A 57,671-nucleotide genomic window follows, 5' to 3' on the forward strand; every position below is an offset into this window, starting at 1 on the left:
TCGTTTAAGTTGATTGTTCATTGCGATTAAATCTTGCTCCTCATCCTAAATATATTTAATTCCCAACATTTTACCCGATACTGACTTCATCACTCTTGCGTCACCGAACGCGTAGAGCGTCTCCAACAGTTGGGCATCGCTATGCATCCTCGCTTGATTGAGTAGTGCGATCGCTGCCCCAGCTACCAACGAAGCGATCGCTTATTCTACTCAGAAGGTGATGATATTCTCATCAGATTCATCACAAATTAAAACACGTCTGTTTAAAAACTAGATTCGGTTATACAACATAACAGCCATGAGAACCATCATTGACATGAACCACCAAGTGGTAAAAGTGACTTCGACCTTTGACGATTTTACCCGGAACCTTGAAGTGGCGCTGGGTCGCCTAGACCCAACGATTATTCAAAAAGTAGGAGCAGAACCGGCATTCGTCGAAGCGCACCTAAAGCTTAGGGGGGGCGAAGAGGACTTAATTCTGTTTGATATTCAAAACCATGGCCAGCTGTTGACTATAGTGGGTACGCCTAAAAAGGCCAAGCAGTATGTGGTAGGCAATCCGTTGATTGCCATTCAAATGACACAGCACGACATCCGAGCGGCACTGTACGCGCCCTTACGCCTGCTGGTGTATGAAGCAGCGGATCAGTCAGTTTATGTTGAATATGATTTACCATCGTCGCTGTTCGGGCAGTTTGGCAATGCGGAAGTAACCAAGGTAGCCGAGTCCCTGGATCTGAAATTGGTGAAAATGATAGCCAAGGTTGATCAATAAAACATTCACTACGCCTGCTCCCGCACCCTGTTTTCCTCTCTACGAGACGCTCTGCGCGTTTGCTTGATTGGGGCGATGCCAACGCCTGCAAGCTACGCAGTATTCACTTTTTTTCCTCTAAGAAACCAGTGCGATCGCTAATTAAACTACTTTGCCTAATGCTGTCTCTAAACGACTGGTAAATTCAACAGGAGCGATGCCTGCGGCGGTAAACTACGTCATGCATCCTCTCTTGATTGAGGAGAGCGATCGCAATCAAATTACTTTACCTAATACTGTCTCTAAACGAGTGGTAAATTCAACAGGAGCGTCGCCAGTGTTAATCAAACAACGCTATGGCTAAGCTAAACCACATCTAGTTCGCATATCCAAAATTCATATCACTCTTGTGGGGTGGGCATCTTGCCCGCCCTAATTATGCAAGTTGAATGTGGAACAGCTTACCAAGAATTTCACTCCCAACCCGAACATTGGAAACTGATGGGTTTCCTAACCTTCCCGTGTGCCACTATTACAAAGGTCATAGTATAAATCATGACTTTTAGCTCATTCAGTTTTGATCATAGATTCCTATGATGATGACATACACAAAAAGCAAATTTACCTCTAAAGTATGATGAAACTTAATAAGTTAATGTCTGTTCTTGCAAGTGTTGTAGCAGTAAGTGTTGTTGCAGTTCCCTTTATTGTTAAAGCAGATGCGATTCATAATGGACAGCCATTGCTAGCACAAGCTCAACAAAATTCTCACAAAAAAGAAGGCGGTCGCTGGGCAAAATTAAATCTGACTGACGCGCAAAAACAACAGCTGCGTCAAATTGAAAAAGATAGCAGGCAGCAAATCGAAGGTGTTTATACACCACAACAACTTGCACAACTGAAAGCAGCAAGAACACAGCATCAACAAGGGCAACATGCTAATCGTCGTGATGGGATGAAATCTCTAAATCTAACTGATAGTCAAAAGGCTCAAATCAAGCGAATTATAACAGCGCAAAAAGCGAAGATGGACTCTGTTTTCACTCCCGAACAGAGGCAGCAACTCGAACAGCAACGCGCACAATGGCAGCAACAGCATTAGTAAAAAGTAAGAAGTAAAAAGATAATCCCCGTATTGAATACAGGGATTATGTACAGCCCCCAGTCACTTTCATATTTACTAATCAGCTTAAGTACAAATGTCTGCACCTAATGCTGTCTGCAAACGAGTGGTAAATTCAACAGGAGCGATGTCTGCGTCAGGTTACTCCTGAGTTTTCCTCACTTGATTGGGGCGATCGCTATGCATTCAGTTTCTTAGAGGAAACCCTTAAGTCCCCAGGTTCAATAACCGGTAAGTTTTGGGTCGGGGTCTGTCTTGCAAAGTTGCTCCTCTTGGGGAGACCCCAAGACCGCAATGCAGCGCTAAATCCCCGGACGCGACTCGAAAATACTCGCTTGCCGCCGGCGCTATCGCAGACTCGCTTTGCGCGTCGCTTTCACAAAACTTACTTGCGACTTGCGACTTGTTTTAACTTACTTACTGCTCTTAAACTTACATATTTTCTAATGGAAATAGGCAGAGTTCACAAATTGCGTGACATCGAAACCACCAAACATAATGCTATAAAATACTGGACAGAATTATTGAAAATCAAACCGCCACAATATCCTTATCTTGGTTAAATTGCTTATTTTTAGGCTTGAGCGCGATTGGTAAATTACGCATTCTTAACTTTTCCTCGCTTGATTGGGGAGAGCGATCGCTGTTATACCAAATTAGGTGGTGGTTTGAGGAAGTCCAGAATCTTCATACAAAAACTTTTATTAATTTTAGTCCTCAAAAGTCTAGCTTAATTTGTATAAAACATCTGCACAAGTTTGATCAAGTCACTTTTTGCAGGTTCACCTTTATTCAACCATTCTATTAAATCAGAAGGGTATAGCCAAAAACTTTCAATAAAATCATTCTTATTGTAATCTGGTTCACAATCTGATGTAATCTCATAAACTTTCATAAAAGCGGATACTTGATATTGATATGGTGTTAAATAACCCAATAACTGCGTATTAACCATGTTTAAATCTAGGTTTAATTCTTCTTTGAGTTCACGTTGCAGAGCATCTTCGTAAGTTTCTCCACTTTCCACATGACCACCCATACTGACATCAAGACAAAGGGGAAAAATTCGTTTTTGTGCAGAACGGCGAGGTATCCAAAGTTGTCCTAGTGAGTTAACGACAAAAGCATTGACAACTCTAAAATTGCACAACCCTTGACTATATATTTCCGAGCGTTTCTTTTGTCCGATAACGCAATCACTTTCATCTACAATGTCAAGTATTTCTAAATCTTGCATCATACAGATAAAATTAACACTTATTAAATATTATACAGGTCGTAGAGGATTGGGGGCGGTGTCTGCAACGGGCTATGACGCTCCTGCGTGGCTCATAGCGTTGCCATGCCGCAGGCTTTACGCTACGCTATCGGCGTCGCTTGGGGTTTCCTCGCTTGAATAATAAGCGATCGCTCTGCTACCAATTAAATTGCTTTTGCTGCCACTTTACAAGCGTGCTGTCTCCAAATGACTGGTAAACTCGGAGGAGCGATCGCACATGACTGTAGTGCAACCTTACAGAGGTGTGCTTGCCAGAAACTTATTCTTCCTGCTCTAAGAATTGTCGTTCAACGGATAGAAAAGCCCAAAAAGCTTGCTAGATATGAATTTGCTTAATTGGGTAGGCGAAGTGCGATGCCTGCGGCGGGCTACGCCTACGCTACGATTGACATTTACCCAAAAGATTTGCCTGCACTACCTCCTGCCATTTTTTAGTTCCGTCGAACTCACGTTAAATAAGTCCCTTTCCACAGGAAAAAAATATATGCCTTACGATATGACGATGTGTCCAGGACAAAATTGCCCGCTCAAACAAAATTGTTCCCGTTTTACAGATGAAATTCTGGGTCGTCAGGATTTTTTTGGAGAAGCTGTCTTTAATTTTGAATTTTGAATTGATTCATTGCTTTATGCCAGAAATCCCAAATTTTAGTCGAGCTAGATAATCTTTTTCTGACTGAGCTTCCTGATTTCTGTAATCACACCATCAACTCCATGATTGCTATAAATAATTAGCAACCGTTCGGCAGACAAGTAACTTAGCACAGGATTGCGAAATTGTAATATGTATTTTGTATCCGTAGGATTGTAGCCGAACTGGGGAGCGATCGCTCTCAATTGCTCTTGAACAGTAGTAACAGCCGGAATTGATAAAACAAAATCGGCATCTGACAGATTATGGAAGGCATACTCAGCCAGTAAGTTAGTTTGTGAAGAATTTGCTTGTGGTGAGAAGTTGCCAATTTTACGGACTATCGGCAAACGCATTTTGTGTTGCTTATCCATGAATAAGTAACCTTGGGCTACGGGGTCAATTCCAGCCACAATCGCAGCAGTATGTAACCAGTTAACTACCTTGTACTCGTTACCGAGAGTGGGAGATGAGTGAGCGCAAGCTTGAGTAATCACAAACTCTGGGGATAACTTTCGCTTCATCGTCTCTGCCAAACTGATGATGTGATGACCACCAGTTCTAGAATCGCCCGACGCACCATAATTGTCTGTTTTACCATTCCCACCGAAGTTCAACTCCTGAAACTCAGTGCCTGAAGCATTCCACTGAAAAACTATTGATTTAGCCCAGTCATGCCAGATTGGTGCTGCAATTAATAGGTCGTTACTGATATAAATGTCTGAATCTACTTTACTTTCACTATCTGGATTGACAATTGGTAAACCATTACTATTTGTTTGACCATATATTAGCCGATAGTTACTCGCAAAGCTCAAATTACTAATATTATTAAATGCTTCATGTATTGGTAGTCCTCCGGGATAAGTATGGTGACTGTTATTTCCACTTCCAGGTGCAGAGAAAAAAGACTGGGGAAGTTGAGGGCAGACACTACCATCATTGCTAACTGGTGGGAAAATTCCAGCTATTAGTCCACCTGGAAAGGTCATATCGTCCGCCGCATCTACCAAGCCGACTTTGAGCAATTGCTCTACAATCTCCTGCTTTTTCCCATCAGTTAATCCGGATCTATGCATGATACAGGTTGTGGGATTATCAATTGCATCAAGTGTGGCTTTTCTCAGTTTGATATCTTTTATTTTCTCTGTCTGGTTTACCAAAAAAATTTTCGCTGACTGCACTAAGGGGGATTTTTCAGCAAGCCTAATCGCTTCAGTATTACCCGCTCCCAATACCTGTTGGTTGGTGTTATTGCTCATGACATCAGAGCCTTTGAGTTTGCCTTGTCCCTCCTCTGCTCGTAAAGGTGTGACCAACAATAATAAGCTCAAGCATAAACTTACTAATAATAAAAGATGAGATGATTTCATGCAGATTATCAGCCTTTAGTTACAAAAGATTAACAAAGTTTAGGAGTTTAATGAACTTTGGGGGTTTAAGTCCCCAGCAATACAGGCAGCCCGTTTTGGGTCGGGGTCTAAATCCCCGTCCCAAAACGTAATTGCGAATGGGCGAAAAAGCGAATTGCGAATTGTTTTAATTCCCCTGCCTCTACAGGCAGAACGTTTTGGGTCGGGGTCTAAATCCCCGTCACAAAACTTAATTACGAATTACGAATTACGAATTACGAATTACGAATTACGAATTACGAATTACGAATTATTTAATCCTCTATTGCAGTTGCCTCTAGAAAATTTACTTCCTAGACGCAACTGCGACTTATTTAGGTGTAAATTGGCCCGTGTGAATCTTGACTACGAATGGGAAATTCTACAAAACCCACTGGATGATGAGTAAAATGCAGTACAGACAAACCGGGATTATCTTCTGTCGCATAGGCAATAGATACGTCTATGTATTCACCCTGTAACCGTGCTAGTTCTCCTGCAATGAATGGTACTGGATCTACTAACCCTTCATTATCGCCGAAGCGAATAGCCACAAAAATTTCATTGCTCACTTCCAGTCCTTCTGGAAATCCCTCAGTATGCTCTACCTGAATATTGCTTAAAATTAAGTGTTGGTGATTCGCACCATGATGATTTTCTGGAGCCGGAAACAATTTTTCAATGTTGCCGACCACTCGAATTAGTGGTGCGCCCAGAGAGTGTTTGAAACGATGATGATTGAGAAATCCTGTTGCTTTGGTAAATTGGCTCATAAAAAACTCCTTTTCCGAGTTGAAAAATTTTACTAGACACTTTTCAGTCAATCACGAAGCAAGGCTTTCAAAAGTATACATCAGATACAATTTTACAAATCCACTCATCCTCAACTTAAACCTAACTTAAACTCCAGATAAACAAATATTAATCTATCTGGTTGTTAGATAAACTTCAGATTTATTTAATATCTTTATTTCACTTCTTTTTCAACTACTTCATCAATCTGGAGTACAGTAAAAGCAAATAATTCAAACAGGACTGACTTATGTCAAAAAAAGTGAGATCAGCAATTAATCCGACTTTCTTAACAGATGTAAATCATGGTGGAAACAAAGGGCAACCACAGAAGATTGCAGAACAATTAGCCGAGTTTATTGATGAAGCAAAGTCAAATCTACACATTGCAATCTATGATTTTCGTTTAACAGAATCAACCCTTGCAGAACCCGTAATTACAGCACTTAAGAATAAAGCCCAAACGGGTGTGAAAGTGAGAATTGCCTTTGATCATGGAAAACCTGAAACTAAAACAGTTGATCCCTTCATCGCTAGTGGCAGTGATCCAGCACCGAAAGGAACCAAAGCATTCCTAGAAAGTGTATTTGAGGGAACTCAAGTTGAAATAAAGAGCATTGCTGGCTCAAAGCTGATGCATAATAAATATGTCATTCGAGATGTGAATACCAGTGAAGCAACTTTGTGGACTGGTTCAGCTAACTTTACAGATGATGCTTGGACTTACCAAGATAACAATATATTGCAAATTTCTTCACCGCAGCTTTGCTCATACTATGAAACTGACTTTCAGGAATTGTGGGTGAGTGGCAATATCAAGACCACAGGTGTTGGGGATACTGGTAAAGTTTATATTGCTTCAACTGAAGTTGATTTCGCTTTCTCGCCAGGGGAGGGTCAGACTATTGACCACATCATCTCTAGTTTGATTGGTTCAGCAAAAAACCGAATCAAGATTGCTTCCATGATGATTACTTCTCATGCAATTCTCGCTGCACTTGATGATGCCCTCAGACACAAACAGGTGAAAGATTTGAGTGGAGTATACGATGCTACACAAATGTCTCATGTGGTGAAACTTTGGCTCAAAACAGAAGCAAGTGTTGGTGTTGCTGAAACTTTTAAAGAGGTATCATCTCATCTAGTTGGTAAGCACTCCGAGCCTTATAAACCAGACAGCAAGCACAATTTCATGCACAATAAGGTTGTAGTATGTGACAACATTGTGGTCAGCGGCAGTTTTAACTTTTCTCGCAGTGCTACACAAAATGCTGAAAATATCGTTGTGTTACATGATCCGAGCTTGGCAGAGCAATATAGCGATTACATTGACCAACTGCTGGCGCACTATAGCAAAGTCTAGTCACAGCAACAGCCAGATCACTATCTCCTGAATAAACCCGTTTTTCGTAGGGTAAATGTCCGTAATTATTTATCCATCCCAAAAAAGCTTGCAGTCTAACTCCTATATCTTGTCCTGGTACTATCTCTGGCGACCAGTCTGCTGTTTGTGTTTCTCCACACTCGCTGCAAATACAGGTATATCTTTGATATTCTACTATTTCTATGGGTCTGTCTACCAACTGTGCTACTTGCTGTGTTTCTATTTTTATTGGTTCGTTGCTGAATTCCCTTTGACCACAACAACTGCATACTTGTGGTCTTAATATCTCAAACCTATTTTGATATTTAAGAGTGGCAAACATTGTATTCTGTCCACCACGATAATTTACTCTAGCATAATCACCAATGATAGCTACAGTATCTATGCCATCATAATTATTTCGCAGCATTGCACTAGGAATTTTAGCAATTTCATCTGTTGTTAATTTAGTTTGACAATGAATCATTTGTAACTGTGCTGATGCTGGTAAAATACCAGTTAGTGAAATCATTAAAAGTTTATACGTCCTTATTTCAGAGCAACTAAATTTATTTATGGGGTTTCTCCTCTGCTCCCCATCCCCTCTGCCTCTCTGCCTCTTCATTGACCTGCAATATATGCTGTAAGCATAAAAGAAATAAATATCAATATACTATAAATTGTAGATATTATTATTCTTGCTTTTCTTTCTTCAAGGGTTAAGCTAAAGTAAAGGTAAAAACATAAATTGAATAGTCCTAACCCTATTGTAAGAAGAAAATAATCACGGAATTTAGTACCATTTCCTTCTAATGAAACTACCCCTATTGGAATAAACAAAATAGCAACAGTCAAAATTAAATATTCTTGACGAGATTTTATCCAATTCCAATTAGGAATAGGAGTTTTTGCCATAATAAATAACGTATAAATGTAAGAGATAGTTAATAAAATCATATAGCTAAATCCAGGAATATTAAAAGCACCGATTGCCGTAGTTGTAGTTCTAATTGAAGTATCAGCGTAAGTTTTTAACGGATAAAAAGATAAGATTGATATTGTGCTGATTACGAACCAAGCATATAAATTTTTAATCACTTTTAACTTTTCCATAATTAATCACAATAGTCAAAGACATCTAAACTAGCTACAAGCATTCTTAGAGTCAAAGTTATACCCCTGGAGCGATCGCTACGCTATCAGGTTGGCAAAAGGCGATCGCTCAAGTTTCCTCTAAGAAAAATGGGCAAGCGATTTTTAGAGGGTTCAATTGTTTCTATTGATGTAATTGGGACTAAACCGAAGCAAGTATGAAGGTGGTATGATTTATTTTAAAAGTCTGGTAGAGTTGGCGGCAAACTACACCCCATCCCACCCTACAGCTGCTCCATCTTAACGAACTTTGGGGGTTTAAGTCCCCTACCTCTACAGGCAGCCCGTTTTGGGTCGGGGTCTAAATCCCCGTCCCAAAACGTAATTGCGAATTGCGTTAGCGAGTCTTCTCCCAAGGGGAGACGCCAAGGGCGAACGAGCGTCATTGCGAATTGCGAATTGTTTTAATCCCCGCCACTTCCAACATGACCGTAGTAATTGGCACGAGTCGCCCCACAGTGGTGTCAGCTTCTCAAAATTGTTGAAGAGTGCGCGATGGAGGTCAGTAATGATTCTCAGGTTTGCTTCGACTGCTATGATTATTTTTACTTGACAGTGAAATCAACGTGAAATTAAAGTTTACTCTGAGAATTATAGGCTGTACACTGCTTGCGGTTTTAACGCCTACTGTACTAACTGCTCAAACTCTTCCGTATAGAACGGCACGTACACCGCACACTTGCCCATCGATGCTAGAACCAAAAACAGGAGCGCCCAGCGTCGAACAGGCGAAGATGTATTTTCTCTGTGACCAAGAATGGCAGTTTGGGACTCCTGGTCAAAGTAGTAGCTATTTGTCACTTGTCAACGATCTCACTCTTGAGGTTGCCCCGATCTCTCGTCCTGCCAACAGAACTGACCTGAAATTCAACAGAAGACATGGGGGTGAGCATTTAAGCATAAATACAGATCAACCTGTATATGATATCCGAGGAAGCTACACCAGTTATAGTTGCTTTGAGATTAAGCGCTATCATCCAGTTAGAAAAAATTGTATTGTCTATCAATTCTCAAACAGCAGTGGCATCTGTTTCCGAAATACTTTTGGCGACTGGCACTGCCGTATGATAGGTTCATTAAAAGAAATTGGCCAACACTTACCACCACCTGAGAATTAGTGAACTGCACTCATCAGAGTTGGAATCGGCGCGATCGCTCCCGATGAGCAATTCTATTTGAAAATTACCTCATTTACCAGTTAATAGGACTTGTATGCAAGTTTTGTTAACCAGGTCAGTCTCAATGAATAAAATCTTGTTCCTTTGTACCGGCAATTATTACCGCAGCCGCTTTGCTGAACATCTATTTAATTGGTTAGCTACTAAGCAGGGGTTAGATTGGCTGGCTGATTCACGAGGTTTAGCACTTGAGCAGGGTGTAAACAATGTGGGGGCAATTTCTCGATATGCGGCTGAGGCTTTAGCAGTGCGCTTAGTAAACCTACCGGATGATGAACGGTTTCCACTAGCAGCCAGTGGGCAGGATTTTCAGTCAGCTACTAGAGTTATAGCCCTAGATGAATTAGAACACCGCCCACTAATGAATGAACGCTTTCCCCACTGGGCAGATGCTATTGAATACTGGCTAGTTCACGATATAGATAAAACCTCGGCTATAGTTGCTCTTGGGCAAATTGAGAAACATATACTGCAACTGATAGAACAACTGGCACAAAGTTAGTGGCGATAGGCGTTATTAGGTGTTTCGGTCAGCCCTAGTAATAGTCAGGTACTAGGGGATAACAAGATCAGCTCTAGTAATTTAGAAAATAGCCCTAGTAAAGTTGATTTATCCCCTAGTAAAACTAGAAGCCGTGATGTGACTGACTTAGGTTAAATTCTTCTACAACGTAACCCATGACCACTCCCTTTGAACAAATGGAATTAATCTCATACAGTTCCGAATTCCAGGCTAGTTTGGAAGATTTTTTGGAAATAATGTATTCGTACAGAGGATATAAATTTGAGCCAACTGGCTTACAATCGGATATAAGGAATATTGAAAATATATACCAAAGTCCAGGTGGAAATTTCTGGATTATGAGGGAAAATACCGTAGTAATTGGAAGTATTGGATTAAAGATATTAAACAAAATAGATAAAATAGGAGAGATTAAAAGGTACTTTGTTTTACCTTCATATCAGGGTAAAGGAATAGGTACATTATTAATGGAACATTTATTATTGAATGCCAATAAAAACGAATTACATATATTAAGATTGGATACGATGAGAAAATCTATTGTAGCCAGGAAGGTTTTTGAAAAATATGGATTTCAAGAAATTAATAAATATAATGACAATGAAATAGCCGAAATATTTATGGAACTCAAATTAAAAAAGTAAAAATTAAAAATATGAAAAGTTATGGGGAAGCGATTTTGAAGAGTCAGCCATTGCTCTGAGCATCCACTGATTTAGTTGCTACTATGGGCAGATATACAGAAATCCTATACTGAAACTCAATCTCTCTGCGAGTTTACATTAAAGTGGCAGTAGACATTGAAAAAGGGATTTTGGCTGGAGGAGGAGAGAAACACGCTTACTGTGAAGCAGCATTGCTTGAAGACGGTAGTAGACAGCGAGATATCTGGGGTGCGGATTGGACTCCCTTTGACCAATCGATAGCTTATGAATCGATTATTAACATTCGCTCCAGCCAAAATAATCGCTCAATGTTAATTCAAGATCCAGCCATTCAAGAACGTGTAAAAAAAATAACTCAGGAGCTAATTGGGGGATATGAACCAGAGTTTAGATAAAAAACAAGTACATTTTCAAAGTGAAAATACATCAACTCGCTTAGGACATATAGCTTCCAATTTAGCAAGGATTAGAACATTTTGTAACAGCGCTTATAAAGAAGCTGTTGAAAGTGTGACAGATGAAACTATATGTTTTATTGAATGGACGGCAGCAGAAATTGAACCTGAATATGCTGAATAACTGGTTAACATTCAAGTTCAACTGGCACGAAAGAGATTAACTTTTGATACTATTTGATCTGATGATAGTAAACAGAGGCAAATGTCAGAACAATGTAATATTTGGTCAGGACGAGTATTAGATATGTCAGGGTTGCTGTCCGAATCCATCTAAAATTTTATTTAAAGACTGTTGCCTTCACGTACATGAATACTGAAACATCCACCAATTCTCCAGATATTTACTCAATTTTGAGTCAAACTCAACGCTTGCGAGTTAGTGATGGAGAGATTAAACCCGTTTTAGATGGTTGCTCTAATACTTCAAAATTGCTCGTACTTATTTGGTCGCAGTTGGGAGATTTTGATAACTTAGAATATGCTTGGTGGCTGCGAAAAGAATTTGAAGAGATTGAAGCCAGAGGAATCATAATTCGCGCTATTGGAATTGGAAACCGCAATTCGGGGATCAAGTTTTGCGAATATACTGGCTTTCCTCAAGAATGGTTATTTGTGGATGCAAAGGCTGAAATTCACGAGCTTTTACGGCTTTATTGCGGCTTATCTATACAATTTCCTTTGCTATCAAGTTCACAAAAAGCTTGGCTTAATTTAATCTTAATGTGTGCAGGAATTCGTAGCCCTGGAACTCTCAAGGAAGTTTTTCGGGGTTACAAAGGTGATAAAAAAGCACCTCAATTAATTGCTGATGAGGAAGTTATCAAGGGTACACCTTTACCACCAATAAAAGGTTCGTTTTTCAAAGCGGCTGGAGGAAAAGGTTTTCAGCGCCCATTTGAATTAGCAACCCTGCGCCTGCGAAACATGACTGAAGTTTTGAGAAACTGGAATATTTATGTACCAGATTCATCTTATTTGACACAACGGGGAGGCACTTTTCTATTTGATTCCCAAGGTCAGTTAATTTACGAACATCGCGATCGCGGGATTCTTAGTTTTGCTGAAAATATGAGCAATCCCTTATCTTTTTTGTTTAAGTAATTGATGGTATGATTGCTGACATGAAACTAATGATGGCGGATTATCTAGAGGATCATTTAAGTTGATTGCGTTTTCATAAGTTCAATTAGCCCAAAGAGAAATCGGACAATGTTGAGACGTTAAACACGCGGACATAAAAATGTGGCAACAGATGGAAGCTCGTTATCTGCCTTGGCGAAAATATGGAGATTTGAAATACCTTAACAAAGGCGGACTCTGGCAAGACAAACAACACATCTACTGTTCGCCGTTCTACTACATTGATTACACTTTGGCTCTGTGTTGCGCGTTGCAGTTTTGGGTCAAAGCAGAAGAAGATTATGAAAAGACGCTAGCAGAGTATATTGCGTTATGCGATCGCGGCGGTTCTGCGTCCTTTCGAGAATTAGTGCGCTCGGCAAATCTCATTTGTCCATTTGAACCTGGCGCACTTACTCAAGTCGTTGAAAAAGTACGTTCCTCTTTGAAAGTAGGCTAATTGAAAAATAAGAATGTTGAGTTTTAGTACTTATGATATCTTCTCAAGAATCTGATTACTCATCTGAATTTGGTTTTTTCCTATATTAACGTGAGTTCGACGGAACTAAAAAATAGCAGGAGGTAGTGCAGGCAAATCTTTTGGGTAAATATCAATCGAAGGTTTTTTAGGCAAATAGGTATAAGCCAATACGGTTCAGTTAGCGCCAAAAACCCCTCAGATGCGTAGGTTGGGTGGAGGAACGAAACCCAACATTTTCGCGGGTAGGTTGGGTTTCACTTCGTTCCACCCAACCTACGATTATCCTTAACTTGACAAAAGGTGCATCAGGTTGACTAACATAACTAGCTGCTTGCAAGATATTGACAGTTGCAGGGCGATCGCTGGGATTGTAAACAATCACTCCCAAATAAAGAGTCCGCACATCATTTGGCGTCTCAATCGCTCTAGCAATATGGTGAGAAAATAAATCAAAGCTCACCACCTGATCTGTCTCAGATAAAAATGCAGAAAGCCACTCGATCAAAAGAGAGCGATCGCTTTCAGTTGCCAATCTGAGATATCCTCTGGCCGTTGAGACTCTTTGCACTGCCGTTAATTGGTAAATTTTCATTACCACCGACCGTTGATAGAATTGTTCTGTCAGCCTTTGCCAAGTCTGCGAGAATATTTCTACCTCATTAGCCAGTCCCATGCTTCCTGGCAGTTGCTCTTGACGTAAATCTTGAGCAATCAACCGCAAGGCATCCATATTCTGGGCTTTGGATAGTATCAATTTTTGAGGTGGGGTGCGGATAGCAACAGCCAGAATCTCACTACTTGTTTGGACAATTGCTAAATAAGGTTTACCCAGATAACGTTCTGGGTTATGCAACAAGGTATGCAAAATACTGAGTAAAACATTATTTTCTACCTGATGCTGGAGTAAGTAAGCCTGAGTGCAGTGCCAGAATTCCTGAATGTTGTCGAATCGATTTAGTTGCATGATTAGCCTTCCTCACTAACCATTACTATCAAATGATAAAAATATATTGTGGGGTGGGCATCTTGCCCGCCCTGATTAATCAGCGTGCAAGATATCCACCCCACAAAATTAAGTAATTTATTTGTTGCAAGTCCCAGTCCTTTGCCCTCAATTAAGGTGCAAGGGCATTACCCCGAATTAGACTACCAATAGTTTTGGCAGTAATCTTCAATTGGGTGATGGGATTAGCTGGGACAACCGTTTTATACAGATAGCTATCGAATGTTAGCCGTTGTACATCGAGGTCATCACACATTTCCACAAACGCCTCGCGGGTGGCGTTAGAACGATAGAATACGGTTTGCAGAATGTCCAACACCTTGTAAGTGAGTCCATATCTTTTATCCCAACGCTTCAGGTAAACCTTCAGGTCGCCTTCTGTAGGAATCCGGCTACCACCATTAGATGTTTCCACAATGGTTTCGGCACACATCCGCCCAGATTTAGCGGCAAAATAAATACCTTCACCAGAAGACTTAGTAACATAACCAGCAGCATCTCCCACCAAAGCGATGCGACCGACAACACGACGGGGACGGGGATGTTCAGGAATGGGGTGGGCTTCGACTTTGATGATTTTACCGCCTGCTAGCTTCTCGGATGCACGGGCGCGGATACCAGCTTGTAACTGTTTGATGCTTGCTTTATTAATATGCATCGTGCCAGTACCGACAGCTACGTGGTCATATTTGGGGAAAACCCAAGCGTAGAAATCGGTAGAAACGTCATCACCGACATACATTTCGGCGAGGTCGTTATAGTAGGCCATTTTGTCTTCGGGTAAGCGAATTCGCTCTTGGAAAGCGATCGCATAATTGTAATCCCCAGCGTCCATTTCTTTAGCAACGCGAGAATTAGCCCCGTCTGCCCCAATAATTAAATCCACTTTCAGAGTTTTGGCAATACCCTGTGATATCCCTTCTGTATGGTCAATGTAATGGATGGTATAGGGATCAGTATTGTTTCCTGGTATATCGAGTTTATGAACAGTGGCATTAATTAAATTTGCGCCTAGTTTTGCCGCGCGATCGCGCAAAAAGCCATCTAGCACTTCCCGGCGGCACATTCCTATATATTCATCTTCATTTACCAAATTGATATCAACCTCGCGATTGGAAGGCGAAATCATTTTCATCTTCCGTACCCGGCGATCGATAATCTCTGGTGGTAAGTCAAATTCACTCACCATACACAGGGGAATTGCACCCCCACAAGGCTTTGCATTGTCCAGCTTCCGCTCAAACAGGTAGGTTTCAATCCCAGAGGCTGCCAGCGTTTCTGCGGCAGATGAACCAGCAGGGCCTGACCCAATAACAGCAACCCGTAGTGTCAAAGGTCTTTCTCCCAAATCTTCACATTTACCCAGAGCATACTACCACGGTCTTTCGGGTGATTTGACGTTTTCCCTTCAGGTTTCTGCACAAATGCAATATTCCTTAATGTTTCGATACGAAAACCAGATGGGGGATGGATCGCATTTACCACTGGGAATCAATACTGTTCGGTTAAGGCAAGAGACGCGATGAATCGGCGTCTCTACAATAATCAGTCTTTTGTAGAGACGCCGATTTATCGCGTCTTTGAGATTTATAATTTTCATCAAAAAACCTTAACCGAACGGTATTGCACTGGGAATGATCACAAACAGATTCACCACAGCCACTCACTAAAGACGCGATTAATCGCGTCGAGATTCATACTTGTTAGCTATCCATTTTGGGAGCATCCCAAATGTGCAAGTTATATCAAACTCAAGTTACAAATTGTCATTGCGTACTCTTTCGGGTTCTCCGAAGGAGTACGCAATGACAAACATGTTCTTGCAAAATTGGGATGCTCACTCCATTTTTCTCCACCCTCTACAAATCATTATTGATTTACTTAGCGTTTCGCCAATTTCTTCGACATCTTCCGCAGACGAATCGATTGGGGTGTAACTTCCACCAATTCATCGGGGCCAATGTATTCCAAAGCACGCTCTAGGCTCATGTCTATCGGTGCTTGCAACTGAACTAATTCATCACCACCAGCAGCGCGGTGGTTGGTTAACTGCTTGGTTTTACAGATATTCAGTTCCAAATCTTGGGAACGATTGTGTTCTCCCACAATCATACCTCTGTAAACCTTTGTGCCGGGAGTAATAAAGAATGCTCCTCTATCTTCGGCATTTCTCATGGCATAGAAGGTAGAAACGCCTTCTTCAAAGGAGATTAAAACGCCTTTGTTACGAGCTTCAATGTCACCACTAATCTGACGGTAGTCTAAGAAGCTGTGGTTCATGATACCTTCACCACGAGTCATCCGCATGAATTCACCCCGGAAACCAATCAAACCACGGGCGGGAATGACAAACTCTAACTGGGTGCGATCGCCACTACCTGGCTGCATATCTTGCATTTCGCCTTTGCGTTGTCCGAGGCGTTCAATACAGCTACCCACACCATCAGCAGGAACGTCTAACACCAAGAGTTCAAAAGGTTCGCAAGGTTGACCGTTGATTTCGCGGTAAATTACCTGTGGCTGAGATACCTGAAACTCGAAGCCTTCGCGGCGCATGGTTTCAATTAAGATACCCAGGTGAAGTTCACCACGACCGGAAACGAGGAATTTATCGGGAGAATCGGTTTCTTCGACACGCAAAGCAACGTTGGTTTCGAGTTCGCGGAATAGGCGATCGCGTATTTGTCTTGATGTCACCAACTTACCTTCTTGACCAGCAAAGGGTGAATCATTCACCCAGAAGGCCATTTGCAAGGTTGGTTCATCTACTTTAATTAGTGGTAAAGCTTGCGGATCATTGGGGTCAGTAATCGTTTCCCCAATATAAGCATCAGCGAAACCAGCCACCGCCACAATATAACCTGCGGTTGCTTCTTCCATCTCTACGCGTTTCAGTCCATCAAATCCCATCAATTTAGTAATTTTACCCTTGACAATAGTGCCATCTTCTGTTACCAAGGCTGCTTGTTGTCCTGAGCGGATAGTACCGTTGTGAATTCTGCCAATTACAATCCGTCCCAGATATTCAGAATAATCTAGGGTTGTAACTTGCAATTGCAGAGGTTTAGTGCTGTCACCTACTGGTGGTGGAACGTGTTGCAGAATCGCGTTAAACAGGGGTTGCATATCTACCGATTCTGCTTCCAAGCTTTCTTTGGCGAAACCTGCCATACCGGAGGCAAACAGATAGGTAAAATCACACTGGTCTTCATCTGCCCCTAATTCCAAGAACAGATCCAATACTTTATCAACAGCAACGTGGGGGTCAGTTTGACCACGATCAATTTTGTTGATGATAACGATGGGGCGCAGCCCTTTTTCTAAGGCTTTTTTGAGAACAAAGCGGGTTTGGGGCATGGGGCCTTCATTGGCATCGACAATCAGAAGACAGCCGTCAACCATGCCGAGTACGCGTTCAACTTCGCCACCAAAGTCAGCGTGTCCAGGAGTGTCAACAATATTAATTAGTGTTTCTTTGTAGCGAACTGCTGTATTTTTAGACAGGATAGTAATACCCCGTTCCCGTTCTAGGGCGTTGGAGTCCATAACGCAATCCGGAACGTCTTCGCCTTCGCGGAAAATGCCGGATTGTTTGAGGAGTGCATCAACCAAGGTGGTTTTGCCGTGGTCAACGTGGGCGATAATGGCGACGTTGCGAATTGGGAGCGTCATAGAAGCTTTTGGTGAACTCTAGAGGGTGTTTATAAGATTTACATTTGAATGCTAGGCTGTTTTAACAGAATTGGGGATGATCGGCAAACTCTGTAAAGAACCTTTAATAATTCTAGCGTAATCGTCACAATTGAGGTGAGTTTTGTAAACCCGACAATGAGGATGTGTGGTAATTACGGCATTGCTGGGATAAAAAAGCTTCTGTTAGAAACAGGTGTTGCTGTGGTAGATTTTTAACAGTGTTGTCAGCTCGCCTCATCTCCTCAATATCTATCCACACTATGAATATCGACCGATTGCAGGAACTTAAGCAAAAACTGACGAATGAAGCAGACTTGTCCAATATCTGGTTATTTTATATGGATCATTTTGCGGATCATTCAGAATTTACTGAACTGGGTGAGCCTGCCTATAATGAATACCTAGATAATGTCCTCCACAAAACTTGTGAGCAAATGTTTGAGAGGGCAATAAAGATTACTGGCTTTTTCCTGATCTACATTGCACAGTACCGTTTATTTCATGGGCCTTTCCAAGTTGAAGGACGTATTGGGGGTGTGATTTATTTCGAGGATATAAAAGTTGGGTTACTTGCCGTATCGATAGATTATCCTACTAGCGATGCGGTTAAGTATTCGCGTTTTTCTGAGATTATTTCACTGTCGGCATCTAACCACAACGATCGCAATTGAGATAAGCACAACTTATATGTGTTTCCAAAAAGTGCGATCGCTGTAGGTTAACTATCCGATCAAATAATTACGAATTACGTAGCTTGCTTCTTGCCTTCTCTACGAGACGCTACGCGAATGACGAGTATTACGAATTATTTAATCTTTCTGATTGGATTGAGCTAAAGAGATATTTCCTAAGTAGTTTACTAGATCGCTTTGACTGGAGAAATCTAACAGCGCCTCAGCTAAGTCTTCTAATTGAGCGATGGATAATGTGCGAATCTGCTGTTCTATCTCTGGTTCAATTGCACTAAACCGACGTGTCAAAAGACGCAAAATCAGCTATAGCGCCTCCTGTTTCTTTCCTCGTTCTTCTCCCTGTTGCAATCCTTTTTGCAGAATGTCTTGGTAAATCACAGATTCTTGCATAATTTCCTGTCTGAAAAGCTGTGTAATCAAACTTTTGTCAAACCGCAAACCAGCTAAAACCTGTACACAAGCTGATATATTTTGTCGCTGTCAGATGCAAGTAACCATCTGGCAAAGTCACCAGGGTATTTTTCGGCAAGGTATTTGCAGGTATTATCGTAACTCAAGGGCGTAGATTTGATATGTTGTGGTCTAATTGCATATTTGGGTATGCAATGATGAAAAACTCCACCCATAGGGGAATGGAGTTTTTCGCCGCTTTCGATAAAATTAAAAAGGTAGGTTGAGTTTCCTTACATAGTGATTAACTTTCTTCCCTATTCCCTACTCGATTATTTCCCTAAGACTTCGATATGTACTTGTGCCACCCCGCTACCCATCATTCCCAAAATTCGAGCCGCGCCAGCTGACAAGTCTATAACTCGCCCGCGAACGTATGGGCCTCGGTCATTAATCCGTACCACTACAGAACGACCATTCCTGGTATTGGTTACACGAACTTGTGTACCAAAGGGTAAGCTACGATGGGCGGCAGTCATCTCCTCTGGATTGAACCTCTGACCGCTAGCGGTACGATTACCAGAGCCATCATAGCCGTAATAGGAAGCCATACCTCCGAAAGAGATTCGCACTCCGCCGACGGAAATCTCTCGTGGCAATTTCGGTATTGATATTGGTAAATTCGCAATTTCTTTTAAGGGAGATGCATTGCCTAATAGTCTGCGTAGGCGATTGGTTGCTTGCAATGCATCTTGCGCTAGATTGTTGGTGGTACCTGCTAATCGCGTACCTTCATTGATTTCGACCAATTCTTCGCCATTAATCTTGATGACATAGCGATCGCCATTTTGCTGGACAGGGGCGCTTTTGTTTTGCGCTTGATTAGCAACTGTAGATTTTTCCCCCGCTTTCCAACTTACAGTAATCTTGCTACCGTCCACGTTTTCCCGATTCAACTGATTGATTTTAGCGGCTATTATACTAGCTATCTGAACCGGGTCATTGTCAACAGAACTAATCTGGTTGCTCACAGCCATTGCGTTCTCAGCACTCACTGCTTTTGATGAGTTGTTAGCAATAAGGGCGTACGATTGTACGCCCCCAGTATTTCCAACTTCACCAACTTTTTTACTTTCAAGATCCGTATTTGATACAGAACTCAAAAATGTGAGAACAGGTATATTTTTGATAAAAAGGGTTGCCGCCTTACGTCCTCCAACGTTGTGAGGATGGATTTCTGTGATCACAGCATCCAAAGTTTGCTTTCCTGCTGTTGATTGATACTCTCCCACCTTCACCGCATCAGTGATAGGAGCGATAGGTGATTTTTGGGATGCTAGCGCATTCCCCCTAGTGGTTTGAGTACAACCGACTGAGGGTATACCCAAAACAGTCATAAACAGGGCAACAATAGTCCACAAATGTCTTTGATTCATGCGTCCGTTTTTAAAGCGTCTGTAGAACTTAAAAGTTTTATAATTTGCGGGATTTATTACTTTGTAAAAGTAACTTCCCTTCTGAAAAACTCGAACTCGTTCCGCTTTCACTTTTTATTTATAACTGCAACAGACTAACATGAACCTTTCGACTTGGGGATCAGGGTTTTAGCGTAATTATTGGCCACTTTTTCAAATTTCAATTCTCATTTTGAGGGTGAAACCTTTCTCAAATGAGGACTTTGGCTATGTAACGCTTTTTTCGACAAGTCAAAAATTTATTAAAAAAACTTTACCCTCTTTGCACCCGAAAGTGACGATACCCCATTCACATTGGTTCTAAAGGCTCGTAACTATTCGTGTATTTTAGATCACATGTATTTTTGCTATTTTCTATAAGAAGATAATATACCTTTAATTAAATGGCATCGGCATAAATACTCAAAATCACTTATTTAATGAAATATTTAGATTTCTCTATGAACAGGACGTGATATGAGTTACATCTAGGATATTTATGCAAATCAGTTTGAGTTTCATCTCTTTTTTCAAAGTTTGTTCTACGTACATTAATCACGACTTTGATTTTCCATAACTAGATTAAAATAAGTAATATATCTAACATCCAATAACAGTATTACTGAGTATAAAATAAAAGAAGATACTCAACTTAATATTTTTTGTGATTAATCATAAAAAAATTAGGAAATCTTTGCGATCGCCTGCATAACATATTTAAAAAGTATCAAAAAGTACAATACCTCTTTTATACCCTCAGTAATTGCTCAAGTATGATTTTTGAGAGCAAGCTGTTTTTGCCAAAATCTTTGCAATTGTAGGGATATGCGGCTGTAGAACCCTATTATATATAGTGAATATTTTGGGAAATGCTATCAGCCTGATGACAAACCAAGCACATCAAGGGGATTTAGAAATAGAACTATCGCCATTATTAGTTGTTCTTAAGGAATTGCACTCACAGTACAAGTCAGTACAGGAGGGTGCAGTAGCGAAATACATTCCCGAACTGGCAAAGGCAAACCCGGACTTGTTCAGCATTTGCATTGTCACAGTAGATGGTCAGGTTTATAAAGTTGGAGACTACGAGCAACTTTTTACCATTCAGTCAATTTCCAAGGTATTTGCTTATGGACTGGCCTTAGAAGATCATGGACTAGATTACGTTTTGACTAGAGTTGGTGTAGAACCGACGGGGGATGCATTTAACGCGATTATTTTGGATGAGCAATCGAAGCGACCTTATAATCCAATGGTAAATGCTGGGGCGATCGCAACCACCAGCTTAATCAAAGGTTCCGGCCCCACCGAACGCCTCAACCGAATGCTAGATATGTTTCGGCGATATATTGGCCGCGACGTGTTTGTTGACATTTCAGTTTTTACCTCAGAACGTAGTACCGGGCATCGTAACCGTGCAATGGCCCATCTAATGCTCAACTTTGGCATGATTGACCGGAACATAGAAGAGGCGCTGGATCTTTATTTTCAGCAGTGTGCTGTGATGGTAAATTGCCAAGACTTAGCCGTGATGGCAGCTACCCTGGCTAACAGAGGTATTAACCCTATCACCAAAGAACGGGCGGTAGATAAGCGTTATATCAAAGATATTCTCAGTGTGATGTATACCTGTGGAATGTACAACTTTGCAGGTGAGTGGGCTTATAAAATTGGTATTCCAGCGAAAAGTGGTATTTGTGGTGGGATTATTGCCGTTGTACCCAATAAGATGGGCATTGGCGTTTTTTCGCCACTGCTGGATGTGCGTGGTAATAGTGTGCGAGGGGTAAAGGTGTGTGAAGAACTTTCCCAACGCTTAGGTTTACATCTATTTGATTGTTCAGGTCAAGAGGCGAAATTTGATTGAACTGGGGATTGGGGATTGGGGATTGGGGACTGGGGATTGGGGATTGGGGATTGGGGACTGGGGACTGGGGACTGGGGATTGGGGACTGGGGATTGGGGATTGGGGATTGGGGATTCTTAATTTTGAATTTTGAATTTTGAATTTTGAATTGTTATATATATTTGTTGCCTGACTTTGCCTTTCATATTAAAATCTTGGAGTAATGCTTCATGGTTAAATGCAGTCAAACATTCAATTCGGATATTAAAGATGTGCCCCTGTATGTCTGATTTCCTATATCACCCTACAGAATTTATCTTCCATTTCCAACCCGATTTTGTGGTGGACTATACTTAGGGTCAGTGGGGCAAGCGATCGCACCTACGCGATCGCATCACTAATTAACTATCTACTGGATGCAGAGAGTTGGCTCGTATGTCATCCTATGATTAGGAGAATTAATTTAGTGATGTCTTTGGTTTTAGTATTGAAAGGCTTTTTCCTTTTAGTATTTACAGACTTCTCAGAGAAATTAAAATCTCTACACAGTGATGATTTTGGAGAGAATCGATGTCAATTTATGTAGGTAACCTCTCTTATGACGTTACACAAGAAGATTTAAGTGGTATTTTTGCAGAATATGGGACTGTAAAACGAGTTCAAGTACCTACTGACCGTGAAACAGGTCGTCCGCGAGGCTTTGCTTTTGTGGAAATGGGAACTGAAGCTGAAGAAGCCGCTGCCATTGAAGCCCTTGATGGTGCTGAGTGGATGGGTCGTGACCTGAAAGTAAATAAGGCTAAACCCAAGGAAGACAGAGGTGATAGAGGTTCCTTTGGTGGCGGTAACAGAGGAGGAGGATACGGCGGCGGCGGTGGCGGACGTGGCGGACGCTACTAACTTTGGAAACAAAAAAATTTACCTAAAGTCTTAAGGTCAGACAAGGAGTCTGTCTTTTTTTTGTAATGTTACCAAAGCAGTGCTGAGTGCCCAGAAACAAGTGCTTGTCATTATTTCAATAATTCGACAAGTTCTGTAACTATCCCCTAGATTTATGTATGGGGTTACTCAGCACTCCTGAATGTCCCCATAGCCATTGATGAAGTCAACTTAGTTAGGAGAAATAATGACCCAAGTAATTGTAGGTGACAATGAACACATTGAGTCAGCCTTACGACGATTTAAGCGAGAAGTTTCCAAGGCTGGAATTTTTCCAGACATGAGAAAGCATCGTCATTTTGAAACACCCCTAGAAAAACGCAAGCGCAAAGAAGTTGCCAAGCACAGACAAAGTAAGAGAAGTTTTCGTAATTAAGGGCTGAGATACAGCAGAATTCAGGAGTCAGAATTCAGGAGTCAGAATTCAGGAGTCAGAATTCAGAATGGGCTAACAGAAGTAAAACAGGCTTTATACCTTGCTTTGAGACTTAGCTTTTGTAATTCAACTTCTTGGAAATCTGCTGTAAATATAAGCGAATGCCCTCATAAAATCTATGAGGGTTTTCCTTTTGGCTATTTTAAAATCAGGAAACCTCAAGAAACGCTAAAATCAAGTCAGCCTTTGTATTGTAGCGGTTGTGTCCCACATCACTCAGAGTGCGGTTCACTGCATAAATCCTGATTGTCAACGTCCTTATCCTCAGCCTTGGGGAAACAAATTTTGCAACAGCTGTGGCGCACCGCTAGAGTTGTTAGACCGCTATGTTCCGCTTCAGGCATTGGGATCGGGAGGATTTGCTCAAATCTACACAGTTTGGGATGAAAAAACTCAAACTGAGAAAGTACTAAAAGTGTTGGTAGAAGATTCGCCAAAGGCACTGGAATTATTTACCCAAGAGGCGGCGGTTTTATCTAGCTTGCAGCATCCGGGTGTCCCCACAGTTGATGCCGATGGGTATTTTAACGTCAGCCTGTTTAATCCCAAACCGCACCAATTGCCTTGTTTGGTAATGGAAAAAATCAATGGGCGGACTTTAGAGGAGATATTAAAAAAATTTCCCCAAGGATGTCCAGAGGATTTGGTTTTAAATTGGTTTGCCCAATCTCTACAAATTTTACAAGAATTACACAAACGTCAGATTATTCACCGAGATATTAAACCTTCTAATTTAATGCTGGGAACATCTTCGCCATCTGTAACCCAGTCTCAAGGGTCAACAGAAGGCGATCGCTTGGTACTAATTGATTTTGGGGGAGCAAAACAATTTACCCCCTCTAAACTGCGTTCTCAGTCTAGTTCCACCCGCTTATTTTCTTCTGGTTACAGTCCACCAGAACAAGTAACTGGAGGTATTGTTGGGCCAGGTGCCGATTTTTATGCCCTTGGTCGAACGGTGATTGAACTATTAACAGGCAAATACCCGCTAGAGTTAGAAGATCAGCAAACGGGGAAATTACGCTGGCGAACTGGGGTGAATGTCAACCCCCAATTGGCAGATTTGTTGGATGAGATGGTACAGGAAGATGTGCGATCGCGTCCGGCAAATGCAGCTATAATTCAAAAACGTTTGGCGAAGATTTCTCAACCATTACCGCCACCAGGGTTGTTTGCCCAACTGCGAAACAAGATTAAGCAAACCTCAACCCAAGTTTCCCAGAGATTTACACAGCTAACACAAGCTATTGAGCAAATTTTGGCTAATTTTAGCCAAGCTGTCACCAAAACCATTATTTTTATTGCTCAGACAATCATCAAAATTTTCCGAGCTTGTTTGGCGACGATTTGGGCAATGATCTTGAGTAGTATCGGCGCTGGTTTTGGTGCGATCGCTGGTTTTATTTTGGCCTATCACACCAGCTTAGGGCGTCAATTTGTGGAATCTATTTCGAGTCAGCTAAACCAATTAGTGCCAAATACTCAACCCGTCTTCGGCGCAGATATTTTGGTGTTCGTTGCCGCAGGCTGGGGAACCGCTTGGGGACTAACAGTATCGGGGTGTTTTGGTCAACGGCGGCGGTTTTTAGTAGCATCCCTAATGGGCATGATTAGCTATGGCTTTGGTTGGTTGATTTTGCAATTAATCACCCCAAAAGATAGCGGCGAGGGCTTAGTGGCAGTGATTTTAGTAGCAGCTAGCTTACTCACCTTGGGCTTAGGACTTCGCAGCCATCATGTAGTGTACGCGGTGTTCTCGGCCTTTGGAAGTGCGATCGCCTATGCCGTTTTGATTCTTTTGAAGTTAGCACCTCCCATCTTCCAATTTACTAGTCAACCAGCCTGGTCAGACTTATACTCGCCTCTGATTTTTTTTGGTTCTGTGGGCTTCTTTATCAGCTTATGGTTAGGAGCAAGTTACTACCTAATTGTCCCCGGATTGCGCCTTTTGGGATGGCGTTGAAGTGAAGGGAGCAGGGGAAGCAGGGGGAGCAGGGGAAGCAGGGGGAGCAGGGGAAGCAGGGGGAGCAGGGGAAGCAGGGGGAGCAGGGGAAGCAGGGGGAGCAGGGGAAGCAGGGGGAGCAAGGGAGCAAGGGAGCAAGGGAGAAGAGTTTTGTCTCCACCCCCCGCCCCTCTGCCTCTTTTCAATCCCCAGTCCCCAATCCCCAGTCCCCAATCCCCAAAAACAAGATCCCCCTAGTCGTGTTTTTCATCGAGCTAGGGGGATCACATATGTGGTAGTCTATAATTGGTTCGGTATAGTTCCTTACGAATCGATTCTATAGCCTATATTTCAGTTTGAGTAGTATTACCATTAGAATTTATAGTATTTTTACAGCTTCTTAATGAATGCTTCATCCCTGTTCTTCCTTAGAGAAGCGGTATATGTAAGTATGACAGTATGCTGTATGCGTAATTTGTCATTTTTGTAAATATCAGTAAAAAATATGAAACTTAAGATTGTTGCTACCGTCGCCCTGTTAGCTTGTTTTGGGTTTGCAGAGCAGGCCGTTGCACTAAATCAGCTAGATTTGGATCAGTTGAAGGCAACAACTGCCTGTCCCCGATGTAATTTGAGTGGTGCTGACCTAACTCAACTGAATCTAACTGGAGCAGATTTGCGCGGGGCTGACTTGAGTCGCGCTACATTATCTCAAGCTAATCTCACTAATGCCGATCTCACTGGTGCAAATTTAGAAGGTGCGATTCTGAATAAGGCGAATCTCAGCGGTGCTTCTTTAACAGGAGCAAATTTGAAATCAGCATCCCTGGAAAATGCCGATCTGTCTTTTGCCGGTTTCATTAGCGCCAATTTAGAAGCAGCAAACTTAAAAGATGCCAAATTAGAGTTTACTAATTTTCGGGGGGCTAACTTTCGACTAACAACTCTGGCTAATGGTGTCGTCACCTCCGATATGATTTATGACTGGTCGTCAGAGCGTCAAAAGACCAGAGAATGTAATCGGTTCAAACCCGAAAATACTTTAGGCACAACCTGTTATTCAAAATAGGTTGGGGACTGGGGACTGGGGACTGGGGATTGGGGACTGGGGATTGGAATAGACATCTCCGAAAATAAATGTAGAGACGTAGCACTGCTACGTCTCTACAAGGATTCGGGATAACGCATACTTAATTTCTGGAGATGTCTAATACTTATTATTTCTCCCTCATCCCCCTCATCCTCCCCCACCCCTTTGCTTGCTATCAACTATCCTTGTATAGCAAAAGCATTTTGTTTGTTAACAATTCTTTATCATGGGAAAAAAGCCTATAGATTAATTAAATCCATGCTTACCCATATTAAAGACTTAGCTGCAAAACTAGCGCCTCGCTTAATTGAAATTCGCCGCCACATCCACTCTCACCCAGAACTTAGCGGTCAGGAGTATCAAACAGCAGCCTTCGTAGCTGGTGTTTTGTCTTCCAGTGGTCTGCACGTACAAGAGGGAGTTGGCAAAACTGGTGTCGTTGCAGAACTCCAAGGCACTAGCCAAAATGGCCGTTTATTGGCAATTCGCAGTGATATGGATGCCTTACCCATTCAAGAGGGGACTAATTTGGAATATGCCTCTTGTGCAGATGGTGTTATGCACGCTTGTGGTCACGATGTCCACACCACTGTGGGCTTAGGAACGGCAATGGTGCTGTCCCAATTGGCTGAGGAATTGGGTGGGAAAGTGCGGTTTTTATTTCAGCCAGCTGAAGAAATTGCCCAAGGGGCAAGCTGGATGGTGAAAGATGGGGCGATGGAAAATGTCTCGGCTGTATTAGGGGTTCATGTTTTCCCTTCTATACCCGCAGGATCTATTGGGGTGCGTTACGGGGCTTTGACGGCCGCTGCTGATGATTTAGAGATTTTGATTATGGGAGAATCTGGACACGGGGCGCGTCCCCATGAGGCGATTGATGCGATTTGGATTGCTTGTCAAGTTATTACTGCACTGCAACAAGCCATCAGCCGGACACAAAATCCTTTGCGTCCTGTAGTATTGAGCATCGGGAAGATAAATGGTGGTAGAGCGCCGAATATAATTGCCGATAAAGTGCAGTTATTGGGAACCGTGCGATCGCTCCATCCTGAAACCCGTGCCCATCTCCCAAACTGGATTGAAAATATTGTATCTAATGTTTGCCATACCTACGGAGCAAACTATCAAGTTAATTATCGCCAAGGTGTACCCAGCGTCCAAAATGATTATAATTTGACGCAATTGTTACAATCAGCCGCCGAAGAAGCTTGGAGTAGCGATCGCGTTCAAGTCTTACCCGAACCCTCCCTTGGTGCTGAAGATTTTTCGATGTATTTGGAACACGCCCCTGGTTCCATGTTTCGCTTGGGTGTAGGCTACAAAGAAAGAATCATTAATCACCCATTACACCATCCCCAATTTGAAGTTGATGAATCAGCAATTATCACCGGGGTTGTAACTATGGCTTATGCCGCTTATAAATACTGTCGGCAAAATTTATGAAGAGTGCTGAGTTCCGAGTGCTGAGTGCTGAGGTAAACAAAAACTGCCAGCGCTTATCTGCTGGCATTTTAAAACCTCGTTTCCAGCCTCTGGCTGGAAATGCTGATCCTGGCGGCTCTGCCGCCAGTAAGGGAGGCGGCAGCCCCAACGACGGGCATTCCCAGTCGGAGACTGGGAACGAGGCAAATGTGTAAATAAAAACTGCCAGCGCTTATCTGCTGGCAGTTTTTATTTAACTAACCTTTTTTAGGGACTATTAGCACCAATGACTAACTCGGCGGGCGGCTATCCCGGACAACCCTTGAAGGTATGGGATTCCCGCCGATTTTCGTTGAAAGCATCCTACTTCGATTCGGTAACAACACCAAGTTTTTGTTGAATTCTAGTCTTAGCGGCTTTGAATTCAGTAGCAAGTTGTTCGCTTTGCTCAGTACTCAAGTTGTTGCGAATGGCAGCAAACAGTGTGGTTTCTTCTTGACGAATATGATCGCCGAGAGCAGCCAATAGCTGTTTGACTTTTTCTTTGAATTGCGGTGAAGATGGGCTAAGAGCCTTAATTTCCTCTAACGCTAGCTTGGCATGAGCTTGTTCATCAAACAATTCTTGGGTGTTATCTTGACCGTAGAAAGGACGTACTCTGGGGTAGACTACTTCCTCTTCGGCTTCAGCGTGGGCACTTAGATCCTTGTAAATTTGACCGAAGTACTCTTGGATCTTCTGAGGATCGTTGCTTTGCAGTAGTTCGGTGAATAGGGTATTTACCTTGTTGTGATCGAGGCGGATGACATCTTGGATATTCAGATCCTTTTTGTCGCTGGCTTGGGTGACAGCACTACCTACCACACCACTGACTGCGGCCAAAGCGTCTTGAACACGTGCCCAAATTCCTTGATCTGCGTCTTGTCCAGTGAGTTCGCGGACACCCAGAATTTCTAGAATACCTTTGAGTTGCTCTTGGTGAGCGCGGTTTTCAAAGTTAATGGTATTCAAAGGTGCGATCGCTAGCAACACATCAGCGCCAACTTTTTGAGCAGCTTTGTGAACTATCAAGCCAGTGATTACTAATTGATGTTTCAGTAATTCATGCTGAGATACTTTTTCATACAGGCTCAACTCAGAACCTTTGAACAATTCACGAGCTTTTTCAATGAATTGTGTAACAGTTTTCTTGGGTTCAGCTTGAATACCATATTGAACAATTACGGTTTCTAAAACACCAAGGTTTTTTTGATCGTCATTGATAAAATTTCGGATGCGATCGGCAATTTCGGCATCAAGTCCTTGCGTTAAAAGCGATTGTTCGTTTTCTATGACCAACTGTTGGAGAGCTTTCAGACTTGCAAGTTTTACAGCAATTGCATTGCGTTTCGTATCATCTAATGTAGCTACCATTCGTGTTCTCCTCGGCAAGAGTGTTCATAATTCTTAACTAATATAAGCTTGACATAGGGGTTAGGTATATTGCCTCTTTCTTTTGAGCGATCGCACTCACAACTATGGGTAGAGAAACGAAAGTTTTCGTTATAGAGAAATAGAAGCGATCGCTTCTATTTTTTATCGCTATCAAATCAAGCAATTTAGTATTACATTCAAATTAAACAGATTACTTATTTTGGCTCAATCTATATCTTTAGAATGAAAATTAACGTTAAAAAACTACTTCTTATTCAAGAGGGCAAAATCGTAACCAGTTCCACTAGAGCAAGACTCACAACGCTCAACTTTGACTAGCATTGCTTCTCCTTGACGCTCCCCGGAGGCTGAAAACTTAATCATTCCGGTTGCTCCAGATGTTGAAAAATTGGGATTAGACAATACCCTTTGTAATCCTTCGCGGGTACTGTCTTGTTTTAAGCCAGCAATAATTGCTTGGAGTGCATCATAAGCTCCTGCCGTTCTCTGATTTACTTGTCCATTCCAAAGCTGAAAAGCATTTTTCGCAAAGGGATTATTTTTATTAGCATCACGATGCCAATACACGGGTAAAACCATTCCTTCGAGATCCTTGCCATTTTGTAAAGTTGTTGCACTGTACATAGTTTCAGAAGCAAACAGGGGCTTTCTACCTTTAACTTCTTGTGCCACTTTGCTAGCAAAATATATATTTCTGATTGAAGGCATTAATAAAAAGCCACTTGCATTTTCTGTTTCTATGGCTTTATCTACAAAAGCTCTAGGGTCAAAATTCTTATCTGCCAAATTGCAAGGCGTACTAATAACATTGCTGCCATATTTTTTGATAGCTTGAGTGTACTGTTCTACAAGTATCTGATTTGATGAAGTGGTTGAATTATCTCTTGAGCTAGGAACATCGCCACAAATAGCAACATTTCTTGCTTGTCGAGCAATGTAGCGAGAATGAGTATCTATTAAATTATCATATAGCGGATTTACATGAAAAAAGTAGTTAGTTGGGGAACTATTCGGCTGACTATTTATGGAATTGTTATCTGATTTTTCTTGATTTTCGGCTTGATTTGGTCGCTCGATAGGAAACACTAACACCAAGCGATTCTGATTATAAACTGCGGCGTTACGTCTAACTCCTACTGCTGCCACAATGCTCTTGTCTTGAACTAATTCATTATCTAATCGGGCAAAATCTTCTCTATTTTCAGCACTTGCAATCACAATTTGCAGCTTTTTACCAGCAATTCCTCCTTGGTTATTAACTTCATTTTGAGCTTGAGCTACACCACGTAAGATTTCTTCTGATAAACTAGGATCGAAGTTAATTGATGCTATCACAGCAACTTTCAGATTGTCTGAATTATCTCGTGCAATTTTGGCATTGTTTAAATAAATTAAAGTTTCGGGGTCATTAGGATTATTTTTGAGAGAAGCAGTAAACTTTTGCACAGCAGTGGTAAAATCTTTTTCAGCAAAAGCTTTAACTCCATCTGTTTTCTCAGGATATGTTTGCACTTTCAACAAAATTCTTGTACCCAAATTCATTACTGAAGGCTTATTTCCAACCGAAGATGAAGTTTGTGTGGGGTTTGATGATGTTGTTATGATAGTAGAAGAAACTTTGCTAATTAACCATAAAATAGCTGCTACCATTACCCCAGCTAGACCTAGAGAAATAAGCAGCTTCAAATCTTCTTTTTTATTTTTCATGAATAATTACCCAAATTCTACAAAATTTATGTGAAATCAAGAGATTTATGACAATTGAGGCAGACCAAAAGTTTAAAAATATTTAGAAATAACTTTATTGATTATTTCAGACACACCGATAATAATAACTGTCAATAAACCTGTCAGAATAACTAGCAATCCTACAAGTAGTAGTCCATTGACACCAGTTTTGAAAAGATTATTGATTAGGAGATTTCTAAAAATCAAGACAACGAGTAAATTTGCTATTATAGAAATAATAGTTAAATAAGTTTTTTCTACAAGTGGGCGAGATTGAATAAAGACTAATCCTCCTAAAATTAGTAACCACAATCCAGAGCTAATCCAAGTAGTTCCGAGGAAACTTATAAGTGCGATCACTAAAAATGAACTACCCGATCCAGCAATTATTGATCCAAACAATAATTTAATATTAGAAAATTGCGGTAGATATCGAATTGATTTATGTTGATTTTGTGGTTGCGATCCTGATGGCAAAGTCGGTGGAATAACTGTAGTAGCTAATATATACTTTAGCGGTGGCAACTTCTTTAAGTCTTCTAAGACAGCCTGTGCAGATTGATAACGCTGCTCATGATTTTCTTGTAGTGACTTATCAATAATTATCCCTAATTCCTGACTTATGGGTTGCGTTAAATGCTGTCGCCAATTAGAAGTCCAACCATACCCTTGTTTCACCCACAAACTCGAAGGAGAAATATTAGTCAGCAGATGAAAGCAAGTTATTCCTAAACTATAAATATCACTGGATGGAAAAACTTTTCCCGCCTGCATTTGCTCAATCGGTGCATAACCTAATGAACCAATAATTGTTCCTATTGCAGTATTTGTAGCTTCCGTATTTTGCTTTGCCACCCCAAAATCAATTAATACTAGCTTTCGATCATTTTGACGGCGAATAATATTTTCTGGTTTAATATCTCGGTGAATTACCTGCTGTTGATGTATGTCTACCAGCACAGATAATAAATCATTTAAAAAATCTCGAATTTTAGCTTCATCAAAAACTCCCTGCTGTTTTAACTCTTGTAACAGATTTTGTCCTTCGATAAACTGCTGCACTAAATACAGATATTCAGCTTCCTTAAAATATGCATACAAATTGGGAACTTGGAGATGTTCTCCTAGTTCTTTGAGACGTTTGGCCTCTTTTTCAAACAACTCAGTCGCTTTTTTATGTGCCTGACTACCCTGACTGCCATAAAATTGACTTAGAACGAGTTGCTTAACAACACATCTTTCATTGAGTTTATCTATATCTTCTGCGATATATGTGCGTGCAAACCCTCCTCTCCCCAATGGCGTGATAATTCGGTAACGATTTCTTAGTAGCGATACCAACTCTGTGCCACAACGGAGGCAGAATTTTGCCTCGTCAGGATTTTGGGGATTCTCACAATTAGGATTTAGGCAGCAGACCATATAATTATCGCTGTCATTTTATTCGTTTTTAGAAATATACCTTAACTAGAGGCGTTGCATTGTAAAGTCTCTACATAGGCAATGGCGATCGCTAGTACAAGAAGGCAAAAGTAAAAAGAAAGAATGCTTATTTTGTAAGCTTTCTGGCTATTTAAAATAGATGGTTTATTTCCGCCATACTGTGCTATAAATAATTTTTATGAGATACTCACCCCATTCTAGCCAGTAAAAACAAGGCTAGGCGATCGCTTCCCTTTGATCCCAAACACGAAATCACAAGAAAAACGCCGAACGGCACGGAAGCCACTTGACAACAGATGCGTGGAGGAAGTGCCAACGGTGGTTTTAATCACTGTCAATATCAACCGTGATATCGGTCTTCCTAAGACTTTAGGCTAGAATCCCCATGCATTTAGGCTAGGGGTGTTGACAGGAAATTTCTGATTTTTGGCTCATGTCACCGCAAGGATTCAGGTTTTATAATTAAAGTTAAAGGGCTTAGAGCATTAAGCAATAAATGAGGTTAAAGGCTGTGAATAAAATAGTTGTTGCTGCAATATTCAGCTTAATCGCTGGCTCAACATCTTTACTTTTTACCCAAGCCGCTAAAGCTGATCCTATTGTTTCCTGTTATCCTGTTACTTACAACAGGGTTCTCAAAGAATCGGCGGCGGATCATCCCCATGCTTATGCAGATGGTTATCGAGAAGGAGAACAAACCGCTCGCAATAGAGTTGCTTATAAACCTCGGACTGTGGGAGGTGAATTTGCCCGTGGTTTTGAGGATGGGTACTTTAATCTACCTTATACTGGTCAAGAGACTGTTGTACCGAAAACAATTGTACAACATACTGCTCAGGTTTGTAACGAAGATGGTTATTATACCGCAGCACCTCCTTACCCTTACGCCTACAACCCCTATGTCATCTACGGGCCGCCCTATCCTACTTTTGGCATCAACTTCGGATTTGGAGGAGGATTCCACAGATGGGGTCACTATGGAAGATGGTAGAGAGTGGTGAATTTCGTCGGAGAAAGTTTCTGGGCGCGAGGATACTTTGTATTCACCCACGCAAGGGACAAGGGAAAAATTCGAGAAACAATTAATGTTGTCCCCAGTTTATCCATAGTAGATATAGTTTTAGCGATTGCAGTAAAAACTATATAGCTTGGCATAAAACCCTGGTGAATTGAAGCATATCGCTTATATACTGCGATCGCTGCCAGAGGAACGAAGTACGGGGCATGAAAACTCAGAGTTGGGGGTTCTACCCAGTAATAGACATTTTTGTGTCGCCACTGTGGGTAGGTAAAACTCTGACACTACAAAGGATTGAACATTTTTGTACTTGTTCAACTGTGCAAAGCGGCATCTCGTGCAGTTTAAATAAAGCTCAGTTAATGTCCGACGGGATATCGGGATTCGCTGAGAAGCCCACACTGTACGTAAGCGTCAGTGTGGGAGTATTCACGTGTAAATCCAGGTTAAGACTGCGGATTTTGCCGAAGCCCCAACAAGTTTCCGTCAACATCCTTGAAGACAGACAGCTGAACTCCGTGACCGACATCTGTAATTGGCCCAACTTCAACTCCTTTTTCAATAAGGCTTTGACGAGCAGCAGCTAGATTGTTTACAACAAAGGTACTGACAGCACTACCTGGTTCAACTGAGTTAGTTAAGTTCAATCCAATTGCAAGATTCCCAATATCAGGGATACTCAACTGTCTCCAACTAGGCGTGTCATATTTTTCTTCAGGAATTAATCCGAGCTTAGACTTGTACCACTCGACACTAGCTTCCAGATTGGTAACGTCTACTTTACTGACAAAACTATATTCTCCAAAGGTGTTTTTCAATGTCATAATCTACTCTGTCCTAATCCAAAACTTTTTCAGTATAGATATTATCAACTTTTTTAATGGCTAAAACAACTGTAAGTCAATTGACAAGCAGTAGTTTGATTACCTACTCAATCAGTTGGCTCTGTGGTAGGTAACAATGACCATCTTCGGGGGCAACACTATGGCAGTGGATAATTTCCACACGGTAACGAAATTCGGAGTCAGGGGCAATTCCGATATTCCGTGCAAATCTTGTCAGCAGTTAGGAAACCAATACCATAGATGTCGGCTGCCAACTGGTAAGGGTTATGGGTTACTGTAGCGATCGCTCGCTTTATCCTTAATTGTCATTACGAGCGCAGTGATAACGGAACGAAGTAATCACATAATCCCGTGGTTAAAGCGATTGCTTGTCTACTCAGACATTTTCTGCGACTTCTATTTTAGGTAAAATCTCATTTTGGGCACGTTGAATATCCTGGGGAAAATCGATTTCTAGCCAAGGTAATCCCGTGATATCTTCATAGCCAAATTCTTCTGGAGTTTCTAACAATAGATCCCGAATTACTTCTTCATAAGGTTCATCATGCCGTCCGTCTGCAACATACTTTTCTGTGCGATTAGCAAGACGTTGAGCAGCAGCACTTCCAAACCGAAAGAATCCCACTGACTCGCCAATCAAATCATAAACCAAACCAAGAGCTACTTGTTTGCGAAACTCCACTAGATAATTATCTTTAACACAAAGTTTTACGGGTTCATCTCCCGGTTCAAAATCCCGATCTAGTAAGAAGCTATTGGGGATATTTGTCTTTACCAGTCGTTCGATGATGCGGCGATCGCACAACACATCTGCATCCATCAATAATATCTCATCGCCAGCAGCTAAATGCTGACGTACAGTCCAAAGGCTGATCACACTGCCTTTAGTATAATCAGGATTATAAACTGTACTGACCCAATTTTCGGCTCCTAATGCTTTGATTTCATCCTGAATTCTTTGTGCTTGATAACCCACAGTAATTACCACTTGGTTAATCTGGTAATGACGGAGATAGTTCAAATGGCGCTCTAGTAGAGATTTGCCGTTAAATTTCAGTAAGCATTTGGGTTGGATTTGCCCGTCTTTACCTAAGCGTCGTCCAACGCCAGCAGCTAATATAATTGCCTTCATCCTCAAGTCACCAACAAAGCTATTACACCAGGAAATGTGACATACTCCACACACTCCCCTTTCAGGGTGAGTGTGGGCTTCTCAACGACTCTTCTATGAAGACATTAATTGAGCTTTGAGGGCGTGTGTCCCACGCGCCTTTATGTTAAGAGATGCGTTCAAATCACGGCACAAACTGACTTTACAATTAGGGCAGTTGTGCGTTCTTTGAGATAACAGCTTTTTAACTTTATGACCACAACTAGAACACTCTTGGCTAGTACCATTTGGGTTTACAGCTATTACTTTTAAACCAGCATTCTCGGCTTTATTTGAAAGTATTGCTATAAACTGTCCCCAACCAGCATCATTTATACTTTTAGCCAGTCGTGTTTTAGTGAGTCCTTTGATATTCAATTTTTCCACAGCTACGACATCATACTTGTCAAGTAGTGATTTGGCTGTTTTAAAGTGAAAATCTTTGCGAGTATCCACAACTTTTTTATGCTTGACACCCAATTGTTTGATTGCTTTTCTACGTCTGTTAGAACCTTTCTTTCTTCTAGAAACTCTGCGCTGTGCCGACTTAAGAGTGCGTTCAGCCTTGCGGAGGTGTTTTGGTGCAGCAATTCTGGTATTGTCAGAGGCAATATAAAAATCTATCAGCCCAACATCAATTCCTACAATATTGTTAGCGTCAAAATCAGGTTTAACAGTTGGAACTGTTTTGTAATCAAGGCTTAAGGTGACATAATAGCCATCTGCTTTTTTTGTAACAGATACAGTCTTGATATCAAACCCGTCAGGTATTGGACGATGAACAATCACCTTAACATCCCCGATCTTTGAGAGCGTTATCCTATTGTTGACAAAATGATGTCTCTTAAATTGGGAATATGTAAATGTTTTGTATTGCCCTTTACCCTTAAATCTAGGTCTACCAGATTTTTTGCCGTTAGCATCACCCTTTAACCATCGGTCAAAAGCTATCTCAACTTTTTTAGGAACTTCCTGTAGTACTTGAGAGTGAATATCTTTGTACCAAGGTCTGTCTATTTTGAGTTGAACTAGAGAGGCTTTTTGATTGTAATAGTTGGGTTGCTCTTTTAATTCTGGTAAATGACAAATCAATGAGCATCTGTCCCTTGGACATCGGTTCATCTCGTACCAATCGAATCTTTGAGCAAGCAGATAGTTATACTGATACCTCAGCATTTCAATCGTTTTATCAATTTTTTCGGATTGCTCTTTATTTGGCTTAATCTTATATTGGTACGAAATTTTCATTTTGCCCTTTGTTGTTTTTCGACCTGAATACAGGATAACATAATATGTATCCATTGTGTAACCAAAATGAAAAACAAACAATTAAGGTTAAGAATGTCAGAACGTAGGTTTAATAAGCTTCAAAATTATGCCATTTACGCAGACAAAACCATGACTCAGGTGATTGATGAACTCATTGATTCGTTGCCAAACACAGAAAATGGCAATTCCTTATCGACCTACAACCAATTCAATCCGCAGGATTGAATTGGTTGTAGGTCAATTCGTCATTGCCCAAAAATTCATCTCACACTCCTAAGAGTGAGTGTGAGGCTTCTTTTTGTTTCAGCTAAAAATTTTCCCAGTATTTTATAATGACTGTTTTTTGCTCAAGACAATATTTGTTAATTAATTCTTAACATGGAAGAAACACTAAGTGCGAAACACTTGGCGAAACCCGAAATAAGCGATCGCATCTTTCATATTTGAGACAAAACGTTTTAGCATACCCATACGGGTGTCGGTGACGTACTCCAAAGTCAAGACAATACGCTGTTCATTGTCACCCAAAGGAGTAACTCTGTGGTAAAGTTTATCACCATTGAATAAGACTAGAGTACCAGGACTTAAGGAGAGCGATCGCTTTTGCGTTTCCCGTTCAGGAATATCCTTATAGAGTTGATATTCCAGCTTACTGGATGAATTATCAACTAAACCAAGCAACACTGTATAGCGTTTCCCGCGATAATAAGAGGTATCGTAATGATACTGAATATGATCTCCTGGCTCAGTGTAATAGTACAGCGCGTAACTATGGGGATCGGCATCAGGACAGGGAAGGAGTTTTTCTGTCGTAATTTGGTTGAGGAAGTCAAAAAAGGCACTGAGTTGATAAAACTCTCCGAAAATTGGAGCTAGGCTATCTAAACTATAGCGGCTGATACTACCGCCCTTTTTATGATTGGGAATATAGTTGCGGTTGATAGCAGGTTGCAAAGACGGTAACAGCGCCAAGAACTGCTCAATGATGGAGTTTGGGATAAAGTTCTCAATCACCAACAATTCATTCTGTGCTTGAAACTCAGCTTGAAGTTTCTGGTAATCAACAGCTGCTATTGCTTTATCAATTTCAGTTTGAAGCTCCATCGATCATTTGATATTAATACAAGCTTGCAAAAACAAACATACCATTCTCTCTCAGGACTTACGCACGGACTAAGGGACTTCCAAAAAATATCCAATTAACTCTTGTGGGGTGGGCAACATGAGCGCCCAGTCCATAAGGCGCTCATGTTGCCCACCCCACAATATTAGACATCTCCGAAAAAGAATGTAGAGACGTAGCACTGCTACGTCTCTACAAGGTTTCTGGGTAACGCATATTTAATTTCTGGAGATGTCTATTGGGTAATTTATTTCTTGGAGTTCCCAAAGCGTCTCTACACAAATACAATTCTCGCTTGGTGAAAAAACTTGACAGCAGAGTGCCTTAATAGTACAAATATACTATTAAGGCACTTAAGTATTGTATAAAACTTTAACACTCCCGACTACGCCAATAGGAGAGCGCAAAATAAATGAAGCTATCTAAGGTAGACTTGAGCAGTTTAGTAGCGATCGCTCACTCTGATGGATATTTGCAGTTGTTGCTCGATCGAGGCGACGAATTAGAGTTTTTGGAAATTCCAGCGCCAATACAGGCTTATGAAGGATTGCAAGAACTCAACGAAGCGATTGCCGAAACAACTGCATTACCTTTTGAAAAAGAACCAATTTTGATGCTACCAGTCGTCTCCTCAATGGCTATGGCTGTAGGCTACGATCGCAACAAACAGATTTTGCAAGTTGAGTTTCAAAGTGGCGCTGTTTATCAATACTTAGGCGTAGACGAAGATACTTGGGAAGATTTACACTCCTCTGACTCCATTGGCAGCTTTTTCAATCAAAAAATTAAAGGTAGATATGATTGCGATCGTCTAGATTGTGCAGGACGTTAAACATAAGACATCTCCAGAAATTAAATATGCGTTACCCAGAACCCTTGTAGAGACGTAGCAGTGCTACGTCTCTACGTTCTTTTTCGGAGATGTCTATAGACTATCAAAGCTTTTTTCAGAGACAATATAAAAGCCCAGACAATATCAAAGCTGTTATGACAACCACACTTGCCTCTGCTGTTAAACCAAGAGCCGAAGATAGTTTTGCCATTACCTTTGCACCATTATCTCTTGAAGAAATTTACACCAAGTCTGACGATCCAGCCAATGGTGCTGTGGTTGTGATGAGTGGCATGGTTCGCAATCAAACCGATGGTAAACCTGTGATCGCTCTAGAGTATCAAGCTTATGAACCGATGGCATTGCGGATATTTTATCAAATTGCTGCTGATATTCGCTTATCTATGTCTGATGTGAATCGAGTCGCGATTCATCATCGCGTTGGACGTTTGCGAGTTGGGGAAATCAGCGTTTTAGTCGCGGTGGGTTGTCCCCATCGCAGTGAGGCATTTGAAGCTTGTCAATATGCTATTGATACGCTCAAACACAATGCGCCTATATGGAAGAAAGAACATTGGCAAGATGGTTCTAGTCGCTGGGTGAGTATTGCTGCGTGTGAAACATCAGAAGAAAATTGTTAAGATTCCTAATTTACCGACATTCTCGCTCATAAATATTAAGGATTTTGACAAAATATTGACAATTTCAGGTAAAGTACTATACATTTTTTCCTAGTGTGTTGAACTCATCGACACCACTCGCCAGAACCTTGAAAACCGCATAACTCCGTTGACTGGTGTCGATTGTTTGCACAGCAAGGGTTTCAGGCTACAAAATCAGTCTCTTATTGAGAATGAATTGGCAACTATTGACAATTTAAAAAGTGGTGTCGATTTGGGTATCTCAAACCCTTGCCCAGTAAGGGTTCTAGAAGTGAACTCTTTCCGATCACATCGCCCCGAAAGGGGATGGAAACTTTTCAGAAATAAATTTTTCCAAAAGAGGAGTAAACTTTCCGATCACATCGCCCCGAAAGGGGATGGAAACGCTACCGATGGACGGATGCAAAAATGCAACCTTCCCTTTCCGATCACATCGCCCCGAAAGGGGATGGAAACACCCTCCAAGAATGTGTGGAGCGAGATGAGATACTGCAAGGCTTTCCGATCACATCGCCCCGAAAGGGGATGGAAACCCGTTATAAAAATCATAATCATCAACAAGGAGATAGCAACTTTCCGATCACATCGCCCCGAAAGGGGATGGAAACAAACCCCCGCTCCTGATTTGAGCAACCTTTTCTTTCTTTCCGATCACATCGCCCCGAAAGGGGATGGAAACGTCTTCGGGTCGAAGTCTTCAATTCTCTGGATTTGAGTAATGCTTTCCGATCACATCGCCCCTAACGGGGATGGAAACTATTTTTGAGGCTATATAACTGCGTGTGCGACTTTCTTCCACACCTAACCCCCAACCCCTTCCCTACTAACGTTGGGGAGCAAGAATCAAAGCCTCTCGACCTTTCGGGGAGAGGAATGGAAGTGAGGTTTCAAGAATAAGTCGCACATCGCGTTATGTAATAACGATACTTGCCTTTTAGATGAACTCGTGGGAAAGTACTTTTTAGAAAATATCTAAAATCTATCGACTTACCGTAGTTAAATCAGCAACATTAACTTACTGGTCGAACTATTGCCCACAGAGATATCAAATTAAAATCATGAGTCAAGTTTTAACAGAAGTCCTATCAGCTAACCACACTTACGTTGAAAATTTTGGTGACAAAGGCGACCTCACTATCCCGCCGGCTCGTCGATTTGCTATTCTCACCTGCATGGACGCTAGACTTGACCCAGCAAAATTTGCTGGATTGGCTGAAGGAGACGCCCATGTAATTCGGAATGCAGGTGGACGCGCTAGTGATGATGCAATTCGCTCTTTAGTAATCTCTTATAAGTTACTTGGTACTCGTGAGTGGTTCGTGATTCACCACACGAATTGTGGTATGGAAACCTTCACAGACCAAGTTATCCGAAATTTATTGGCGAATAGTTTGAAAACCGCCAAAATAGACGAAACGGGTTGGCATGATGTTGGTTCTGGAGGAGGTTCAAGCGAAGCCGAGTTTATTGACTGGTTGACTATCACCGAACAGGCACAAAGCGTCTATGCAGACGTGAAACGGATTCGCTTTCATGCATTAGTACCGCCAGAAATTCCAATTTATGGCTATCTATATGATGTCAAAACTGGGAAATTGATTGAAATTCCAGAAGCTACACAAGTTGGTCAGGCTAGCTAGTACCGTAAGGCAGAATTAAAACAAGTCGCAAGTCGCAAGTCGCAAGTCGCAAGTCGCAAGTAAGTTTTGTGTTAGCGAAGCGGTAGCGAGTCTGCGAGCGTCCGGGGATTTAGACCCCGACCCAAAACTTACCGGTTATTGAATCGGGGGACTTAAACCCACGGTACTCGGTTAAAAATTAAAAATTAATACAGGTTTTTATCAGGCTGCGGCATACCATCAGAATTATATAGCACGTCATCCGAGCGATCGCATTGCTCCCGTGAATGATTTGCCAAAGCTGAATATTCAAACCTCAGTAAAAATCTGCTAAAGTTTCAGTTACCCTGAATAGGGTGTATTTAAATCTGTAAGAAATATTTATGCCTCCTCGTTGGCCTCGCAAACCCGATCGCAAAGACCCTGATTACCGCAAGATCGATGACCGGATGAATTTTGCCGTGCATGTGGCGATCGCTGCTACGATTAATTCTGGGTTATGGTTTTTCCACATCTTGAAAGCCACTACCTGGGAGTGGCTGCCGTTATTGACTGCAAGCTGGACAGGAATAGTATTGGTGCATCTAATCTATATTAGTGCGATCGCTAATTACAGCGAAACTCCACCTAAATCCACCTGAAGATGGACTGCTGATGCTAGGGCGATTGTAACCTGTGGTAGTGGAATCAGCCTGTTAATTGAGCAATAATATAAAAAAGCCTGAGATTTCGCACTCTTTCTTAATGTAGGGTTATTTTTATGGCAAAGACTAACACCACAGAATTACTGGAAGCCCTAGCAGCTGAAATTGGCGAAAATGTCTACATAGACATTGCCAAATGGCATCTTTATTTATCTAATGCCAAGCTGCATACTCTTGTTGCTGAACAATTGTATCCCTTAATTACTTCCAATAACGTAAGTGAAGACCAAGTTTTAAAGGTCTTGAAATCAATTACAGTAAAAATTGGTGGCGGTAGAAGTGAACTTCCTTTAATCGATTTACTACCGCTACAATGCCAAGTTACTTTAGTAGATATTTTGGAAAAATATCAACGCGAAATCTAATCACGAAAACCAATATTATTTGAATCAAACAATTTCCTCAGTCAGTATTTCCTGATTGAATTTGAGGTGCTGAATTGAGGGTTAGTTTACAGCGTCAATTTTATAAATGTAAAAACCACAGATATACATAAATAAATCTGGTGTAATTCATCTTGTCAATATAGTTCAGATAGAGCAACAAAACCCTCATGTAGAGACGCGATAAATCGCGTCTTCAAAGAGCAATTATCATTAACTGAACCGTATTGATTTATATGTATCTAGTAAAAATTTCCTTTAACCATTAAGGAATCTCAACGTTCTAATCGGTTGAGATATGAGTGAGTTTATCTGAGACTCACTTTTAAATTTCATGCAAACTTATTGAGGCAATCTCTATGCTTTTACAAATCAAAAACTCTAGTGAATTGGTAAAAATTCTGGAAATTCAAGAATTGCTTGACCCGAATAATGATGTCGTTCACGGACGAAAACAACAAGGTGAAGAAGAACAGCCACCTGATACCTTTAAGAAAGAAAATCTTGTTTTTCCTTCTGGTGAAGTTCTCCCACGCTGTTGGTTAGATGCCGATTATAGACACGATAACGGTTAATGATTTGAAAATGAGATAATTGGTAATGGCAGTAAACTATTACCAATTATCAATAATAGGGTGGCACATCTGTACGCATTGGTGTCAATTTAAGCTGAAACCTTTTTCCAAATCTCGTAATCTCGTTTCCAGTCTCCGACTGAAAATGCAACTCAAAAGCGGCTCTGCCGCCAGCAATGGAGGCGGAGCCTCTAAGATGGCATTCCCAGTCGGAGACTGGGAACTAGACAAAAACCGCCCGTTTCACATTAAGTTGATACCAATGCCCAGATGTCAGCCACTATTACTATTACACCACGGCGTAAATAGACATACCATTCAAAATTTCTGAAAACTTTATGCTCTATTCATTTTGAATTTTGAATTTTGTTAGCGCAGCGTTAGCGAGTCTTGTCTGCGACACGCTACGCGAACGAGCGTCATTTTGAATTCCGCCTTGCGGTACTATGTGCCAGTTGATGATACTTCTGGTTCTGCTAACGTCACCGTTTCATTTTGCTGAAACTTGGGGAAAAATGTCTTAGTAATCCAGTCAGTCAAGATGTGAGATAGTAATCCCAAAGGACCAGCGAACAAAGACAAAGCCAGAGAGTGAATTGTCCAAACACCTGTTTTCTGTCCTTCCCAATAAATCCAGCGACCGACGAATAAATCCATCACTAAAAAATGAATCCAACCTGTTGCCGCAGCAGTTTCATCTGTAAAAAATCGCGCAATATCAGCTAATTGAGGATTCGATAAAGCTTGGGCATTTTCTGGCGTAATGCTGTTAATAAACAAATATAAATATGTCCCTGCTAAAAGCACAAAGGGTAGATATGATGACATTATCTGACGTGTGACTTTCCAGTTCGGCAATAAAATCATCAACGCCCAAAATGGTAATACGAAAAGATTGGCAACGTTAAATAGTTGAGAAATCGTCATATTTTTGTCAAGTGAAGAATTTTTGTTTTGAATTAACTAGTTATTTATAGGGACTTCCAAATAAAAAAATATTCAATTAACTCTTGTGGGGTGGGCATATTGCACGCCCAGTTTATATGGCGGGCGAGACGCCCACCCCACAATATTGGATAATTTATTTCTTGGAGTTCCCATAACTCTTAACTCTCAGGAGAAAGATCCCTGACTTCTTAAAGAAGTCGGGCATCTGGGTATAATTATAAAGCTACAAGTTGTGATTCAATTTCTGAAGACTTCAAATCACGACCAATGAAAACTAAGCGCTTTTGCCTAGCCTCTTCTGGTTTCCAGGGGCGATCGTAAAATTTATCAAATCGGGTTCCCACGCCTTGCATAACTAAGCGCATGGATTTATTTGGCACTGCGACAAAGCCTTTAATCGCTAATTAAACATAATTGAGGGGCAATTTCCCCATGCTTGCTTTCACGAATCAAAAGCAGTCACAAGGCTATTGCCCCTAAATATTTTGAGCGTTTTTTAGCGTAGACGCGAGAAGCGGCTTACCGTAGGTATCGCTCTTTCCCCAGAAACACCACAGCACTCATTACTCAGCAGTGACGAGTTCAGTACTACCGCGTGTACGACGCCGTGTGAGGCTGTTGAACAGCATTACACCGATCGCCTTAATTAAATTGCCTTCCAATTCCTGGAACATCTTCATGTTCGTGCCAAAAGCAGCGTTAGCTTCATCAACGATGCGATCACTTGTAGCATCATCAAGGGGTAATTCATCCAAAATTTGCCGATATTTGGCTTTGAATGCCTTCTCATCAGTAATTTCTGGAAACTCATAAAAAGCTGTTCCTTGCCCATCTGACAAATTCATTGCTGTTACAGCAATATTTTTGAGAATTTGTCCCCCGGATAAGTCACCCAAGTAACGAGTATATGAATGGGCGATTAACAGTTCTGGTTCGGTTTGAGATATTTCTCGGATGCGGTTGACATAAGCTTCACCTGCGGGAGATAGTTTGATTTGCTCTCTCCAGTTGGCACCAAAGTAATAACTCAAGTCTTGTTCTAGGCTATGCTTGCGGTTTAGCTGAGGAAAGTTAATTTTAGAAACAATTGGGTGCTGGCGGTGCTTTTCTATTTCCTCTTCCATCGCTGAGTAGACGAAGTAGAAGTTAGCAACTAGTTTCCGGTAAGAGTTTTTTTCCACTACTCCTTTTAAAAAGCACTTGACAAAACCTACATTCTCTGCCATTGTGTGGGCTTTCTTAGTGCCTACACGTAATTTGGCTGCTAAATTGCTGCTCATACTAAATTTATCAACTTTAAAAAGTTAACTGCCGGAGTTTCGATTCACTAACGGCTAAAAAAGCCATTAAAACGTTACCTTAAAACTATTTGATGAGAATTTATATTAAAATTTTTTAAGCTCCAATAATTATGTAGCTTTTAATACATTAGTGAGGCTAAGATAATATAACTTTACATTTCGGTGGCTACGATATGACTCCCTATCTAGGCACATAAGTTCAAAAATCAAATATAGGACTCATATTTGATTTCTGAAATATACGTAGGGTGCGTTAGCCTTTGGCGTAACGCACCAGTTAACAAACTCCGTGGGTTTAAGTCCCCCGGTTCAATAACCGGCAAGTTTTGGGTCGGGGTCTAAATCCCCGGACGCTCGCAGACTCGCTACCGCTTCGCTAACACAAAACTTACTTGCGACTTGCGACTTGCGACTTGCGACTTGTTTTAACGATTTAGGTGCGTTAGGCTACGCCACAACACACCCTACAGATACTTAGATTTTTTCAGAAATCAAATCGCACTCCTATAGGATTTCTATGTCATTGCAAAGTCTGAACTAATACAGATAAAAATCAATCCAAAAGTTGAGGGCATAAAAGAAATAATTAGCTACAATGTGGAAAATTTATTGATAACGTAAAAATCAATACTTACTTTATGAAATATTTACAATTCTAGAGGCATGAATTCAGTATTCTTACGTAAATAAGCCTTGATCTAGAATGAATTTCTAAAGAGAAAAAGCATGTCAAAATTGCTGAATAAAGTCTTAAGTGCTATTTTTCAGTGTGATTGTGTGGAGTGTTTAAAAATATGGTTTCATCTATAACTTGGACACCAGGCATTCCTGGGGGTTCTGCTTCTGAAGCTGAGGGATTGGTCAAAGGGATTGAGAGTAGTTTTGGACAGAATTTAATCCCACTACCAGCAAATCCTTTATTTGGCACAGATGGGATTCGCGGACGAGTGGGAGAATTATTGAGTGCGCCCCTAGCATTGCAAGTTGGTTTTTGGACGGGGATTGTTTTACGTAACCATGCGACTCAAGTAGGGCCAGTCATCCTCGGACAGGACTCTAGAAACTCCAGCGATATGCTGGCAATGGCTTTGAGTGCAGGATTAACAGCAGCAGGGTTAGAAGTTTGGTATTTGGGGTTATGTCCCACTCCTTGCATTGCCTATCTTACCAGCGTCACTGATGCTATCGGCGGAGTGATGATTTCTGCCAGCCACAACCCCCCAGAAGATAATGGGATTAAGATTTTTGGTGCTGATGGTGGGAAGTTACCGCAAACATTGCAGGCAGAAATAGAAGCGGGACTGCGTGGCAAGATATCACCTATTACTAGAGTCAGTAATTGTGGGCGGCATTACTCACGTTTTGAGTTAGTGAGACATTATAGCGAGGCGTTGAAAAACCCTTTAAACGGTGCCCTAAATCTTCAGGGAATGAAGATTGTTTTAGACTTGGCATGGGGAGCAGCAGTCGGGTTAGCACCATCAGTCTTTACAGAAATGGGGGCAGAGGTAATCTGCCTGCATAACGAAGCAGATGGCGATCGCATTAATGTTAACTGTGGTTCCACACACCTAGATATTCTGGCAGCAACAGTACAAGAACACAACGCCGACATCGGCTTTGCCTTCGATGGCGACGCCGATCGCGTCTTAGCAGTAGACAATACAGGCAGGCAAGTTAACGGCGATTACATTCTCTACCTGTGGGGACGGCACTTGCAAGAAAACCAGCAATTGCCAGACAATCTGATTGTATCTACAGTCATGGCCAACTTAGGCTTTGAAAAAGCTTGGCAGCAAATTGGTGGTAACTTAATTCGTACCGCAGTTGGCGACCAATACGTGCAAGCCGAAATGCAGCGCACTGGGGGAATGCTAGGCGGTGAACAATCAGGTCATATTCTTTGCCGTCACTATGCCGTAACTGGAGATGGCTTATTAACAGCATTACACATAGCATCTTTGGTGAGAGATGCGGGTGTTCCCTTAAGCGAATTAGTAGATCAAAGCTTCCAGACCTATCCACAATTGTTGCGGAACGTGCGAGTTGTCGATCGCGATCGCCGTTTAGGATGGCAAGATTGCCAACCTCTCCAACAAGCGATCGCACTTGCTGAAGCTGCAATGGGAGATTCCGGCAGAATTTTGGTTCGCGCCTCTGGCACAGAACCAGTAATCAGGGTTATGGTAGAAGCTGCCAATGCCGATCTTGCAAACCACTGGACAAATGAATTAGTTTCGCAAGTCCAGCAACACATATAGGCATTTCCTACTCCCTTCCCGCAATCAGATTACCTATCTATTTTTTCCTTTTTCTTGATGTCATTCTCTTCTCTAGCAGATGCGTCTCTTGCGCGTCTTCACAGTTTATTAAATTAGGTATTCTTTGGGAGAAGGGAGTAGTTGCTAACTCACCTCTCACAAATGCAAATTTTTCGTCATCATAGTTTCTGCAAATTAACCAGCCTTGGTCATCTGTGGAAAATTTACTATTTACAGCAGATTTCAAGTTGAGTGGAGTACACAAGCTAAGTCTCAAAGCCAGAGATTACGACTGTTTTACTTCTGGGGCATAGCCCATTCTGGCTCCTGAATTCTGCTGTATATTTGCACTTTTATGTATATCTTAAACCTCTTTTATAACACAATACAGTTCATAATGAGCAACAAAACACTTGTAGAGACGGCGATTTATCGCGTCTCGAAAACCGAAAGTTGTTGCCAGTAGCCCTTAACCCAAGCGTATTGTTTTATAACAACAAAAGAGGTCTGTCTCTGTTCATTGATTATACAAGGTAATAAAATGCTTGTTTTTGTTATCCCACTTAAAAGTCCGCAAGTTTCCAATTCTTGGGAGCGTGTCACCCAATCTTTTGAAAGATGCCTCAAATCAATTTGTAATCAAACCTCTCCTGATTTTCACGCTATTGTAGTTTGCCATGAACAGCCAAAAATAGAATTTAATCATCCCCAGATTACTTACATTACAGTTGATTTTCCTTCTCCCAACGAGACAAACCCTATAGCTAGAGGAGACACAGATAAAGGGCGAAAAATCTTGAAGGGATTAATGTATGCTCATCAATTTTCTCCAACTCACACTATGGCAGTTGATGCAGATGATTGCATCAGCAAAAACTTAGCCGCATTTATTAAGCAACATCCTAACTCTAATGGATGGTTTATCGATAAGGGTTATAAATATAAAGAAGGTAGTAAATATATATATATTAAAAGAAAAGATTTTTATTCCATGTGCGGTACATCCAATATTATCCGATATGACTTAAATTTCTTACCAGAAAATGCAGAATATAATCGGGGCTATGGATACTATAAATATTATATAGACCACGGTAAAATTAAAGGCGTATTAGAAAGCAAAGATAAACCTATTGAACCATTACCATTTCCGGGAGCAGTTTACATTGTAGAAACAGGAGAAAATCTTTTTTACGGTTCAATGAAGTTAAACTTTAATATTTTTGATCGAAAATCTCTAACTCAATCCATTAAGGATGAATTTGGCTTGTACATACTATAGCCATTTCAATCAATTTATATGTAAGCTATAGATTGTTTTTTAAGGCTGATAGGCTACAGCGCCACTATGCCAAAATCTAAGTCAAAAAATCAAAAATCCAAAAAACAGGCTGTAAAAGAAGCTCCTACTCTTAGCCTTAAAGAACAGTTAGCCCAAAAGCGCAAAGCAGCCCAAGCACGTAAAGAATTCATTAGCTTAGTCACCAGCGTCACCTTTGCCAGCGTGTTCTTTGGCATTCTACTTTTTTTTGTAGGTGGAATTAAAGCAGCAATCCCTGGCGTCTTAGGGATATTCATCATATCCCTTTCCTACAAATACCCGCGCCAAGCCCTATATGCCTTCATCATTTACGTACCTATTGGGGGTACTATCACCTACTACTTGGGCAATAGTCCCATACTGCAATTAGCTAAAGATGCCTTTTATGTTCCAGCGCTAATTGGACTTTGGCAGACTTGTCGCAAGCAGGGACTACCCATAATTATTCCCCAAGGGATTAAAATCCCACTTTATATAGTCTTTGCTTGCAGTCTGCTAACACTATTATTTATCAATGGTGGACAGCAGTTTAACCCGCCTAGCGTGGGACTATTGGAAAAAGCACCCCAAGAAATACCTTTAGGCATGGGCATTCTGGGACTGAAAGTATTTTTAGGCTATGTCCCCCTGATTGGTTGTGCCTACTATCTAATTCGAGATAAGCGGGATTTTCTATTTTTATCACGCCTCCAGATTTCTCTCATACTGATTTGCTGTGTGCTGGGATTTATTCAATACTTTTTACTACTAACTGGTGTATGTAAAGGCACTAGAGGTCTTGAAGGAAATGCCCTATTTGTCACATCACTAGAAGCCCGGTGTTATTTTGGTGGAGCGCTCTTATATAGTCCCGAAGAAGGGGTTATTCGCTTACCAGGGACATTTGTAGCCCCTTGGCAATGGGCATGGTTCTTAATTTCCAGCACCTTTTTTACCTTTGCCACTGGCTTCACCGATCCCTCCCCAATATGGCGGTTGATTGGTTTAGGTTCTTTAGTGACAGTATTTATTAATGCTGTAATCTCTGGACAGAGAATTTCCTTAGCTTTAGTACCAATCTGCTTCGGGATTTTGCTACTGCTCACCGGACAACTTGGCAACCTGAAACGATTTATCCCCATAGGCATAGGACTAGTTCTAGTTCTGGGAATAGCAATGGTGACTAACCCTGAAGTCGTGCAACAGAGAACCGAGAGTTTCACAGGTCGATGGGAAGCTTCACCACCTCAAGATTTTATCGTCCAGCAATTTGAAGAGAATTGGAAAAACGTAGACGGCCCCTTGGGAAGTGGCTTAGGTCGAGCAACTAACTCTGCCCGAGTAATGGGTAGCACTAAGCTTGTAGAAACCTATTACCCCAAAGTACTTTTTGAAGTTGGAATTTTTGGAGTACTCGCCTTTCTGGGTTTGGTAACAAGTTTAACCATTATTGGCTTTAAAACCTATCGCTCCATAAAGAACCGTAATTTCCGCAGTTACGGAGCAGCTTTGTGGGTGTTTATATTGTTTATTAGCTACAACACCTATTACTATCCTCTGGATGTTGATCCGGTTGCTGTCTATTATTGGTTTTTTGCGGGAGTTCTTTTTAAATTGCCAGAACTGGAGAAACAAGATAAAGAAGATGCCAACCCTCAGCAAAAAAACAAGAAAAAACGTCTCAAAACAATTTAAATGAAATAAAAATGGCAAAAATTATCGTATGCGGTCAGAACCACATCAGAACTCCTAACTTACCGCGTAATTCTAGGCATACACTACTCCAACTCAAATCTTTTCCTACAGGTAGATATCCGATAGAAAGACTTTGGTATCCTTTAGCAAGCTTTCTGCCTTGGCAACCTTTATGGGGAAAATACCACGCTATTCATTCTTTCAACAGAATTTTATATACAAATAAACCTTGGTTTCTCACATTTGAAGATCATCGTTTTTTATATAGGAACCCTCAAAATAAACAAGAGGCAGTAATTTATGAATTATTAAACAATCGTTTAGCGCTAGATAACTGTCAAAAACTTATAGCCATGTCAGATTATGCAAAATTGAGATTTATTAACCGGATAAAAGGCTGGAAAATAGAAGAAAAATTAATTAATAAATTGGATGTAATTCATCCAAACTATACTGCCAGAGTTGAGCAACCGAAAGCTTATCAGCCAGACCAAAATTTACAGCTTATTTTTGTCGGACAGCACATTGCTAGAAAAGGTGGAATTGTCGCTTTAAGGCTAGCAAACTGATGAATATTGGGAAATTGTCAATAGTACTTATGACTATTTAGCAGAGCAAGCATTGCAACAAATCATCGAATTTCTTGATAGAACTGATAAACAAGAACATTATGAATTTTTAAGTGCAGGAGCATTAGCCCAAGTACAAAATATGCATAACTCTGAAAAACAAAATGAGTTATTTGATAATCTCTATGCCGCAGCAGTATGAAAAGTGCTGTTAGCGGATAGCTAAGGTTTAGCCCGTCCTGAGTTTCCAGTGCTGAAATGAAAGACATTACTCACCGGGCGAATAGAATTCGCGGCTATACAAACCAAACCCACCTCCGTGGGTTAAAAACTCTTGATTTTCTCTTAGTCCACCTCCGTGGACTAAGTTTTGTGTAGTAGCGCATTCTATTCGCCTAATACTTTTCAAACATCCTCTAATGCACAATTTTTTTGCTTGCCATGCCACTACAAAACTAGAAAATCAATTTTTACAAGGCTATTATAGAAGTAGTAAAATTACTTAAAAAAACTCATGAATAATTGGCCATTAATTACTGTAGTCATTCCGACTTACGGTCGGGAGGAAGCACTACGAGATAGCATTGTGGATGTATTAAAACAGGATTATCCCAATTTTGAAGTTTTAGTTGTAGACCAAACTCCAAAGCATCAACTAGAAATTCAAACCTACCTAGAAGAGATGGCGGATGCAGCTAAAATAAAATGGTTGCGCTTAGATTGGGCGAGTTTGCCAGGGGCGCGGAATTATGCTGTTCGCCGCTCATCTGGTGAAATAATATTATTTATTGATGATGACGTTCAGCTAACCCCTGGATTGTTAGCAGCCCATGCAAAAAATTATTTGCAAAATCCAGAAGTGGGGGCTGTTGCTGGACGGGTATTTGACAGAATGAAATTAGGTGATTCTGGAGGAGATTTAGAGATTGAATATCTACCTCCCGAAGCTATGGACCCAGGAATTGCTTGGTATCATATTGATTTAGTACATACCACCAAACCCCAGCAAGTGTTGACAACAAGGGGTTGCAATATGTCGTTTCGCCGCGAAATCTTTACTAAGTACGGGCTGAGGTTTGATGAAAGGTTTCGTGGTAGTGCAGTACGCGAAGAGTCAGATTTTTGTTTGCGGGTGCGACAAACAGGGTATAAGATTTGGTACGACCCAGAAGCCCATTTGGTACATTTAGGCGAAGAAACTGGGGGTTGTCATGATATTAGTATGCGATCGCTCAAATATCAACTCACCTTCTACCATAACCATTTCCTACTAGGGTTGAAAAACCTCACTGTTACTCAAGCTTTACGCCTATATGCCCGTTTATTTGACTGTCACGTTCTAGGACGCCCACCTTGCCATAAAAGCGGTTCACCCATCAAAATTGCCACTCGCGCTATTTTCTACGCTTTGGGTTTTTTCAAAGCCTTGGGTACTGTCATCCAATCAATATGGAACGATGGTCAAGTTTACAGTCGGTTGGATGAACAAGTTTAGGCATTGGTCATTAGTGAATAACAAAGGATAAATGAAAATTTTAGTTGCTAGTCACACTTATATCGTAGACCTCAACTGTGAAAAATTACGCACTTTATCTCAATTAGAACCCGATATTGAAGTGACAGTTGTAGTTCCAAAGCGCTGGAAACCAGGTGGTGTCCAAAACAGAATTATTGAAACTGAATACCGTGATGAAGGCACATTTAAAATAGTTCCAGTTTCTAACTTTAGTCAAAATCACCAAGGACTTCTGACCTTTGGTGCTGATTTGATATCTTTATTAAAACAATTTCGTCCCCAAATAATTCAGGTAGAGCAAGGGTCTAGAGCCTTAGCCTATACTCAAATGATTGCCTTAAATCAGCTATTAGGACTCAAGGCAAAAAATTTGTTTTTTACCTGGTGGAATCTTCCATATAATCTCAAACCACCAATTGCTTTATTAGAAAAATATAACCTCAATCACAGCCACGGTATTATTTCTGGCAATCAGGATGGCGCAGAAGTTTTGCGAGAACGGGGATATCAAGGAGCAATTAAAGTTATGCCACAACTGGGTGTAGATGAAAGTCTATTTACTCCCAAAAACCAACCAAAGTTGGCAGCTAAATTTGGCATTGAAAAAGAAGATTTTGTGGTAGGTTTTGTTGGAAGATTTGTACAAGAAAAGGGTTTGTTGACACTTTTACGAGCCTTAATCACCTTGAAAAATAAACCTTGGAAATTACTCTTATTAGGTAGGGGAGAGTTGCAAGGTGAATTAATCAAAATAGCCACAGAAAACAATATTCAAGAACGGTTAATTTTAGTAGAAAGTGTTCCTCATGACGAGGTGGCAAATTATATAAACTTAATGAGTACTTTAGTGTTACCTTCAGAAACAACTTACAAATTTAAAACCTTAACTTCTGTCGGCTGGAAAGAACAATTTGGTCATGTGCTAATTGAGGCAATGGCTTGCCAAGTGCCTGTAATTGGTTCTGATTCTGGTGAAATTCCTTATGTAATTGGCGATGCTGGTTTAGTGTTTCCTGAAGGTGATGTTCAAGCTCTTGCTAATTGCTTAGTTCAATTAATAGATAAACCCTATTTTGCTCATACTCTTGGTGAAATGGGTTATAAAAAAGCGATGATTAAATATACAAATAAAGCTTTGGCTAAACAGCAATTAGAGTTTTATCAAGAATTAGTTAATAGTCATTAGTCATTGGTCATTGGTCATTAGTCATTGATCATTAGCAAATAAAAAATGAAAATATTACAAATTGTCCCCTCAATTTCTTTGATTTACGGCGGCCCCAGTCAAATGGTGTTAGGGCTAGCGCCAGCATTGGTAAAAGAGGGAGTGGAAGTTACAATTCTGACAACTGATAGTAATGGCGATAATGGTCAAATACCTCTGGATGTTCCTTTAAATCGCCCAATTAAGCAAGATGGCTATGAAATAATTTACTTTCATTGCGCCCCGTTTCGTCGCTACAAATTTTCCTTAGATTTATTAAACTGGCTAAAACGTCATGCTCACGAGTTTGATATCGCACATATTCATGCTTTATTCTCGCCAATAATTAGTGCTGCTGCTATTGTGTGTCGTCAGCAGAAGCTACCTTATATTTTCCGTCCTTTGGGTACTCTCGATCCGGCTGATTTACGGAAGAAAAAGCAATTAAAACAGCTTTATGTGGCACTTATAGAACGTCAAAATTTAGCTGGTGCCGCAGCTATTCATTTTACCAGCGATCAAGAAGCTAAAATATCAGAACGATTTGGAGTCTCTACACCAGATTTGATGATTCCTTTGGGTGTAATTCCCCCTCAATCTCGTCTGACAAATATATGTAGTCAATTAGAAATACCAAAAGATGTACCTTTGGTACTATTTATGTCACGAATTGACCCAAAAAAGGGTTTAAATTTGTTGATTCCGGCGCTAGAGAAACTATTAGGGGTTGGTTATAAGTTTCATTTTGTCTTGGCTGGTACTAATCCCCAAGATCCTGATTATGAACAAAAGATAATTTCCCAGATTCAAAATTCACCACTGCGATCGCACACTACAATTACAGGCTTTGTCACTGGTGAACTTAAAGTTAGTTTACTACAAGCTGCCGATTTATTTGTCTTGCCTTCTTACTACGAAAATTTTGGGATTGCTGTAGCTGAAGCTATGGTAGCAGGTGTACCCGTAGTCATTTCTGACCAAGTGCATATTTGTCAACAAATACGTGATAGTGAGTCGGGTTGGGTAGGTGCAACAGATGTGCAAGCACTGGTAGAGTTACTGCAAGAAGCTTTGCAAAATCCCGCAGAACGGCAACGACGGGGATTAAACGCCCAAAAATATGCCTTGGAAAATTTTAGCTGGGATGCGATCGCAAAGCAAACAATCCAAGCCTACCAGACAATTCTGGCAAACAAATGAATTTAACTGTTTGCCCTTTTTCCCTTTGCTACCCTGCTTCCTGCCTCTTGCCCTTTATCCAAGAGTGCTGACAACCTAAAATTTTGTTTCAAACCGCTAAAGCCCGATTGGGGAATGGGAGTTTTATGGGATGATAGCATACTAGAATATATATGCCTTTCTAACTACAGGGAATCTCACATGGTTCGTCTAGGTGACACAGTACCAAACTTTACGCAAGCCTCAACATACGGCGACATCGATTTTTACCAATGGGCAGGTGACAGCTGGGTTGTGCTGTTCTCTCACCCTGCTGATTTTACACCTGTTTGTACAACAGAACTCGGCACAGTTGCCAAGCTAAAACCAGAATTTGACAAGCGCAATGTCAAAGCGATCGCACTTAGCGTTGATAACGTTGAATCTCACAAAGGCTGGGTGGGAGACATTGAAGAAACTCAAAGCACCACCCTTAACTACCCAATTTTGGCGGATGCAGATCGCAAGGTTTCCGATCTTTACGACATGATCCACCCCAATGCTAATGCAGCTGTGACAGTGCGATCGGTTTTTGTGATTGATCCTAACAAGAAACTCCGTCTCACTTTCACCTATCCCCCCAGTACGGGACGCAACTTTGATGAACTTTTGCGGGTGATTGATTCTTTGCAATTGACTGATAATTACAGCGTGGCGACACCAGCTGACTGGAAAGATGGAGAGGATGTCGTAATTGTCCCCTCACTGAAAGATCCAGAAGTACTCAAACAGAAATTCCCCAAAGGTTACGAGGAAGTCAAACCCTATCTGCGTCTAACTCCTCAGCCTAACAAGTAAATCTGAAAATGATTTCGTGCATTAGACGCAAAGTTATATCTTGGCGTCTTTTCTTATTTGCGTGAGAATATAGTCAGTTGGCTAGGCATTCGAACCTGGAGGATATCTCGATGTTTTCATCCCCTTTGGTTTTGCAAATTCCGTCATCAATGCAAATGACAGACGAACAATTTTTTGAGTTTTGTCAAGTGAATCGTGATTTACGCATTGAGCGAAATAAATTTGGAGAATTGGTAATTATGCCTCCTACTGGTTCAGAGACAGGAAACCGAGAAGGTAATATATTTGGGCCGTTGTGGGTTTGGTCAGAACAAGATGGTACGGGTATAACTTTTAGCTCTAGTACTGGATTTAAACTATCAACAGGTGCAGAACGATCGCCAGATGCTTCCTGGATTAAACTAGAACGGTGGAATGCTCTCTCTCCAGAACAACAGCGAAAGTTTGCTCCCATTTGTCCAGATTTTGTAGTTGAACTCAAATCTCCAAGCGACAACCTCCAAACTTTGAAGGAAAAAATGGAGGAATATATGAATGAACCAGGAATACAGTTAGGCTGGTTAATTGACCGTAAGCAGCGTAAAGTCCATATTTATCGTCCTGGATTGCCAGAGGAATGTTTAGATAATCCTGCGACTGTTAGCGGCGAGTCGGTATTGCCTGGGTTTATTTTGAATATGAGTAAAGTTTGGTAAGAATATTTATTTAAAATCTAACGGACAATGACTGTAACTACCTATAAATGGACAATTAAACGTTATCACCAAGCAATAGAGGCAGGTATCTTTGACGACTGGTCCATTGAACTATTGCGCGGCGACCTGATTGTTATGCCCCCAGAACGAGAACCTCATGCCTACTACAACACAGAAACAGCTGATTATCTTCGCACACTGCTCGGTGAACGGGTAAAAATCCGTGATGCCAAACCCATTACCTTACCCAACGATTCCGAACCTGCTCCCGATGTTGCGATTGTCAAACCTTTAGGTGAGGTCTACTTAGAACACCATCCTTACCCAGAAGATATCTTCTGGGTTATTGAATTTTCCAAAGCCACCCTGAGCAAAGATTTAGGTGACAAAAAAGACATTTATGCTGAGGCTGGTATTGTTGAATACTGGGTTGTCAATCTGAAGACTCCGCAGTTAAAAGTATTTCGTGACCTAAAAAATGGGGAATACAAAACCGAGATGACACTAACCACAGGTACTATTTCACCCCTAGCCTTTCCTGATGTATCTGTCCAAGTTGAGCGCCTTATAAGTAAGATGTAGTGCAGCGCATAATTGAAAGGACGAAAGTACCAAACACCTACCAAATCGGCGAAGTCTGCCAAATCCTAGTTAAGGACAATCTCGATCTCAGTGGCAGAGAGATAAACAATGCTATGAATGGTTCATTGTGGTATTAAATTAATATAATCTTGCTGTAGTTTAATATTTCTGCTCCCGTTGTTTGTAGAAAGTAGTAATTTATGACAGGAACACAACAACAAGAAATCATGGATTTACGGGCATTGAATTTAACACCCAAACAAATAGCTCGAAAACTGGGTATTACAGTGTCATTCGTCAATGCAACGATTCAAAATCAAGCACAGCAAAGCACATTAGATAGATTGACAAAAGGAGAGCTAGACCCTGTATATCAGTGTTTAGCAAGCGAGAGTCTTATCCAATTGTTACCGAAAATCCCGCCAGAAAACAACATCAAAAATCTGCTGACAAAAATCCTACCTGTAAAAAACAATGACGATATCGATCGCGGTTTAGGATTGGTAGTGATTGCAAGAGTTGCTCGATACAATCAAATCACGTTCTGTAGTTACCTTTTAGATATATGGTGCTTGGGCGTTAAAGATACCATACCACCACGTACAGTAGACAGGATAAAATTTAAAGAATTTACAGAATCACTATTCGAGCCATTTCCTGGAAAACCGCAAGAGGTTCCCCTTGAAGTTGCTCAAGGGATGATATTTAGTGCTTGCGAATACGCAGAAAGCTTAGGGTTTCAACCACACAAAGACTTTGAAAAATCGCGTTCGCACATCGGAGAATGGGATGGGAGAATACGTATTGAATGTGGTCGTGACGGGAAACCATTTTATGTCAATGGCCCCCACGATAACCCGAAAAAAATCATGGAAACATTGAAGAGAAGCAGGGGTGAAGGTAATTTTGATTTTCTGATTGGTTCAGATCCTATTGAAAAGAATTTTTGGTAAATGCAATTAACCCTCTTTTATCACTTT

At 41.1% G+C, this 57,671-nt stretch carries 59 protein-coding genes, 5 pseudogenes and 1 CRISPR repeat array; of the genes and pseudogenes, 41 read left to right on the plus strand and 23 right to left on the minus strand.

The genetic code is table 11. The features are described 5' to 3' along the window. Positions 1-298 precede the first annotated feature (298 nt). The 3 genes from V7K76_RS20835 to V7K76_RS20845 all read left to right on the plus strand — a co-directional run bounded on the left by V7K76_RS20835 (position 299) and on the right by V7K76_RS20845 (position 1,859). Positions 299-778 (plus strand): DUF302 domain-containing protein, encoded by a 480-nt coding sequence (locus V7K76_RS20835; RefSeq protein ID WP_334778943.1) that lies wholly within the window; start codon positions 299-301, stop codon positions 776-778. A gap of 151 nt (positions 779-929) precedes the next feature. After that, entirely contained in the window at positions 930-1,121 is a 192-nt protein-coding gene (locus V7K76_RS20840; RefSeq protein WP_334778944.1) for a hypothetical protein, read from the plus strand. A gap of 291 nt (positions 1,122-1,412) precedes the next feature. Further along, on the plus strand, positions 1,413-1,859 hold the full coding sequence (locus tag V7K76_RS20845) for a P pilus assembly/Cpx signaling pathway, periplasmic inhibitor/zinc-resistance associated protein (RefSeq protein WP_334778945.1): 447 nt from the start codon (positions 1,413-1,415) through the stop codon (positions 1,857-1,859). 751 nt (positions 1,860-2,610) lie between these two features. Here V7K76_RS20845 and V7K76_RS20850 read toward each other — a convergent pair. After that, positions 2,611-3,120, minus strand: coding sequence for an NUDIX hydrolase (locus V7K76_RS20850; RefSeq protein WP_334778946.1), 510 nt, complete (start codon positions 3,118-3,120; stop codon positions 2,611-2,613). Between the two features lie 225 nt (positions 3,121-3,345). Between V7K76_RS20850 and V7K76_RS20855 the strand changes: the two genes are divergently transcribed. Further along, positions 3,346-3,495, plus strand: a complete 150-nt coding sequence (locus V7K76_RS20855) for a hypothetical protein (RefSeq protein ID WP_334778947.1) — start codon at positions 3,346-3,348, stop codon at positions 3,493-3,495. A gap of 148 nt (positions 3,496-3,643) precedes the next feature. After that, a complete protein-coding gene (locus V7K76_RS20860) occupies positions 3,644-3,772 on the plus strand; it encodes a hypothetical protein (RefSeq protein WP_334778948.1) in 129 nt (42 codons plus the stop codon). Between the two features lie 44 nt (positions 3,773-3,816). Here V7K76_RS20860 and V7K76_RS20865 read toward each other — a convergent pair whose 3' ends face one another. After that, positions 3,817-5,163, minus strand: a complete 1,347-nt coding sequence (locus V7K76_RS20865) for a hypothetical protein (RefSeq protein ID WP_334778949.1) — start codon at positions 5,161-5,163, stop codon at positions 3,817-3,819. A 353-nt stretch (positions 5,164-5,516) separates the two neighbouring features. Continuing rightward, entirely contained in the window at positions 5,517-5,954 is a 438-nt protein-coding gene (locus tag V7K76_RS20870) for a hypothetical protein (RefSeq protein WP_335029995.1), read from the minus strand. A 269-nt stretch (positions 5,955-6,223) separates the two neighbouring features. Between V7K76_RS20870 and V7K76_RS20875 the strand changes: the two genes are divergently transcribed. Continuing rightward, positions 6,224-7,336, plus strand: coding sequence for a phospholipase D-like domain-containing protein (locus V7K76_RS20875; RefSeq protein WP_335029996.1), 1,113 nt, complete (start codon positions 6,224-6,226; stop codon positions 7,334-7,336). A gap of 37 nt (positions 7,337-7,373) precedes the next feature. On the opposite strand, the pseudogene V7K76_RS20880 reads toward V7K76_RS20875, so the two are convergent. Both V7K76_RS20880 and V7K76_RS20885 read right to left on the minus strand, forming a co-directional pair. Beyond that, positions 7,374-7,655: pseudogene (locus V7K76_RS20880) on the minus strand (IS66 family transposase); the annotation flags it as partial. A gap of 302 nt (positions 7,656-7,957) precedes the next feature. Then, positions 7,958-8,449: a hypothetical protein gene (locus V7K76_RS20885; protein ID WP_334778952.1), complete on the minus strand. Its 492-nt coding sequence runs from the start codon at positions 8,447-8,449 to the stop codon at positions 7,958-7,960. A gap of 728 nt (positions 8,450-9,177) precedes the next feature. Here V7K76_RS20885 and V7K76_RS20890 point away from each other — a divergent pair. The 7 genes from V7K76_RS20890 (at position 9,178) to V7K76_RS20920 (ending at position 12,891) form a co-directional block, all read left to right on the plus strand. Continuing rightward, complete coding sequence (locus V7K76_RS20890) at positions 9,178-9,606, plus strand: hypothetical protein (protein ID WP_334778953.1); 429 nt, start codon at positions 9,178-9,180, stop codon at positions 9,604-9,606. A 124-nt stretch (positions 9,607-9,730) separates the two neighbouring features. Further along, positions 9,731-10,168, plus strand: coding sequence for a low molecular weight phosphatase family protein (locus V7K76_RS20895; RefSeq protein ID WP_334778954.1), 438 nt, complete (start codon positions 9,731-9,733; stop codon positions 10,166-10,168). A gap of 197 nt (positions 10,169-10,365) precedes the next feature. Then, positions 10,366-10,833 (plus strand): GNAT family N-acetyltransferase, encoded by a 468-nt coding sequence (locus V7K76_RS20900; protein ID WP_335029997.1) that lies wholly within the window; start codon positions 10,366-10,368, stop codon positions 10,831-10,833. 119 nt (positions 10,834-10,952) lie between these two features. After that, complete coding sequence (locus V7K76_RS20905; protein ID WP_334779004.1) at positions 10,953-11,249, plus strand: DUF5674 family protein; 297 nt, start codon at positions 10,953-10,955, stop codon at positions 11,247-11,249. Beyond that, positions 11,230-11,433: a hypothetical protein gene (locus V7K76_RS20910; protein ID WP_334778957.1), complete on the plus strand. Its 204-nt coding sequence runs from the start codon at positions 11,230-11,232 to the stop codon at positions 11,431-11,433. The genes V7K76_RS20905 and V7K76_RS20910 overlap by 20 nt, the downstream gene beginning before the upstream one ends. Before the next feature lie 185 nt (positions 11,434-11,618). After that, entirely contained in the window at positions 11,619-12,413 is a 795-nt protein-coding gene (locus V7K76_RS20915) for a peroxiredoxin-like family protein (RefSeq protein WP_334778958.1), read from the plus strand. Positions 12,414-12,552: 139 nt separating this feature from the next. Continuing rightward, complete coding sequence (locus V7K76_RS20920; RefSeq protein WP_334778959.1) at positions 12,553-12,891, plus strand: hypothetical protein; 339 nt, start codon at positions 12,553-12,555, stop codon at positions 12,889-12,891. Positions 12,892-13,198: 307 nt separating this feature from the next. Here the strand turns inward: V7K76_RS20920 and V7K76_RS20925 are convergent. The 4 genes and pseudogenes from V7K76_RS20925 to typA form a co-directional block, all read right to left on the minus strand. Continuing rightward, positions 13,199-13,366, minus strand: a pseudogene (locus V7K76_RS20925) (DUF3370 family protein); the annotation flags it as partial. A 661-nt stretch (positions 13,367-14,027) separates the two neighbouring features. Then, entirely contained in the window at positions 14,028-15,248 is a 1,221-nt protein-coding gene (gene chlP / locus V7K76_RS20930) for a geranylgeranyl reductase (protein WP_334778960.1), read from the minus strand. Positions 15,249-15,323: 75 nt separating this feature from the next. Then, entirely contained in the window at positions 15,324-15,515 is a 192-nt protein-coding gene (locus tag V7K76_RS20935) for a hypothetical protein (RefSeq protein WP_334778961.1), read from the minus strand. A 281-nt stretch (positions 15,516-15,796) separates the two neighbouring features. Further along, positions 15,797-17,587 (minus strand): translational GTPase TypA, encoded by a 1,791-nt coding sequence (gene typA, locus V7K76_RS20940; protein ID WP_334778962.1) that lies wholly within the window; start codon positions 17,585-17,587, stop codon positions 15,797-15,799. 281 nt (positions 17,588-17,868) lie between these two features. Here typA and V7K76_RS20945 point away from each other — a divergent pair, with 281 nt between their 5' ends. Beyond that, on the plus strand, positions 17,869-18,279 hold the full coding sequence (locus V7K76_RS20945; RefSeq protein ID WP_334778963.1) for a hypothetical protein: 411 nt from the start codon (positions 17,869-17,871) through the stop codon (positions 18,277-18,279). A gap of 138 nt (positions 18,280-18,417) precedes the next feature. Here the strand turns inward: V7K76_RS20945 and V7K76_RS34645 are convergent. Together V7K76_RS34645 and V7K76_RS20955 are read right to left on the minus strand one after the other, a co-directional pair. Further along, positions 18,418-18,780: pseudogene (locus V7K76_RS34645) on the minus strand (DUF4351 domain-containing protein); the annotation flags it as partial. 242 nt (positions 18,781-19,022) lie between these two features. Beyond that, complete coding sequence (locus V7K76_RS20955) at positions 19,023-20,126, minus strand: septal ring lytic transglycosylase RlpA family protein (RefSeq protein WP_334778965.1); 1,104 nt, start codon at positions 20,124-20,126, stop codon at positions 19,023-19,025. A 901-nt stretch (positions 20,127-21,027) separates the two neighbouring features. Here V7K76_RS20955 and glsA point away from each other — a divergent pair. The 7 genes from glsA to V7K76_RS20990 all read left to right on the plus strand — a co-directional run bounded on the left by glsA (position 21,028) and on the right by V7K76_RS20990 (position 28,034). After that, positions 21,028-22,011: a glutaminase A gene (gene glsA, locus V7K76_RS20960; protein ID WP_334778966.1), complete on the plus strand. Its 984-nt coding sequence runs from the start codon at positions 21,028-21,030 to the stop codon at positions 22,009-22,011. Between the two features lie 549 nt (positions 22,012-22,560). After that, positions 22,561-22,890 (plus strand): RNA recognition motif domain-containing protein, encoded by a 330-nt coding sequence (locus V7K76_RS20965; protein WP_334696741.1) that lies wholly within the window; start codon positions 22,561-22,563, stop codon positions 22,888-22,890. A gap of 226 nt (positions 22,891-23,116) precedes the next feature. Further along, positions 23,117-23,305: a 30S ribosomal protein S21 gene (rpsU, locus tag V7K76_RS20970; protein WP_012407716.1), complete on the plus strand. Its 189-nt coding sequence runs from the start codon at positions 23,117-23,119 to the stop codon at positions 23,303-23,305. A gap of 262 nt (positions 23,306-23,567) precedes the next feature. Beyond that, positions 23,568-25,328 (plus strand): serine/threonine protein kinase, encoded by a 1,761-nt coding sequence (locus V7K76_RS20975; protein ID WP_334778969.1) that lies wholly within the window; start codon positions 23,568-23,570, stop codon positions 25,326-25,328. Between the two features lie 484 nt (positions 25,329-25,812). Then, positions 25,813-26,376 (plus strand): pentapeptide repeat-containing protein, encoded by a 564-nt coding sequence (locus V7K76_RS20980; RefSeq protein ID WP_334778970.1) that lies wholly within the window; start codon positions 25,813-25,815, stop codon positions 26,374-26,376. A gap of 279 nt (positions 26,377-26,655) precedes the next feature. After that, a complete protein-coding gene (locus V7K76_RS20985) occupies positions 26,656-27,840 on the plus strand; it encodes a M20 family metallopeptidase (protein ID WP_334778971.1) in 1,185 nt (394 codons plus the stop codon). Next, complete coding sequence (locus V7K76_RS20990) at positions 27,837-28,034, plus strand: hypothetical protein (RefSeq protein WP_334778972.1); 198 nt, start codon at positions 27,837-27,839, stop codon at positions 28,032-28,034. The genes V7K76_RS20985 and V7K76_RS20990 overlap by 4 nt, the downstream gene beginning before the upstream one ends. 148 nt (positions 28,035-28,182) lie before the next feature. Here the strand turns inward: V7K76_RS20990 and V7K76_RS20995 are convergent, their stop codons facing one another. The 4 genes from V7K76_RS20995 to V7K76_RS21010 all read right to left on the minus strand — a co-directional run bounded on the left by V7K76_RS20995 (position 28,183) and on the right by V7K76_RS21010 (position 32,756). After that, positions 28,183-29,232 carry a hemerythrin domain-containing protein gene (locus V7K76_RS20995; protein ID WP_334778973.1) on the minus strand — a complete coding sequence of 350 codons (1,050 nt, stop codon included), beginning with the start codon at positions 29,230-29,232 and terminating at the stop codon, positions 28,183-28,185. 264 nt (positions 29,233-29,496) lie between these two features. Continuing rightward, a complete protein-coding gene (locus V7K76_RS21000; RefSeq protein ID WP_334778974.1) occupies positions 29,497-30,960 on the minus strand; it encodes an ABC transporter substrate-binding protein in 1,464 nt (487 codons plus the stop codon). A gap of 72 nt (positions 30,961-31,032) precedes the next feature. Beyond that, positions 31,033-32,403 (minus strand): serine/threonine-protein kinase, encoded by a 1,371-nt coding sequence (locus tag V7K76_RS21005; RefSeq protein WP_334778975.1) that lies wholly within the window; start codon positions 32,401-32,403, stop codon positions 31,033-31,035. 218 nt (positions 32,404-32,621) lie between these two features. Continuing rightward, positions 32,622-32,756 (minus strand): hypothetical protein, encoded by a 135-nt coding sequence (locus V7K76_RS21010; RefSeq protein ID WP_335029998.1) that lies wholly within the window; start codon positions 32,754-32,756, stop codon positions 32,622-32,624. Positions 32,757-32,935: 179 nt separating this feature from the next. On the opposite strand from V7K76_RS21010, the gene V7K76_RS21015 reads away from it, so the two are divergent. Next, positions 32,936-33,415, plus strand: coding sequence for a hypothetical protein (locus tag V7K76_RS21015; RefSeq protein WP_334778976.1), 480 nt, complete (start codon positions 32,936-32,938; stop codon positions 33,413-33,415). Positions 33,416-33,888: 473 nt separating this feature from the next. Here the strand turns inward: V7K76_RS21015 and V7K76_RS21020 are convergent, their stop codons facing one another. From V7K76_RS21020 to V7K76_RS21035, 4 genes and pseudogenes are all read right to left on the minus strand, one after another. Beyond that, the gene (locus tag V7K76_RS21020; RefSeq protein WP_334778977.1) at positions 33,889-34,266 is read right to left on the minus strand and encodes a VOC family protein; all 378 of its coding nucleotides are present in this window, start codon (positions 34,264-34,266) and stop codon (positions 33,889-33,891) included. Positions 34,267-34,372: 106 nt separating this feature from the next. Continuing rightward, positions 34,373-34,577 (minus strand): annotated as a pseudogene (locus V7K76_RS21025) (helix-hairpin-helix domain-containing protein); the annotation flags it as partial. Between the two features lie 86 nt (positions 34,578-34,663). Next, positions 34,664-35,419, minus strand: coding sequence for a phosphocholine cytidylyltransferase family protein (locus V7K76_RS21030; protein ID WP_334778978.1), 756 nt, complete (start codon positions 35,417-35,419; stop codon positions 34,664-34,666). A 93-nt stretch (positions 35,420-35,512) separates the two neighbouring features. Continuing rightward, positions 35,513-36,685, minus strand: a complete 1,173-nt coding sequence (locus tag V7K76_RS21035; RefSeq protein WP_334779006.1) for an RNA-guided endonuclease InsQ/TnpB family protein — start codon at positions 36,683-36,685, stop codon at positions 35,513-35,515. Positions 36,686-36,778: 93 nt separating this feature from the next. Here V7K76_RS21035 and V7K76_RS21040 point away from each other — a divergent pair, with 93 nt between their 5' ends. Next, complete coding sequence (locus V7K76_RS21040) at positions 36,779-36,931, plus strand: hypothetical protein (protein WP_334778979.1); 153 nt, start codon at positions 36,779-36,781, stop codon at positions 36,929-36,931. A gap of 165 nt (positions 36,932-37,096) precedes the next feature. On the opposite strand, the gene V7K76_RS21045 is transcribed toward V7K76_RS21040, so the two are convergent. Continuing rightward, a complete protein-coding gene (locus tag V7K76_RS21045) occupies positions 37,097-37,810 on the minus strand; it encodes a 2OG-Fe(II) oxygenase (protein ID WP_334778980.1) in 714 nt (237 codons plus the stop codon). Positions 37,811-38,241: 431 nt separating this feature from the next. Here V7K76_RS21045 and V7K76_RS21050 point away from each other — a divergent pair, with 431 nt between their 5' ends. The 6 genes from V7K76_RS21050 to V7K76_RS21075 all read left to right on the plus strand — a co-directional run bounded on the left by V7K76_RS21050 (position 38,242) and on the right by V7K76_RS21075 (position 42,604). Beyond that, entirely contained in the window at positions 38,242-38,661 is a 420-nt protein-coding gene (locus V7K76_RS21050; protein ID WP_334778981.1) for a KTSC domain-containing protein, read from the plus strand. A gap of 155 nt (positions 38,662-38,816) precedes the next feature. Continuing rightward, positions 38,817-39,302, plus strand: coding sequence for a molybdenum cofactor biosynthesis protein MoaE (locus V7K76_RS21055; protein WP_334778982.1), 486 nt, complete (start codon positions 38,817-38,819; stop codon positions 39,300-39,302). A gap of 299 nt (positions 39,303-39,601) precedes the next feature. Continuing rightward, positions 39,602-40,080: a CRISPR direct-repeat array (repeat unit 36 nt; unit sequence CTTTCCGATCACATCGCCCCGAAAGGGGATGGAAAC). 301 nt (positions 40,081-40,381) lie between these two features. After that, positions 40,382-40,963, plus strand: coding sequence for a beta-class carbonic anhydrase (locus tag V7K76_RS21060; RefSeq protein ID WP_334778983.1), 582 nt, complete (start codon positions 40,382-40,384; stop codon positions 40,961-40,963). Positions 40,964-41,325: 362 nt separating this feature from the next. Beyond that, positions 41,326-41,583: a hypothetical protein gene (locus V7K76_RS21065; protein WP_334694584.1), complete on the plus strand. Its 258-nt coding sequence runs from the start codon at positions 41,326-41,328 to the stop codon at positions 41,581-41,583. Positions 41,584-41,702: 119 nt separating this feature from the next. After that, positions 41,703-42,011: a DUF3181 family protein gene (locus V7K76_RS21070; RefSeq protein WP_094352809.1), complete on the plus strand. Its 309-nt coding sequence runs from the start codon at positions 41,703-41,705 to the stop codon at positions 42,009-42,011. A 377-nt stretch (positions 42,012-42,388) separates the two neighbouring features. Further along, on the plus strand, positions 42,389-42,604 hold the full coding sequence (locus V7K76_RS21075) for an acetyltransferase (protein WP_334778984.1): 216 nt from the start codon (positions 42,389-42,391) through the stop codon (positions 42,602-42,604). A gap of 444 nt (positions 42,605-43,048) precedes the next feature. On the opposite strand, the gene V7K76_RS21080 is transcribed toward V7K76_RS21075, so the two are convergent. The 3 genes and pseudogenes from V7K76_RS21080 to V7K76_RS21090 all read right to left on the minus strand — a co-directional run bounded on the left by V7K76_RS21080 (position 43,049) and on the right by V7K76_RS21090 (position 44,832). Next, positions 43,049-43,531, minus strand: coding sequence for an ABA4-like family protein (locus tag V7K76_RS21080; RefSeq protein WP_334778986.1), 483 nt, complete (start codon positions 43,529-43,531; stop codon positions 43,049-43,051). Between the two features lie 236 nt (positions 43,532-43,767). Continuing rightward, positions 43,768-43,950, minus strand: a pseudogene (locus tag V7K76_RS21085) (GTP-binding protein); the annotation flags it as partial. Positions 43,951-44,115: 165 nt separating this feature from the next. Further along, on the minus strand, positions 44,116-44,832 hold the full coding sequence (locus tag V7K76_RS21090) for a biliverdin-producing heme oxygenase (protein WP_334778987.1): 717 nt from the start codon (positions 44,830-44,832) through the stop codon (positions 44,116-44,118). Between the two features lie 815 nt (positions 44,833-45,647). Between V7K76_RS21090 and glmM the strand changes: the two genes are divergently transcribed. The 12 genes from glmM (at position 45,648) to V7K76_RS21150 (ending at position 57,644) form a co-directional block, all read left to right on the plus strand. Further along, positions 45,648-47,114, plus strand: coding sequence for a phosphoglucosamine mutase (gene glmM, locus V7K76_RS21095; protein WP_334778988.1), 1,467 nt, complete (start codon positions 45,648-45,650; stop codon positions 47,112-47,114). 541 nt (positions 47,115-47,655) lie between these two features. Further along, the gene (locus V7K76_RS21100) at positions 47,656-48,396 is read left to right on the plus strand and encodes a glycosyltransferase family 2 protein (RefSeq protein ID WP_334778989.1); all 741 of its coding nucleotides are present in this window, start codon (positions 47,656-47,658) and stop codon (positions 48,394-48,396) included. Between the two features lie 66 nt (positions 48,397-48,462). Beyond that, positions 48,463-50,109 carry a hormogonium polysaccharide biosynthesis protein HpsL gene (gene hpsL, locus V7K76_RS21105; protein ID WP_334778990.1) on the plus strand — a complete coding sequence of 549 codons (1,647 nt, stop codon included), beginning with the start codon at positions 48,463-48,465 and terminating at the stop codon, positions 50,107-50,109. 11 nt (positions 50,110-50,120) lie between these two features. Continuing rightward, positions 50,121-50,678, plus strand: coding sequence for a hypothetical protein (locus tag V7K76_RS21110; RefSeq protein WP_334778991.1), 558 nt, complete (start codon positions 50,121-50,123; stop codon positions 50,676-50,678). A 52-nt stretch (positions 50,679-50,730) separates the two neighbouring features. Beyond that, positions 50,731-50,880, plus strand: coding sequence for a hypothetical protein (locus V7K76_RS21115; protein WP_334778992.1), 150 nt, complete (start codon positions 50,731-50,733; stop codon positions 50,878-50,880). Between the two features lie 312 nt (positions 50,881-51,192). Beyond that, positions 51,193-52,173, plus strand: coding sequence for a hormogonium polysaccharide biosynthesis glycosyltransferase HpsN (hpsN, locus tag V7K76_RS21120; protein WP_334778993.1), 981 nt, complete (start codon positions 51,193-51,195; stop codon positions 52,171-52,173). A 31-nt stretch (positions 52,174-52,204) separates the two neighbouring features. Next, positions 52,205-53,380: a hormogonium polysaccharide biosynthesis glycosyltransferase HpsO gene (gene hpsO, locus V7K76_RS21125; protein ID WP_334778995.1), complete on the plus strand. Its 1,176-nt coding sequence runs from the start codon at positions 52,205-52,207 to the stop codon at positions 53,378-53,380. Positions 53,381-53,425: 45 nt separating this feature from the next. Further along, entirely contained in the window at positions 53,426-54,598 is a 1,173-nt protein-coding gene (gene hpsP / locus V7K76_RS21130; protein WP_334778996.1) for a hormogonium polysaccharide biosynthesis glycosyltransferase HpsP, read from the plus strand. A gap of 114 nt (positions 54,599-54,712) precedes the next feature. Then, complete coding sequence (locus V7K76_RS21135) at positions 54,713-55,414, plus strand: peroxiredoxin (RefSeq protein ID WP_292843431.1); 702 nt, start codon at positions 54,713-54,715, stop codon at positions 55,412-55,414. A gap of 110 nt (positions 55,415-55,524) precedes the next feature. Next, positions 55,525-56,109, plus strand: a complete 585-nt coding sequence (locus V7K76_RS21140; RefSeq protein WP_334778997.1) for a Uma2 family endonuclease — start codon at positions 55,525-55,527, stop codon at positions 56,107-56,109. 27 nt (positions 56,110-56,136) lie between these two features. After that, positions 56,137-56,691, plus strand: coding sequence for a Uma2 family endonuclease (locus V7K76_RS21145; RefSeq protein ID WP_334778998.1), 555 nt, complete (start codon positions 56,137-56,139; stop codon positions 56,689-56,691). A gap of 200 nt (positions 56,692-56,891) precedes the next feature. Beyond that, positions 56,892-57,644: a helix-turn-helix transcriptional regulator gene (locus V7K76_RS21150; protein WP_334779000.1), complete on the plus strand. Its 753-nt coding sequence runs from the start codon at positions 56,892-56,894 to the stop codon at positions 57,642-57,644. Positions 57,645-57,671: the final 27 nt, after the last annotated feature.

This window comes from Nostoc sp., from assembly GCF_036917975.1.
Lineage (GTDB): Bacteria > Cyanobacteriota > Cyanobacteriia > Cyanobacteriales > Nostocaceae > Nostoc.

Bases quoted from the DNA above. Each gene is read 5' to 3' on its own strand.
- V7K76_RS20835 (WP_334778943.1), top strand. From the start codon at position 299: ATGAGAACCATCATTGACATGAACCACCAAGTGGTAAAAGTGACTTCG.
- V7K76_RS20845 (WP_334778945.1), top strand. From the start codon at position 1,413: ATGTCTGTTCTTGCAAGTGTTGTAGCAGTAAGTGTTGTTGCAGTTCCC.
- V7K76_RS20850 (WP_334778946.1), bottom strand. From the start codon at position 3,120: ATGATGCAAGATTTAGAAATACTTGACATTGTAGATGAAAGTGATTGC.
- V7K76_RS20855 (WP_334778947.1), top strand. From the start codon at position 3,346: ATGACTGGTAAACTCGGAGGAGCGATCGCACATGACTGTAGTGCAACC.
- V7K76_RS20860 (WP_334778948.1), top strand. From the start codon at position 3,644: ATGCCTTACGATATGACGATGTGTCCAGGACAAAATTGCCCGCTCAAA.
- V7K76_RS20865 (WP_334778949.1), bottom strand. From the start codon at position 5,163: ATGAAATCATCTCATCTTTTATTATTAGTAAGTTTATGCTTGAGCTTA.
- V7K76_RS20870 (WP_335029995.1), bottom strand. From the start codon at position 5,954: ATGAGCCAATTTACCAAAGCAACAGGATTTCTCAATCATCATCGTTTC.
- V7K76_RS20875 (WP_335029996.1), top strand. From the start codon at position 6,224: ATGTCAAAAAAAGTGAGATCAGCAATTAATCCGACTTTCTTAACAGAT.
- V7K76_RS20885 (WP_334778952.1), bottom strand. From the start codon at position 8,449: ATGGAAAAGTTAAAAGTGATTAAAAATTTATATGCTTGGTTCGTAATC.
- V7K76_RS20890 (WP_334778953.1), top strand. From the start codon at position 9,178: ATGCTAGAACCAAAAACAGGAGCGCCCAGCGTCGAACAGGCGAAGATG.
- V7K76_RS20895 (WP_334778954.1), top strand. From the start codon at position 9,731: ATGAATAAAATCTTGTTCCTTTGTACCGGCAATTATTACCGCAGCCGC.
- V7K76_RS20900 (WP_335029997.1), top strand. From the start codon at position 10,366: ATGGAATTAATCTCATACAGTTCCGAATTCCAGGCTAGTTTGGAAGAT.
- V7K76_RS20910 (WP_334778957.1), top strand. From the start codon at position 11,230: ATGAACCAGAGTTTAGATAAAAAACAAGTACATTTTCAAAGTGAAAAT.
- V7K76_RS20915 (WP_334778958.1), top strand. From the start codon at position 11,619: ATGAATACTGAAACATCCACCAATTCTCCAGATATTTACTCAATTTTG.
- V7K76_RS20920 (WP_334778959.1), top strand. From the start codon at position 12,553: ATGTGGCAACAGATGGAAGCTCGTTATCTGCCTTGGCGAAAATATGGA.
- V7K76_RS20935 (WP_334778961.1), bottom strand. From the start codon at position 15,515: ATGAAAATTATAAATCTCAAAGACGCGATAAATCGGCGTCTCTACAAA.
- typA (WP_334778962.1), bottom strand. From the start codon at position 17,587: ATGACGCTCCCAATTCGCAACGTCGCCATTATCGCCCACGTTGACCAC.
- V7K76_RS20945 (WP_334778963.1), top strand. From the start codon at position 17,869: ATGAATATCGACCGATTGCAGGAACTTAAGCAAAAACTGACGAATGAA.
- V7K76_RS20955 (WP_334778965.1), bottom strand. From the start codon at position 20,126: ATGAATCAAAGACATTTGTGGACTATTGTTGCCCTGTTTATGACTGTT.
- glsA (WP_334778966.1), top strand. From the start codon at position 21,028: ATGACAAACCAAGCACATCAAGGGGATTTAGAAATAGAACTATCGCCA.
- V7K76_RS20965 (WP_334696741.1), top strand. From the start codon at position 22,561: ATGTCAATTTATGTAGGTAACCTCTCTTATGACGTTACACAAGAAGAT.
- rpsU (WP_012407716.1), top strand. From the start codon at position 23,117: ATGACCCAAGTAATTGTAGGTGACAATGAACACATTGAGTCAGCCTTA.
- V7K76_RS20980 (WP_334778970.1), top strand. From the start codon at position 25,813: ATGAAACTTAAGATTGTTGCTACCGTCGCCCTGTTAGCTTGTTTTGGG.
- V7K76_RS20985 (WP_334778971.1), top strand. From the start codon at position 26,656: ATGCTTACCCATATTAAAGACTTAGCTGCAAAACTAGCGCCTCGCTTA.
- V7K76_RS20990 (WP_334778972.1), top strand. From the start codon at position 27,837: ATGAAGAGTGCTGAGTTCCGAGTGCTGAGTGCTGAGGTAAACAAAAAC.
- V7K76_RS20995 (WP_334778973.1), bottom strand. From the start codon at position 29,232: ATGGTAGCTACATTAGATGATACGAAACGCAATGCAATTGCTGTAAAA.
- V7K76_RS21000 (WP_334778974.1), bottom strand. From the start codon at position 30,960: ATGAAAAATAAAAAAGAAGATTTGAAGCTGCTTATTTCTCTAGGTCTA.
- V7K76_RS21005 (WP_334778975.1), bottom strand. From the start codon at position 32,403: ATGGTCTGCTGCCTAAATCCTAATTGTGAGAATCCCCAAAATCCTGAC.
- V7K76_RS21020 (WP_334778977.1), bottom strand. From the start codon at position 34,266: ATGACATTGAAAAACACCTTTGGAGAATATAGTTTTGTCAGTAAAGTA.
- V7K76_RS21030 (WP_334778978.1), bottom strand. From the start codon at position 35,419: ATGAAGGCAATTATATTAGCTGCTGGCGTTGGACGACGCTTAGGTAAA.
- V7K76_RS21035 (WP_334779006.1), bottom strand. From the start codon at position 36,685: ATGAAAATTTCGTACCAATATAAGATTAAGCCAAATAAAGAGCAATCC.
- V7K76_RS21040 (WP_334778979.1), top strand. From the start codon at position 36,779: ATGTCAGAACGTAGGTTTAATAAGCTTCAAAATTATGCCATTTACGCA.
- V7K76_RS21045 (WP_334778980.1), bottom strand. From the start codon at position 37,810: ATGGAGCTTCAAACTGAAATTGATAAAGCAATAGCAGCTGTTGATTAC.
- V7K76_RS21050 (WP_334778981.1), top strand. From the start codon at position 38,242: ATGAAGCTATCTAAGGTAGACTTGAGCAGTTTAGTAGCGATCGCTCAC.
- V7K76_RS21055 (WP_334778982.1), top strand. From the start codon at position 38,817: ATGACAACCACACTTGCCTCTGCTGTTAAACCAAGAGCCGAAGATAGT.
- V7K76_RS21060 (WP_334778983.1), top strand. From the start codon at position 40,382: ATGAGTCAAGTTTTAACAGAAGTCCTATCAGCTAACCACACTTACGTT.
- V7K76_RS21065 (WP_334694584.1), top strand. From the start codon at position 41,326: ATGCCTCCTCGTTGGCCTCGCAAACCCGATCGCAAAGACCCTGATTAC.
- V7K76_RS21070 (WP_094352809.1), top strand. From the start codon at position 41,703: ATGGCAAAGACTAACACCACAGAATTACTGGAAGCCCTAGCAGCTGAA.
- V7K76_RS21075 (WP_334778984.1), top strand. From the start codon at position 42,389: ATGCTTTTACAAATCAAAAACTCTAGTGAATTGGTAAAAATTCTGGAA.
- V7K76_RS21080 (WP_334778986.1), bottom strand. From the start codon at position 43,531: ATGACGATTTCTCAACTATTTAACGTTGCCAATCTTTTCGTATTACCA.
- V7K76_RS21090 (WP_334778987.1), bottom strand. From the start codon at position 44,832: ATGAGCAGCAATTTAGCAGCCAAATTACGTGTAGGCACTAAGAAAGCC.
- glmM (WP_334778988.1), top strand. From the start codon at position 45,648: ATGGTTTCATCTATAACTTGGACACCAGGCATTCCTGGGGGTTCTGCT.
- V7K76_RS21100 (WP_334778989.1), top strand. From the start codon at position 47,656: ATGCTTGTTTTTGTTATCCCACTTAAAAGTCCGCAAGTTTCCAATTCT.
- hpsL (WP_334778990.1), top strand. From the start codon at position 48,463: ATGCCAAAATCTAAGTCAAAAAATCAAAAATCCAAAAAACAGGCTGTA.
- V7K76_RS21110 (WP_334778991.1), top strand. From the start codon at position 50,121: ATGGCAAAAATTATCGTATGCGGTCAGAACCACATCAGAACTCCTAAC.
- hpsN (WP_334778993.1), top strand. From the start codon at position 51,193: ATGAATAATTGGCCATTAATTACTGTAGTCATTCCGACTTACGGTCGG.
- hpsO (WP_334778995.1), top strand. From the start codon at position 52,205: ATGAAAATTTTAGTTGCTAGTCACACTTATATCGTAGACCTCAACTGT.
- hpsP (WP_334778996.1), top strand. From the start codon at position 53,426: ATGAAAATATTACAAATTGTCCCCTCAATTTCTTTGATTTACGGCGGC.
- V7K76_RS21135 (WP_292843431.1), top strand. From the start codon at position 54,713: ATGGGAGTTTTATGGGATGATAGCATACTAGAATATATATGCCTTTCT.
- V7K76_RS21140 (WP_334778997.1), top strand. From the start codon at position 55,525: ATGTTTTCATCCCCTTTGGTTTTGCAAATTCCGTCATCAATGCAAATG.
- V7K76_RS21145 (WP_334778998.1), top strand. From the start codon at position 56,137: ATGACTGTAACTACCTATAAATGGACAATTAAACGTTATCACCAAGCA.
- V7K76_RS21150 (WP_334779000.1), top strand. From the start codon at position 56,892: ATGACAGGAACACAACAACAAGAAATCATGGATTTACGGGCATTGAAT.